Here is a 55,905-nt window from a genome sequence, read left to right as displayed (position 1 = left end):
GCCGCCTCGATGCCGCGTTTGTAGTGGAAGTGGATGTCGGCCACGATCGGGACTGGGCTTTCGCGCACGATTTCCTTGAGCGCCTTACTTGAGGCCTCGTCGGGGACGGAGACGCGCACGATGTCCGCGCCCGCCTCGGCACAGGCCTGGACCTGGGCGATGGTTGCGGGAATATCCGTGGTGGGCGTGTTGGTCATGGTCTGGACGCTGATCGGCGCGCCGCCGCCCACGGGGACATTGCCCACATGGATCTGACGCGAGGGGCGCCGGTCGATGTTTCGCCAGGGTCGAATGGGATTGTGTGACATGACGTCCGTTTCGCAAACTGCCTGCTTTTGGGGGATGTCTAGTGGAACGGACCCCAGGAGTCACGGTTGATTTCCGCGCCCTGCGGGGATGTGCCGGTCAGGGAATTGTGAGGGGGTCGAGAGGATTGTTGGGCGCGTAGATTTGCGGTATAAATGTACGGTATAATTTGGAGGCGCGCCATGACAGCTGTGAAACGGAAGACATCCCTGACGCTGGACGCGGCAACACTGGACGAGGCCAGGGCGCTTGGCATCAACGTCTCAAGGGTTACGGAGGCGGCGCTCGTGGCGGCGGTTGGCGAGGCAAAGCGCAGAGCGTGGCTTGAGGAAAACGCGGAAGCCTTCGCGGCGCAGGCGGAATGGCACGGGCGGAACGGTCACCCGCTGGCGGAGATTATCGCGTCGCCCGGTGATGTTACGTGGAAGAGCTGAAACGCCATGACGTCGCGGAGTATCGCGGCGTTTTGATGGTTGTCGTTGAGAGCGATCTTCTGCCGCCTGATCCGGCTGTAGTGGTGGTCCCGTTGTTACAGGGATATCCGGCGGTGCGGTATCTGAACCCGGTAATTGAACATGGCGAAACGGAATACGTTCTTGCCACCCGTCTGATTGCGGCGGTGCACAGGTTCGCATTGCGGCGCGTGGGTAATGTTGCGGATCAGGCCGACAGGATCACACGGGCGGTTGATGTGTTGATGGGCGGCGTCTGACCGGGACGTCCGCCCCCCCATCCGCCTACTGGATGGTGGTGCCGTCCGGCAGGGTGCGCATGGCCTGGGAGAGGACGCCGGGGATCTGTTCGAGGGCCGGATAGGTCTCGGAGATGGAAACCGGGTCGAGCGCCACGTCGCGGACGGCGCGGGTGCCGAGGCCGAGAGGGCCGTGCAGTTCGTCGCCGAGGCGCACATAAACGGAGCCGGAGTTGCCGGCCCAGATAAGCGGTGCGCCGACGCCTTCGGGCGGTGTGTAGCTCTCACCCTTCTCAAGGATCTGTTCAAAGATCACGGTGCCGTTTTCGAGATAGACGCGGACCCAGGCGGCACGTTCGGCGATGACGGTCACGCGCACGGGTGCCGCGGTTGCGACAGCATCAACGGGTGCGGTGGCGGCGGCTTTCTCCTCCTCGAGGAGTTTGGCGACGATGACCGCGGGCGAGACCGCCTCGGTGGAGGGTGCCTCGGTGACCTGCTGCACGGCGGGTTGGGGCGTTACGCGCATTTTGAGCGGCGCGATGGCGTCGGGATTGATTGCTGCGATGGGGCCGTCGCGGCGGGCGATGAGCGGGACCTCAAGCTCCTGACGGCGGTAGAGATCGGCCAGGTTGGTGGTTGTCACGGGACTTGCGAGATCGACGAGGGTGGGTTCCAGACCCTCCTCCGTCTCGCCGGGCGTTTCGAGCGGCGTGACCTCGGCCACGGCCATCGGAACCTCCTCGACCGGGGCAAACTGCACGCGCTGGATGTTCTGGAGGACGGCCCAGCCGCCATAGCCGAGCGCACCGACAAGGGCGATCAGAACCAGAAGCGAGCCGATGGCGGAGGCCTGAATGTCGGCGAAGGCGCTGCGTTTCTGTTCAGCCAGCGGGAACCTGGGCTGGAAGGACGGAATCGGCTCAGCGGCCTTTTTGCGGGACCCGGACGCGGGTTTGCTGTCGGCTACGGGCTGCGTGTCCTTCTTGCCGCCGGTGAAGCCGTGCTCGGCACAGAAGCGGCGGTACACCATGTCCGGATCAAGCGACAGATAGCGCGAATAGGACCGGATGTAGCCGGGAATGAAACTGGGATTGGGGAAAGCAGCAATGTCGCCATCCTCAATCGCGGAAATGTAGGCGGCCTGAATTCTCAGGTCGCGCTGAACATCGAGGAGGGTTTTGCCCTTGGTCGCACGCTCACCGCGCAACTCGTCGCCGATGGCAAACTCGTAAGCCTGCCCCCCGTCCATATCCGAACTGATCTCCTGCGTACTCATGGATCCGCCCTGAGACCCCTTTTGTTTCTAGCCTGTCCGCGCCTTCAATCGAATCAACCCTGTCAAGGTTCTTCTTTTTTCATGATCCTATCATGTTTTTTAACGACAGGTTAGTGCCCGGACGCTTTTTTCCCACCTGACAATCCGTGAAATTCCCAAGGAAATCCACGAATTGCCCTATTCCCCGATCAGTAGATGTAGCGGATCTGGTCCGTCCAGTAGCGCTCCATCTTCCGCAGGCTGGCGTTGATGTCCTTCAGCTGGATATCACCGGTGACCTCGCGGTTCAGAATTCCGTCGGCATGGCGCTGGAACAGTTCAGCGACGGTTTTGCGGACGTTCTGGCCCTTTTCCGTCAGGCGGACACGAACCGCGCGACGGTCAACGGCGCATTTCTGGTGGTGCATGTATTCATACTCGACCAGCTTTTTAAGGTTATAGGACACGTTGGATCCCTGATAGTAACCGCGGGTTTTGAGTTCCCCGGCCGTTACCTCGTTGTCTCCAATGTTAAAGAGAAGCAGCGCCTGCACAGCGTTGATGTCAATGATCCCGAGGCGTTCAAACTCATCTTTGATGACATCAAGCAGCAGCCGATGAAGTCTCTCGACCATGGAAAGGGTATCCAGATAGGCGACCAGGAATTCCTCTGTCGGCGAGGGCTCCGGAACACGCCCTACGTCGGCATGCATACTCATAATTGTCTCTCCGGGTAATCGGTACTTGGCCGGACACTCAGGCAAAACAATATACAAGTGGTTAAAAACCGACACTTATTCTATCGGGATAATCCACCAATGTGCCGGGAGCGGACAAAATCGAGAATTTTTACATGCCGTTCAGGGGTCGGGGCGCGCCCGCTGAACCAGGAATAGAGGTCCTGATCGTTCTCCACGAGGAGCGCCTCGAAGGCGTCCAGGTCCATGGAATCAAGCTCTTTTAGGGCCGAATCAGCAAATGGACCGAGAATCAGGTCCATCTCCTTGGTGCCCCGACGCCAGCTGCGCATGCGCAGACGTTTCAGTCGGTGTTCCGGTGATTCAGTCATTACGTGTATTTTTCACAGAATTAGAGACAAACGAACAACAAACGGTAAATATATCCGTTCGTCACAGGAGTTCCTCGAGGCGTTTCTCAAGAATTTCCATCCTCTGCATCACCCTCACCTGCTCGGCCCGAAGACGGCGCAGTTCGGTGATTGCGTCCATGATGGTGGTTCCGGTCATGCTGTCGGCGAACTCGGGTTGCGCGCCGTCGCCGCTCATCAGCCAGACGATGGAGACGTTGAGCATGCCCGCGAGCATCATGAGTTTGTTGGCCCGCGGCTCGGCGCGGTCCTCCTCCCAGTGGCGGAGGGTTTTCAGTTTGACGCCCAGACGCCCGGCCAGCTGTTTCTGGGTCAGGCCGAGCGCTTCGCGTGCGAGCACGAGGCGGTCGCCAAACGTACTTGATTCGTCCGAGTAGTCGTGGGGTACGGTCGTGTCGTCGATTGCCGCCGTATCGTCGAGTTCGGGATCCATCGATACCATGTTCATCGCCCTCCGGGAGCCGGTTCCGCTTGCCTGTGCGGGACGCGGACACTATTACACGCGGCGGTTCAATGCAAACCGGAGTTGCCATGTCCTTCCTGTCAGATGCCGTTTCACGGATCAAAGCCTCCCCCACCGTTGCCATGACCGCTCTGGCCGGGGAACTGAAGGCCGAAGGCCGCGACATTATTGGCCTGAGCGCCGGTGAGCCGGATTTCGATACGCCCGATAATGTGCGCCGGGCAGCGGTTGCGGCGATTTCCTCCGGGAAGACTCGCTACACCGCACCAAATGGAATTATCGAACTGCGCAAGGCGGTTTGTGAGAAATTCTACCGGGAAAACGGACTGACCTACACGCCGGACCAGGTTCTGGTCTCGACGGGCGGAAAACAGATACTTTACAACGCGTTGATGGCGACGCTTAACCCCGGGGACGAGGTGATCGTGCCCGCGCCCTACTGGGTGAGCTATCCGGACATGGTTCTGCTGGCCGGTGGAACGCCGGTGATTGTTGAGGCCGGAATTGAGAGTGGTTTCAAGATGTCGCCGGATCAGCTTGAGGCGGCGATTACGCCGAAAACCAAATGGCTGATCTTCAATTCGCCGTCCAACCCGACCGGAGCGGGGTATTCGCGGGAGGAGCTGAAGGGCATTACGGATGTGCTGATGCGCCATCCGCATGTGTGGCTTCTGTCGGACGATATTTACGAGCACATCGTCTACGCGCCGTTTGAGTTTGCGACCCCGGCCGCGGTTGAACCGGGGCTTATGGACCGGACGTTGACGATGAACGGTGTCTCGAAGGCCTATGCGATGACCGGCTGGCGGATTGGCTATGCCGGTGGGCCGAAAGAACTGATCAAGGCGATGACGACGATCCAGAGCCAGTCGACCTCCAATGCCTGCTCGATCAGCCAGTGGGCGGCTCTGGAGGCGCTGACGGGGCCGCAGGACTACATCCCGACCTCCCGCAAGGCGTTTGAGCGGCGGCGGGACCTGGTGGTGGGCCTGTTGAACAGGTGTGAGGGGGTTGTGTGCCCTACTCCGGAGGGCGCGTTTTACGTTTATCCGTCGATTGCGGATCTGATCGGAAAGACCGCGCCGGATGGCACGAAGATTGAAACGGATGAGGATTTCGCCAAGGCGCTGCTGGCCGCGGAAGGCGTGGCGGTGGTCTTTGGCGGTGCGTTTGGGTGCAGCCCGAACTTCCGAATCAGTTATGCGGAAGCCGATGAGGTGCTGGTGGATGCCTGCGAGCGCATCGGACGGTTCTGCGCCTCGCTGAAGTGAGGCATGGCGGTTCCGGGCCGGTTGAACCCGCCCGGAACGCAATTAGCGTGGATCAGTTCGCGCTGTTGGTTGTGTCGTCGACGGCTTCCTCGGTCGCGTCAGCGGCATCCTCAACGGCCTGTTCCGTGGCTTCGGCGGCGTCCTCCGCGGCAGCGCCAGCGGCCTCAGTAGCATCCTCAGCTGCGGCTTCGGTGCTTGCGGCGGCATCTTCAACAGCTGCGCCGGTGGCCTCGGCCGCGTCCTCAGCTGCGGCTTCGGTGCTTTCGGCGGCGTCCTCTACGGCCGCGCCGGTTGCCTCGGCGGCGTCCTCAGCAGCGGCCTCAGTGCTTTCGGCGGCTTCCTCTGCGGTGGTGTCGGTGCTTTCGGTGGCCTCATCAAGGGCCTGATCAGTCGCTTCCACGGCCGAATCCACGGCTTCCGAGGTGTCCTCGACCGCCTGTTCAACCGCTTCCTGGGCATCTTCCGAGCCGGTGAACCAGCTGTAGCCAAGGAAGGCGACCACAATCACGACCAGCAGAACTATTACCCGTCCCATTTCCCACTCCTGTACGTTTTTTTCACAATGTCAGGGACATGAGATCCCTGACGCTCATGTCATGTCAGGGTCGGACCATTACAAGGGTGGCGCCGTCATTCGGCACAATTCGGCGGTGGGATTCGGATGAACGGCAGAAATCTGCCAGTAACGCCCTATTGCGATCTTCACGAAGAGCCCAATATGGGATATAAACCGCTTTCGGTTCGGGGAGATTTCTCCGGATTACCTTAAAGGTTAACAATCAAAAGGAATACCAGGCCATAGCCCGCAGACCACACAACGCTCCGCCATCCCGTGACACTGGACCCCGCGTAAATGACAAGATCCGATCAAGTGAACTGAGACTGATCGGCGCGGAGGGAGAAAACGTCGGAGTGGTCACACCTGAACGCGCAATGGAAATGGCGGCTGAGGCCGGTCTTGATCTCGTTGAGATCTCACCCAACGCCAAGCCGCCCGTCGCGAAAATCATGGATTTCGGCAAGTTCAAATACGAACAGCAGAAAAAGGAATCCGAGGCCCGCAAGAAACAGAAGACCATCGAGGTCAAGGAAATCAAGTTCCGGCCGAACACGGACACGCATGACTACGAGGTCAAGATGCGTAACGTGACGAAGTTCCTGGAGAATGGTGACAAGGTGAAGGTCACGCTCCGGTTCCGCGGCCGGGAAATGGCGCATATGGAACTTGGCCGGAAGCTGTTGCAGCGGGTGGCCGACGATCTTGAGGAACTTGGCAAGATCGAATCCATGCCGAAGCTTGAGGGCCGGCAGATGGTAATGATGATCAACCCGGTCAAAAACTGATCGGGATGTATTGAACGGGCCCGGTCGGGCCGCCCTGGCGGGCGGACACCACCGGGCCCGACGCATTTTCAAGCCCCGTTATTCCAGGGACCGAATCAGGCCATGGGCAGGAAGAACCGAAATCCCCTGACCGATCGGCTGGCCTATGGAGCGCAGCGTGCTTTCCTGGGGCTGACGGGTTCCCTGCCCTACAGACAGAGGCTCGCGATTGCGGGTCGTGTCGGGCGGATGGCCGTCACGCGCATTCCCAAATTCCATGACCGGATCGCGGCAAACCTGGCCCATGTCATGCCGGAGCTGGACCGCGCCGCGCGCGACCGGATCGCGGGGCAGACCGGTGACAGTTTTGGCCGAACGCTGATTGAGATCCTGCACAATCCCGATTTTCACCGTCAGGGCACCTGTATCGCGCCCGATGGAGACGCGGCGCAGATGATCCTGGATGCGGCGCGGGACGGGACAGGTGCTCTGCTGGTCGGGGGGCATTTCGGGCAGTGGGAGGCGAGCCGGGTTTGGCTGAAGGCGCTCGGCGTGAATGTTGGCGGGATCTACCGGCCCACGGACAATCCGCTGCTCAACGCCTACTATCACCGCAACCTGGAGTTTGGTGGCAAGCCGGTTCTGCCGAAGGGGAGCCGTGGCTTTCGTGGGCTGGTGGCCCATGTGGCGAAGGGTGGGATCGCGGGCATTCTGGTGGACCAGTACGAGAAACGCTCGGAACGTATTGATTTCCTGGGAAAGCCCGCGCCGACCTCGTTTGTGGCGGCAGATCTGGCGCTGAAATACAATGTGCCGCTCATCCCGGTTTACGGCATTCGCGAGCCCGATGGGGTGAGTGTGCGGATCGTGGTGGAGCCGCCGGTGGAGGTGGGCACGCCGCGCGAGATGATGCAGCGGGTCAATGACAGCCTGGCCGCGCGGATCCGCGCACATCCGGGGCAGTATTACTGGCTGCATCGGCGCTGGGAGAAGAAGCTGCCCCTGCCTGACAGCTAAGGCGTTATGCTGGAGACCTGTATCAGGGCAGACGTGCCGCGCTCAGGACGGGGCCCATGTCGGCCTCCTGCGCGATGACGGCGACGGGTTCATCGCCAAGGCCCTCGAACCGCAGGTCGACCGGTTCGCGCCCGTCCCAGCGTGCGACAACATCCCAGTCGGAGACGATGTTGTGGTAGGTGAAGCTGCGCCCGGCGTTTTCGCCATGGCGGATTTCGACCTCCTGCGAGGGCATGTAGCGGACCACGGAAATGTCGACGGCGCCGGGGCGCGGGCCGTCCACGGGTTCAATGCGAACGACGAGGATGCCGCCGTCGCGGCTGGCTTCCATCATGATGCGTGGGCTGGCCTGCATCTGGCGCTGGAGCGCGTCGGCGATTTTGCGGGCCTTGTGGCCGACGATGGCCTCACGGCCATGGACGATAACCTGGGGCGTGTAGAGCGAGCGTTTGTGAAGGGCGTGGGAATAGGCCTTTTGCCGGGCGGAGTTCTGCGGCGAGGAGAAGGTGTCCTTCCAGCCGAGGTAGTTCCAGTAGTCGACGTGGAACGCGAGGGCGAGGACGCCGGGCATCTCATCCAGCTCGGGCAGAAGCGCGTCGGCCGGGGGACAGGCCGAGCAGCCCTGGCTCGTGAACAGTTCGACAAGAATGAGGTTTTGCTGCTGGGCGCGGGTGATGTGTGGTGCGGCCATGATCAACAGCGCGAGTAGAAAAGTCGGTAGTCTCATGAATTATCCCTGTCTCACGGATTTCAAGTGGTAGCCCTCCGGCCCCGGTAATACCAGTCAAGCCTTCGAGAGCGTGTGTGATTGATCGTGTGGGTTGCGGGTGGCCGACCGGCGGAGTGTTGCCGGTGGTGGTGCGGCGGTGGAACGGACGGCCGCCCGTGCGGGTTGTGCCGTCAACCACAACAGCACTGGAGGAGAGCGATCATGAAACGTGGAATGACAGCAGCCGTCGCACTGGCGTCCGTCCTGGGACTGGGAACACCGGCGCTGGCCGACTGCGAGGCGGAGCTTGAGCGGCTGACAGGTCAGGGCGGCGCGGAGGCCGGGATTGCCAAGGATGGCAGCATGGCGCCGCTGGACACGGATGCGGTTGAGACCGGTGACGGGTCCGGCGCTGAAGCGGTGGGTGCGGATGGCGAAGGGATCGCCAAGGATGGCAGCGAAACACCGCTTGAGACGGATGTGTCGAACATAGCGACCTCCGGTCAGGACGCGGCGGCGCAGCAGGGTGCGGGCGGACTGTCGAAGAAGCAGAGCGATGCGCTGGCCCGTGCCGAGACCGCGCTGGCGGCCGGCGACGAGGAGGCCTGCATGGGTGCTCTGGAGGAGTTCCGGGCCGGGTGAGCTGGGCTCCGCGCCGGATGGTATGGATTTAGCGAGGGGGCCGGTTGGCCCCCTTTTTTTGCGGACATAGACCGGGGCCTCATGCGAAGAGCCGTGCCAGCGCCGGACCGGGGGCTGGCGCACCCAACGATTGAGCGTCGCAATTTTATGGCGTCGTGTACCTCTTCGCTTTCACCGTGGGGCAAGCGTCGACATGCGCCGGCCCTTGCGGCCGGTCCGGCGCAGGCACGGCGGGGCTGAAGCCCCTCGTTCCGTGCCCGGTTTCCCTTAACAACTGTCACCGCAAAAAAAGGGGCCGCGCGTGGCGGCCCCTGACTGGTCGTGTCGTGTGATTACGGGATCACGCGGCTTTGGCGAGGCTGCGCAGGACGTAGTGCAGCACGCCGCCGTTTTCGACGTATTCCTTCTCAATCGCCGTATCGATGCGGCACTTAAGCGTGATCTCCTTCTCCGTGCCGTCGGCATACGTGATTTTGCACGGCACCTCGGAGAGGGGTTTGAGGTCGCCCTCGAGGCCGGTGATGGAGACTGTCTCGTCGCCCTTGAGGTTCAGGGTTTTGCGGGTGTCGCCGCCGGTGAACTCGAAGGGGATGACGCCCATGCCGACGAGATTGGAGCGGTGGATGCGCTCGAAGCTCTCGGCGATCACGGCCTTGACGCCCAGCAGTGCCGTGCCCTTCGCGGCCCAGTCGCGGGAGGAGCCGGCGCCGTACTGTTCTCCGCCGAAGATCACCAGCGGTGTGCCCTGATCCTGGTAGGCCATGGAGGCGTCGAAGATCGAGGTCTGTTCACCGTCAGGGCCGAGGGTGTAGCCGCCCTCCACACCGTCGAGCATCTCGTTTTTGATGCGGATATTGGCGAAGGTGCCGCGCATCATGACCTCGTGGTTGCCGCGGCGGGAGCCGTAGGAGTTGAACTCCCGCACCGGCACCTGGCGGTCCACAAGGTATTTGCCGGCGGGGGTGCTGTCCTTGAAGGAGCCCGCGGGCGAGATGTGGTCGGTGGTGATCATGTCGCCCAGAAGCGCGAGGACGCGGGCGTCCTTCACGTCCGAGATGGTGCCGGGCTCGGCGCTCATGTCCTGGAAATAGGGCGGGTTCTGGACATAGGTGGAACTGGCCGGCCAGTCATAGGTCAGGCTGTCAGTTGTTTCCACACTCTGCCACTTGTCGTCGCCCTTGAAGACGTCGGCGTATTTCTCCTGGAAGGACTCGCGGGTCACGGTTTTCTCGACGAGATCGGCGATCTCCTTCTGGCTCGGCCAGATGTCCTTCAGGTAGACGTCGTTGCCGTCTTTGTCCTTGCCCAAGGGTTCCTTCGCGATGTCCACGTTCATGTCGCCAACCAGCGCATAGGCCACCACCAGCGGCGGGGAGGCGAGGTAGTTGGCGCGGACGTCAGGCGAGATGCGGCCCTCGAAGTTGCGGTTGCCCGAGAGGACGCTGACGCCGATGAGGTCGTTGTCATTGATGGCTTTGGAGATTTCCGGCGCGAGCGGGCCGGAGTTGCCGATACAGGTGGTGCAGCCATAGCCCACGAGGTTGAAGCCGATGGCGTCAAGGTCGTCCTGGAGACCGGCGGCCTCGAGATAGGCGGAAACGACCTGGGAGCCGGGGGCGAGTGAGGTTTTCACCCAGGGCTTGCGGTCGAGACCAAGCTCGCGCGCCTTACGGGCCACCAGACCGGCCCCGATCATCACGTAGGGGTTCGAGGTGTTGGTGCAGGAGGTGATCGAGGCGATCACGATGGAGCCGTCATGCAGCTGATAGCTGTTTTCGTCGGTTTTGACCCAGCCGCGCTTGTGATGACCCTCGTCGCCGGGGATGGCAACGGGTTCGGGCTGGCCGCCCTCGCCTTCCCAGCGGACCTCGGCGGTTTCCGAGACGTCGCTGGCGGAGCGCTGGCCCTCGACATATTTGCGGAAGGTTTCCGCCGCCGCGTCCAGGGCAACGAAGTCCTGCGGGCGTTTCGGGCCGGAGATGGCGGGCACGACGGTGCCCATGTCCAGCTCAAGCGTGTCGGTGTAGACGGGCTCGTAACCCGGGTCGCGCCAGAGACCATTTTCCTTGGCGTAAGCTTCCACGAGGGCAATGCGGTCCTTGTCGCGGCCGGTCTGCTCCAGGTAGCGCAGGGTTTCGGCGTCGATCGGGAAGAAGCCGCAGGTGGCGCCGTATTCGGGAGCCATGTTGCCGATGGTGGCACGGTCGGCGAGCGGCACGTGGTCGAGGCCGTCACCGTAGAATTCGACGAACTTGCCGACCACGCCCTTTTCGCGCAGCATCTGCACGACCTTCAGCACGAGGTCGGTGGCGGTGGTGCCCTCGACCATGGCGCCGGTCAGTTTGAAGCCCACGACCTCCGGGATAAGCATGGAGATGGGCTGGCCGAGCATGGCGGCCTCGGCCTCGATACCGCCAACGCCCCAGCCAAGCACGGCCGCGCCGTTGACCATGGTGGTGTGACTGTCGGTGCCGACGAGGGTGTCGGGGTAGGCGACCTCGGTGCCGTCCTGGTCGGTGTCGGTCCAGACGGTCTGGGCGAGGTATTCGAGGTTGACCTGGTGGCAGATGCCGGTTCCCGGTGGAACCACGCGGAAGTTGTTGAAGGCGGACTGGCCCCATTTGAGGAAGGTGTAGCGCTCCATGTTGCGCTCGTATTCCCGGTCCACATTCATCTGGAAGGCGCGGGGGTTGCCGAACTCGTCGATCATCACGGAGTGGTCGATGACGAGGTCGACGGGGTTGAGCGGGTTGATCTTCTCCGCGTCGCCGCCCAGCGCCACAATGCCGTCGCGCATGGCGGCAAGGTCAACCACGGCGGGAACGCCTGTGAAGTCCTGCATGAGCACCCGGGCGGGACGGTAGGCAATCTCGCGGGGGTTTTTGCCGCCCTTCTCGGCCCATTCGGCGAAGGCTTTGATGTCGTCGACGGCGACGGTTTTGCCATCCTCGAAGCGGAGGATGTTTTCCAGCACGACCTTCAGCGCCGCGGGGAGTTTTTCGAAGTCACCAAGCCCGGCCTCGGAGGCCGCTTTGATGGAGTAATATGCGTACTCTTTGCCACCCGCTTTCAGCGTTCGGCGGGTGTTCGACGTATCGTTTCCAACTTGAATTGGCATGGTGGCTCAACGCTCCCTCGGATATGTGAACTGAAGATCTGTACCGTTCATCATATGGGCATTAACCACATCATCGCAAGATGATCGAAGCTGACAGTATGCAATTGTATACCTGAATTTCATTGATGAATGCGGGTCTTCCTGAAATGGCGGTCTTCAGTTTTAAAACCTTTTCCCCGGTGTTTGGTTCCGCTAACCACGCTGCATGGTTTTGACCGTTTCCAACCTCGACTGCGACAGATCCGGGCGACCGGTGCTGAGAGGCGTGGGGTTTGATCTCGAGCCTGGGCGGGTGCTGTTTCTGCGCGGTCCCAACGGGTGCGGGAAGTCGACCCTGCTGCGCTGTGTTTGCGGGCTTTTGCCGATCAGTGGTGGTGAGATCGAGGCGGCGGGCGCGAGTATGGCGCGGGAGCCGGATGCCTGTGTGGAGCGGATGGCCTATGCCGGGCATCTCGATGCGATCAAGCCGCAGCTGACCGTGGCGGAGAACCTGGAGTTTTGGGCCGGGCTGTTCGGAACCGGGGATGCGGGTGCGGCGCTGGAGGCGTTTGACCTGCGGGGGATTGCCGACCGGCCTGCGCATTTCTGTTCAGCCGGGCAAAAACGCAGGCTGGGGCTGGCGCGGCTTCTGGTGGCGCGGCGGGAAATCTGGCTTTTGGATGAGCCGACGGTGTCGCTCGACACGGATGCGGCGGCGCTTCTGGCCGGGGCGGTGCGGACGCATTGCGAGGCGGGAGGGGCAGCACTGATCGCGACCCATGACGACCTGGCCCTGCCCCACTCGGATGTTCTACGTTTGGAGCCGGTGCGGATGGCGACGGTTGCGCCCGCCTCGAACCCGTTTCTTGAGGGGGCCGGTTTTTGAGCGCGCTGCGCACGGTATTGGGGCGGGAGTTGCGGCTCGCGGTGCGCTCGGGCGGCGGGGCCGGTCTGGGGCTCGCGTTTTTCCTCATCATCGTGCTGCTGGTGCCGTTTGGGACCGGGCCGGAGCCGGAGCGGCTGGCGACCGTGGCGGCGGGGACGCTGTGGATTGCGGCGCTGCTGTCTTGCCTGCTGTCGCTCGACCGGCTGTTTCAGACGGATTACGAGGACGGGACGCTGGATGTGCTGGTGCTCTCGCCCGTGCCTTTGGAGGCTCTGGTGGCGGTCAAGGCGTTCGCGCACTGGCTGACCACGGGGTTGCCGTTGCTGGTGGTGGCGCCGGTTCTGGGGGTGACGCTCAATCTGGCGGTGGAGGCGCAGCCGTGGCTGGTGTTGAGCCTTGCGCTGGGGACGCCGGGGCTGAGTTTCCTGGGCGCGATTGGCGGGGCGTTGACGCTCGGGCTGCGCCGGGGTGGGCTGCTTTTGTCGATTTTGGTGCTGCCGCTTTATATCCCGACGCTGATTTTGGGCGCGATGGCGGTGGGCCAGGCGGCGGACGGACAGGATCCGTCCACGTCGCTTTTTTTGCTGGCGGGACTGACGGTGTTCATTCTGGCGATGGCGCCATTTGCAGCCGCGGCGGCGTTACGGGTCAGTTTGAGGTGAGCCTTCGGGTATCTGGTTGATGCGGAAGAGGGTTTCGAGGAAGGCTGACATGTCCATACCCTCAAAATGGCCCTTGAAGCGGTCGATGGCGGTGCCGTGGTAGAAAACCTCGTAGATGGCCTTGTTGAAATCCGGGCGGAAGCCGGGGGTTTTTGAGGTCACCACGAAGGCGTAGGGCTCGTAGCTGGTGGCCACGGATGAGACGTCGAACTCGCAGGGCTCGTGGTTGAGGGTGGCCTGCTCGCGGACATAGGCGTTTACGATATCGAGATCGCCGAAATAGTATCTCAGGTCCCCACGACAGAAGGCGGCGATGCCCTCGGAATGGGAGGGTTGCGGGACCGGGCAGGCGAACTGGTTTTCACCGAGGTTTAGGAGGTTGCGGGCCACGATGTCCTTCAGGACCTCATCGACGGTGGTGCCGGTTACGAAGCCGGCGGCGAAATGGACCGGAGGAGCCGGGTCGCCGTTTTCCTCAGCGGCCGGTTCAGGGGCCGGATGGCCGTGGCACAGTGCGGGGTCGGCGGGTTCGGTGAGGATGCCGTAGTCGTCATTTTTGGCGGTCACAAAAGTACCGTTGGCCACAAAGACAATCGGGGAGAAGGCGAAGCGCTCCGGGGTGTTTCCGTCATTGCCGAGATCAATGAAGCGCTGGATGCGGTGCAGCGTGATGGTTGTGGGGTCGCAGAGCAGGTCAATCTTCGGCCCCTCCCCCTTCAGGAAGGCCGCGCGGGTGGCGGCGTCGATGGCGACCTGGGTGAAGGGATAGCCGGCGCGGGTGACGGCATCGGTGCAGATGTCCACGAGGAAGCCCAGGAAGCTGTCATTGGACCGGTCGTACCAGGCGAAGGGTTTTGCATCGACGCGCACGCCCATGGTGATGACGGGTTTGTCGGTGCGGGACTGCGCCGCCAGGGGTGACGCGAGGGCAAGGCAGACAAGGCAGAGAAGAACGCGCATGCCGGTCATTCCGCCGCCTGTTCCTGGAGTTCGGTGACGTGCGGGTCCTCCTCCAGCATCCAGGAGAATTCCTGCTTGAGGGTGCCGCGGATATAGTAGCCCACGGCGAGGCCGATGAGACCGGCGGGGATGGCGACCCTGAGAATGACGGGAAGCTGTTCGACGAGGATGAAATCGGCGCCCCGGGCGGACAGGGCAACCTGGGCGGTGAAGGCGCGCATGGTGGCACCGGCCGCGGCCATGACGAGGCCGGTCAGAATCGGCAGGCGGCTGAGGATGCGGTCCGCGCCGCTGCGCCAGGCATCGGTGATGAGGATGACCATGAGGGCGAGAACCGGGCCGAGCATGGCCTGGGGGGCCTCATATTCAAAGGCGTAGCGTAGAACGGAGAGGAAGTTGTCGCGCACGGGTTCCCAGCCGACGGCGAAAGTGGTTGCCATGATGTTGTAGAGCACGCGGCAGCCGACGGAGGCGAAGGCGGCAATGGCGAGAACCTGGAGCAGATCGGGGAGCCATCGCGCCCAGTTATCAGTGAAGATGTTGCGCCAGGTGCCCTGGCGGCTGGCCTCCTGGTGGTAGCGGATCGCCAGAAACAGGGCGAGCGCGTAGGTCAGGAGCGCGAAGAACATGGTCAGGAGCGCGAGGCCCATCTGACTCTGGCCCGTGGCGGAATTGGCGCTGGTCACGGAGTTCTGGCCGAAGAAAAGGCCGTAGATGAACGTGACGGTCAGGACGGCGAGGGTTGAACGGGACCAGAGGACCATGTCGATGCTGTCGCGGTCGAGGGCGTGGTTTCCGTCGCTGACGAACTCCATCAGGCTGCTGCGGGCGAGACCCATCTGGTGTTCGTTTTCGGTGATGTCGTCGGTACCGTTGCGGGTCCAGCCGAGGCGTTCGGCCTCGGCCGCGGTGGGAACGATCTCGTGCTCAACATACAGGACGCAAAGGACGCAGACATCCATGGCGAGGCGTTCGGCCTCCTCCGCGATTTTTTCCCAGACGGCAAACATGCGGGCGTTGCCGTTTTCGTCGGTGGTGTCCTGCTCGCCCGTGGTGAGCGTGTCGAGGTCGAGCACGAGGCGGCCGATGCGTTTGCTGACATCGGCCTCAATGTCTGAGAAGCCGTCGCGGATGACCGCGCGGCTGAGGTGGAGTTTGTCCTCCAGCACCCAGGCACGAAAGGCCATGATTTTTCGCAGGTCGGTGCTGAACTGGTGGGGTTCGTTGAGGATGCCGCCGGCGATGGATTCGCAATGGTGGATGCGCTGCCAGTCTCGGGGAGCGATGAGGTAGGTTTTGCCGTCGGCGTCGTCGATCTTCAGGGGTTTGCGCTTGAGCTGAACACTGCCCGCGATGAGGCGGGTCGGGATGCCGGAGAGGCGGTGGGCGAGGAAGCGGATTTTTTCCTCGACGCGTAGAAGGATGGGAACGCTTGGGGCGAGACCGACCATGACGAGGCTGACGCCGAGGGGGATCATGGGGTCTCCGGTGCGCTCGGGCGGCGGTGCGCATTCGCCGGTGCCGGCGGAGAGGTCCTGACCACCGATCACGGCCTGCGGGGAGAAGCCGGTGACGGCGGTGTTGATGGCGGTTTGACAGTTTGTGGGAAGCTGCGGTGCGCCGACCTCATCGGAGATCCCGCCCGCCCCCGCGATTTCCAGCCCGAGAAGCGGGAAGAGAATTTCGACATAGGCGCAGAGGGTGAAATAGATGACCAGCAGCAGCACGACATATACGAGATAGGCGCGCATGTAGATGCCGCTCTTGCGCATCTTGGATGGGGTGAGAATTTCGATCAGCCGGGTCAGTTCGCGTGAACCGTCATAGGACGGTCGCTGGAACTGGTCCCAGGCGAAGACAACAATTATGACGGCGCCGAAGATCAGCGCTACGGTATAGTCCATGCCGGGCAGTCCTTCTGGTGGTTTCCCAGGAAGGGACGGTCAGAAAAAGCTCAGTTGCACTGCTGAACGGCAGGATTGCAGGGGGCGTTTTGGGCCGACACGGATGCCGGAGCAAACATACTGGCGGCGGCTATTGCGACAGCCACAAATAAAGCCGTTCCATTACGTCGTTTTCTCATACGAAAACCTCCACCTCCGAAACAATATGTTGGTTAATATACCACAAAGACGGGAAAATTAGAAGTCCAGTAAAATCGCTATACGATAGCACCACTGGAATACAGGGGCCGACCCGCCCCAGGATATTGTGAGACAAATCCGTGGGCGAATCGGCGCAAAACAGTTGCGCCCGTACGGGTGGCCAGGTAACTCATCGCCATGAGCCTTTGGAAATACGCCAACCCTTCGGAATTCATGCGCATTACCGGGCCGGTTTTGCCGGTGGTCTGGGTGTTGGCGGCGGCGTGCATGGCCGTGGGGCTTGGATGGGGTTTTTTCGCGACGCCGGATGACTATCAGCAGGGCTCGACGGTGAAGATCCTGTTTCTGCATGTGCCCGCGGCGCTTATGGCGATCAACACCTGGTTCATGATGCTGGTGGCGTCGCTGATCTGGTTTATCCGGCGGCATCACGTGTCGGCGCTGGCGGCGAAAGCGGCCGCGCCTGTTGGGGCGGTGATGACGGTGGTGACGCTGTTGACCGGGGCGATCTGGGGTGAGCCGATGTGGAACACGGCCTGGGCCTGGGACCCGCGGCTGACGTCGTTTTTCATCCTGTTCGTGTTTTATCTGGGCTATATCGCGCTTTGGGCGGCGATTGAGGATCCGGACAAGGCGGCGGATCTGACGGCGATTTTGTGCATGGTGGGATCGGTCTTTGCGGTTCTGTCGCGCTATGCGGTGTTTTTCTGGAGCCAGGGGCTGCATCAGGGGCCGTCTTTGTCGCTCGACAAGCAGGAAAACGTGCATGACGTGTTCTATTTCCCGCTGATCATAAGCATCGCGGGGTTTGTTCTGTTGTTCGTGGCGCTGGTTCTGATGCGGACGCGGACGGAGATCCGGCTGCGGCGGCTGCGGGCGTTGCAGGAGATGGAGGCGCACGCATGATGCCGGAACTGGGCAAATATGCCGGGACGGTGCTCGCGGCCTATGGCGTGAGTATTGTTTTGCTGGGCGGGCTGACGGTTCTGTCGGTTTTGCGGGCGCGGAAGGTGCGTGAGGATCTGCGGCGTATCGAGGCCGGGCGAAGGGAGCGAAGCGAATGACAAAACGGAAATTCAATCCTCTGGTGCTGCTGCCTCCGCTTTTGTTTCTGGCGTTCGGGATTGCGGCCTGGGTTGGGCTGACGCGGGAAAATCCCGACGAGCTGCCGAGTGCCCTGGTGGGCCGGACCACGCCGAGTGTGGCGGGGCTCGCGCCAATGGATGGTGGGCCAGTGCCCTCCGATGAGGATCTGCGCGGCGATGGAATGAAGCTTGTCAATTTCTGGGCCAGCTGGTGCGGGCCGTGCCGGGCGGAGCATCCGTTGCTGATGGAACTGGGTGAGAGCGAAGTTCCGGTGATCGGGATCAACTACAAGGACAGCGCCGACAATGCCGCCGGGTTCCTGGAGGAGCTTGGCAATCCCTATGACAGTATTGGCGCGGATGCGGACGGGCGATCCGGGATCGACTGGGGGATTTATGGCGTGCCGGAGACCTTTGTGGTTGGGCCGGACGGAGAGATCCTGCATCGTCACCCGGGGCCGTTGACGGTGGATATTTTCAACAAACGGATACGGCCGCTGCTGGAAGGGCAGTCCTGATTTGGAAAAGAACCTGCATTTTTCGCTGGATGAGTTTGCCGCCCGACAGGTGACAACGATTGCGGAAATGCAGAGGAACGGCATCGAGGCGCTGGTCCTGTTTCGGCAGGAGAGCATGTACTGGCTGACCGGGTATGACACGTTTGGATACGTGCATTTCCAGGCAATGGTTTTTACGGCGGCGGGTGATCCGGTGCTGCTGACGCGGTCGGCAGACCGGTTGCAGGCGGAGTTCACCTCCGTGGTGCCGGATGTGCGGATCTGGGTTGATGTGGAAGGCGCGACGCCGGAGGCGGATCTGCTGGGGATTCTGGTGGAACTTGGGCTGACGGGGAAGACCCTCGGGGTTGAGTGGGAGGCCTATGGGCTGACGGCGGCCAAGGGGCGCAGGGTTGAGGCGGCGCTGGCGGACGGGTTTCCGATGGTGGATGCGTCCCTGCTGATAACGCGGCTGCGGGCAGTGAAGTCCCCGGCGGAGATTGCACATGTCAGGCGCGCGGCGGAACTGGCCGATGCCGGGCTGGATGCGGCGGTGGAAGCCACGGGGCCTGGGGCGTTTGAGGGCGACATTCTGGCGGAGTTGCAGGGCGCGATTTACCGGGGTGGCGGTGATGATCCGGCCAATGAGCAGATTATCGGGTCGGGGCATGGGGCGCTGATGTGCCGGTATTTCACCGGGCGGCGGCATCTGGAGACGAATGACCTTCTGACGCTCGAGTTCGCTGCTGGCTGGCGGCATTACCATGCGGCGCTGATGCGCACGGTTGTGGTGGGTGAGGTGCCGGCCGGGCTTGAGGACATGCACAAGAGTGCGCATGAGGCTTTGCTCGCCTGCGAGGAGGCGATGCGGCCAGGGGAGCCGGCGGGTGCGGTGTTTGACGCCCATGCGGTGACGCTCGACCGGCTGGGCATGACGGATTTCCGGCTGAATGCCTGCGGGTATTCGTTGGGCACGACCTTTGCGCCGAACTGGATGGACTGGCCGATGTTTTACGCCGGGCAGAGCTATGAGATGCGGCCGGGCAACGTGTTTTTCGCCCATATGATCCTGTTTGACGCGGACCGCGGGCTGGCGATGACGCTGGCGCGGACCTCGCTGATTACGGAGACCGGGGCGGAGCCGCTGTCGAAGGCGTCGCTTGAGATGATCCGGCGCTGAGGCGTTCGGCAGTGAAATTCAGGGAAAACGGTAGTTCGGAATATGACTTCATCCAGCCATTACATTGACCGCGACATTGAGGATTTTCTGATCGCGACGGTGCGCGACGCGGCGGCAAAGGCGATCATGCCACGGTTTCGGAACCTGTCCGGGACGGATGTGGCGGAGAAAACCGGTGAAACGGACCTGGTGACCCTGGCCGATACGGAGGCCGAACGGCTAATGACGGAGGCCATTCGGCGGGAGTTGCCGGAGGCGATTGTTGTCGGCGAGGAGGCCGTGTCGGCGGACCCTTCCCTGCTGGGCCGGATTGAGGGTGCGCCGTTCTGCGTCATTCTGGACCCGGTAGATGGTACCTGGAATTTTGCCCATGGCCTGGGGCTGTTTGGGGTTATTCTGGCCGTGTGCCGTTATGGGGAGCCGGTGTATGGGCTTCTTTATGATCCGGTGACGGATGACATGATCGGCGGGAATATGGGGCGCGGTGCGTTTCGTGGAATTGAGCGGCTGAAGCGGGAGAAGCTGCGGGCGTCGTCAAAGACCGAATTGGGGACGCTGTCGGGCTATGTACCGATGAACATCTTCCCGCGCGAGGTTCAGCCGGACCTGGTGGCTGCGGTGCCGGAGTTTCTGCGTATTCTGAACCTGCGCTGTGCGGTGCATGAGTACCGGATGGTGGCGCAGGGGCATATGGATTTCTGTCTCTCGGGGACGCTGAACAGCTGGGATCACGCGGCGGGGAGCCTGATCGTGCGGGAGGCCGGTGGGGTGTCGAAGACGCTGACCGGTGAGCCGTATTCGGCGGCTGTGAACACGGGGTATCTGTTGACGGCGGGGACGTCAGCGGCGTGGAACGCGCTGGCGGAGCGGTTTGCGTTTTTGGTGAGGTAGGGGGGCACCGCTGTCTCCCCATGGGCTAAACGCTGAGATAAAAAAACCGCGTTCTGCAATGCAGGGCCTGGTGTTGGGCAAAGGTCCTGCCACCATCCCCGGCGTGTCGGCACGACACGCCATGCCCGACTTTCCCCCCGGGAGGGCATCCCGACGTCGGCCTCCGCTCAACGGTTTCGCGAATTTGCGCGATACGCGCTGAACAATCCGGTCGGAGCCCTCCCAAAGTCGGGCATGGCGCGTCGCGCCTTGGGTCAGGGCGCCGGGACACCTGACGCGAAAGCGGATCAGGCCGCCCGGTCGTCCTCGGGGTCGAGCATGTAGCCCTGGAGCATGGGGAACTGGCTCATGACAAAGGCAAAGTTGGCGAGCGGCAGGATGAATGTGCGGAAATTCACCCAGGTGTCGGTGCCGAAACCGCGCCAGACGACCTCGTTCAGGACGGCGAGTACGACATAGAACAGGACAAAACGCCGGGTGAGTTTCATCCAGCCCTCGTCCTGGAGCGGCACGAGTTCCTCCATGAGGTATTTCAGGTAGCTCACGCCACGGGCGAGACCGAAGGCCAGGATGCCGGCGAAGAGCAGGTAGAGGATGGTGGGCTTCATCTTCACGAAGGTGTCGTCGCGCAGGATGAGCGTCAGGCCACCGAAGATTACGACCACCACGGCCGTGATCACCGCCATTTTGGGCAGGTGGCGGGTCAGGAACCAGCTTGCGGCAAGGGTGGCGAGGATGGTTGGGATAAAGACCTTGGTTGAAAACAGGATCTGCTCAAGCTGGCGCTCCATGGTTTCCAGCCCCTCCGGCACGGGGGCGAAACGGTAGGCCAGGAAAAACACGGCGATGGGACCAATCTCCAGCACCAGTTTCAGAATTGGATTGATTTTGCGTTGTGTCATGCCTGCCCTTTATCCCGGCTGTCAGCCAAATTCCACAATTACCGCACCCAGCGCGATCAGGATTATGAGAAATCCGCGAATTGCGCCGACCTTTTCGCCAAGGAAGGCCCAGCCGATGAGCGCGGCGAAGACCACCGACGTTTCACGGAGGACGGCGGCTTCGCCCACCTTGTCGAGACGGGTGGCGAGCATGACGGAGCCGAAGCTGATATAGGCCACCAGGCCGCCGATGAGGCCGCGGCGCATCAGCGGGGCCAGTGCGGGCGGGTCGTACATGGTGCGGTAGCGGATGAGGGCTATTACCGGGAACACCAGCCCGTCGACGACGAAGAACCAGGCGAGGAAGGTAAACGGGTCCGGCGTGGCGCGGATGCCGTAAGCGTCGTAGGTGGTGTAGATCGCCACGAAGAACCCGGTCAGCGTGGCCCAGGACAGGGCTGTGACGAGGCGTTTGCGGTCGAGCGTGGCGGAGCGGACGTTGATGACGGCGAAGAGGAAAATCGAACCGGAGAGCAGGAGCAGGCCCAGCCACTGCGCAAAAGAAAAATGTTCGTGAAACACGATGCTGGCGCCGATTACCGTGACCAGCGGGCCCATGCCGCGCACGATGGGGTAAACCACGGTGAAGTCGCCGGAGACGTAGGCCTTCGCCTGGGAATACTTGTAGCCGATATGGATGATCATGGCGCCGAGGAGAAGCAGCCAGACATGGGGTTCGGGCCAGGCCACGACGAACAGGGCGAAGGGCAGCGCCATGGCGGCGTAGCAGAAGTCTATGGCACCGCGGGACAGCCAGGGGTCGTGGCGGCCCTTCTGTAGCGCGCCGAAGACCGCGTGGGACACGGCGGCGAGAAGTGCGAGACAGAGTGCGACAACGGGTGCCGCCGGGGTGCCTTCGAGCCCGGTGATCCAGGCGGACATTTACTGCAGGCCAGTGAGGGCCCGGGCGAAGTCCTCCGGCTCGAAGGGGGCAAGGTCGTCGATGCTCTCGCCCACTCCGATGGCATGGATGGGCAGGCCAAATTTATCAGCCAGAGCCACAAGCACGCCACCCTTGGCGGTGCCGTCGAGTTTGGTCATGACGAGGCCGGAGACATCGGCGATTTTCTGGAAGATCTCGACCTGGGCCAGTGCGTTCTGTCCGGTGGTGGCGTCGAGGACCAGAAGCGTGTTGTGGGGGGCTTCGGGGTCTTTCTTGCGGATGACGCGCACGATTTTGGCGAGTTCCTGCATCAGGTCGTCGCGGTTTTGCAAACGGCCGGCGGTGTCGATCAGCAGAAGGTCAGCCCCCTCCTCCGCGGCGCGGCCCATGGCGTCAAAAGCGAGGCTCGCGGGGTCGGAGCCCTGGGGGGCGGTCATGACCGGCACGCCGGCGCGGTCGCCCCAAATTTGCAACTGCTCGACGGCGGCGGCGCGGAAGGTGTCGCCGGCGGCGATTACGACCTTTTTGCCCGCGGCCTGGAACTGGCTGGCAAGTTTGCCGATGGTGGTGGTTTTGCCGGAGCCGTTGACGCCGACCACGAGCACGACCTGGGGGCGTTTGGAATAGATGGGGATGGGCTTGGCGACGGGTTCCAGAACGGCGGTGATCTCGTCGGCCAGAAGCTGCTTCAGGCCATCGGCGTCGATGCGGCGGCCGAGGCGGCCCTCGGCCATGTTCGAGGTGATGCGCAGGGAGGTGTCCACGCCCATATCGGCGGTGATCAGCAGATCCTCGAGGTTTTCCAGCATGGCGTCGTCAAAGATGCGGGCTTTCTCGGAGCGGCGGAACAGCCCTCCGGCGAGACCGGGTTTTGCCGAGGGCGGGGTCTGGGTCGGATCGGCCGTGGGCACCGGTGCGGCGGTTGAGGCGGGAGACGGCGCGGGTGCGGGCGTGGGAACCGGTTCGGGCGCCGGCGCGTCAGCCGGTTCGGGCGGCGCGGGCTGCGCCTCGTCCATGATGGCGTCCAGTCCCTCGTCGATTTTGTTCGACGATTTAAACAGACGGTCCTTGAGTTTTTTGAAAAAGGCCATGCCACCCCCAAAAGGAAAACATGGCCTCAATATCCCCGCACGGGCGGGGATGCAATTCGGCTTGGATCAGGATCAGGCGGGAGCGGCCTCGATAAGCTTGATGGTTCCGGCCTTGGCGAGGTTCTGTATGACCTTGGTCATCTCGATCTGGGCGGTCTCGCCCTCTTTGGCGGGGACGTTGTCCATCGCCTCGAGATCCTCGCGATAGCGTTCGGCCAGACGGCGCGGCAGGTTGCCGATCATGTATTCCACCGTCTCGCTTTCCTGCATCATGCCGAACTTGAACGCGGTCAGGACGTCCTCGTCCTCCATTTCGCGCAGGATGCCTGGAACATCGCGACCCGCAACGCGTGTGAGAATGTCCTCGAACGTGAACATGGTGCGCTGAACGTCCTGGGCCAGGTGCGCGTCCTTTTCCTCGAGGAAGGCAAGGAAGCCGTCGCGAGCCTCGCTGGAGATGTTGTTCATCAGCCCCGCGATGAGATCCGCCGGGCGGCGTTTGGACAGGTTGTTCTGCAGAACGGAGAGGAAGTCGCGCTCGATGGCGGCCTCGATGCAGGCGTTGACGTTCTCGTCCACGCTCGGGATGCGGGAGAGGCGCAAAACGATGCTGCGGGCAAACTCGGCTTCGAGTTCCTCAAGCACGGCGGCGGCGGTCTCGTATTTGATCTCGCTCAGGACCACGGCCACGGTCTGGGGGTGGTTCATGGAGAGGAACGTGGCCAGGGCCTTGGGCGGGGCGTCGCCGAGACGCGCCCAGACGCTGCGCTGCATGCCTGGGTTGTGGCCGGCCAGAATGCGGTCGATTTCGCTTTCCTCGACGATGCCGCGCAGAAGTTCGCGGGCCGCCTGAGCGCCGCCGGAGAGTTCGGGGCCGATGGAGAGCGACTGGATAAACTCAACGATGATTTCGTCGAGGGCTTCCTGGCTGATCTTGCCGAGGCTGGCGAGAGCGTTGGCAAAACGCTCCATGTCGTCGTCCTTGAGTTGTTCGAGGACGCCGGAGGCAAGCTCGGGGCCAATTGCGGTCAGAAGCACCGCGGCCTTGTCGATGGGGCGCGGGGCAACGACAAGAGCACCCTGCCCGCCGGGTTTTACCGTGGCGACACCCGTACCGGTTGCGGTGGCCGGGACGTTTTCCGTCTGCTGCTCTTCGGGTCTTGCAAGGACCAGTTCGGCTCCGGTCTCACTCATGACGCATAACTCCTTACCAGTGCTCCAGCCAACAGGCTCCAGCCGTCAGCAACGACAAAGAATGCCAGTTTAAAAGGAAGGGCGACGACGGCGGGCGGCACCATCATCATGCCCATCGACATCAGAATTGCCGCAATGACCAGGTCGATGACCAGGAACGGCACGAAAATAAGAAAACCCACCTCGAAACCGCGTTTGATCTCGCTGAGCAGGAATGCCGGAACGAGCGTGGACAGGGGAACGGAGCCGTCCTCACCGATCTGGCGGATGGGGGCGGCGTCGGAGAGGATCTGGATCGTGTCGGTGTCAACGCGGCCCTCCATGAAGAGGCGGAAGGGCTGCATGGTGGGCTCGAACGCCTCTTCCGGGTCGAGCTGTCCGTTGATCATGGGGTCGACACCAGCGGCCCAAGCGTCCTGGAACACCGGTTCCATCACGAACCAGGTCAGGAAGAGCGCGAGGCTGATAATCATCATGTTGGGCGGCGCGCTTTGCACGCCGATGGCCTGACGCAGGATCGACAGGACCGTCACCATAAAGGGAAAGCAGGTCACCATGATGGCAAGGCCCGGGGCCAGGCTCAGCAGGGTGAGAAGAATGAAAAGCTGTACCGTCCGCAGGCTCAGTGTGTCGCCGTCCCCGAAGGATAGGGAAACGTCCTGCGCCGCGACGGGCGCGGCGGCAAAAACCAGTCCAAAGGCCACGCAGCCCAGAAGGGCCACGCGGACAGATGGAATTTTACATGTCATTTGAGAAATCTGCCACTTCGGTAAGACGCACGCCCAGGCGGTTGCCCTCCTCGCCGATCTCCTGAAGCTCGCCACGGGCGATCAGGCGGTCGGCGATGTAGAGTTCAACGGGATCGTTGACCGAGGCATCCAGCTCAAGCACGGAGTCGCGGCGCAACTCCACCAGGTCGCTGACCGTCGGGCGGGCCTTGCCCACGGAGACGGTCACCTCGATGGGAACGCCGTGGAAGACGCTGCGGGCGCCGGATTTTTTCTTCGGTGTCTCAGCCGCCGGCTGTGCGGCGGCGGCCTCCTCCGGTTCCGGTTCGGGAGCGGCTTCGGCGGGAGCCTCCTCCTCGACACCGGCGTCGGTGGGCTGAGCGGCGCCCATGCCGCGCCGTTCGACACGTCCTTCGCCCGCGGGATCTACGGGTTCAGCAGCGCCGCCCGGTTCCCCTGCTGTTGCGGAGGTTTCCTCTTCCGGTACATCTTTACCCAGATCATCATCACTCATTGTCTTCGTTCCCGGTGGTGGAATGGAAATGCAGTTTTACACATCCAAGTATTTCTTCGACGCAGGCATCCAGATCGATGTGGTCATACCCCTGGTCCCAGATAATGCGGGCCTCCTTGGGGAGCAGTTCGCCCGCCATCTCCACATCCGCATCTAGGCTGCGCTCGTTAACCAATCGTTGCAGCGGCTCAAAAAGTTCACTTGAACACCGCACGCGCGGACGGGCCTTGGGGCACGAATCAAGCGCCTGACGGACCAGCCGGCCGATCTCGGAAATCAGGCCATGTTCCGCCAGAACCGGCGCAATCGCGCGGGCAATTGTTTCCACGATGGGGACCATGCTGGCGCTCACGTGCTGGCGGGCGGCCTCGTTGGTCATGCCCGCGTCGTAGAGCGCCTCGATGAGTTCCGCGGTCAGGCGGCCCTGATCATTGAGGTATTCCTCGGTGGCGGCGGAGCGCCCGTCGATCACGCCCTGGGCGTAGGCCTCCTCACGGATGGCTTTCAGGTCGGGGGCCGGGATCTCCTTCTTTTTGGGAGGGGGCGCGACCTTCTTTTTCTCCTCGGGAGAAAAGGTTTCCAGTTGGAAGTTTCCCATCGCTATGCGGGCTCCTTGACCTGATCAGGGCTTTCAATCCAGCCGAGAAGTACGGCGGTGGAATCCTCGCTGCGGCTGCTGATGACCTCCTTGAGTCGGTCGATCTTGCGTACGCTGTCCTCGGGCAGGTCGAAGATCGAGTCGCTGTCGCCGGACTGGTCGGTCAGGGCGGTGGCGCCGTTGGCGTCCTCCGATCCATCGGACTGGTCGATGCCAAGCAGTTCAGCCAGTTCGTTTTCCTGGGCCGCCGGTTTCATCATCGGACGCAGGACGAAGAAGATCAGGGCGAGAACGATACCGGCTAGAACGCCGACCTGGATGACCTGGGAGCCGTAGCGGTCCATGAAGGTCGCGTCCTGCCATTCGCCGAGGGCGCCCTCGCCACCGACCGGTGAGAACTGGAGCGACTCGATTGTGACGGTGTCGCCACGGCTTTCGTCGATGCCCGCAGCGGCGCTCACGAGTTGGCGGAGGGTTTCCATTTCCTCTTCGGGACGGGGTTCCCAAGTGGACTCACCGGTGACCGGATCGGTGGCGGTGATGCCGTCGACCATGACGGCCACGTTGATACGGCGGACCTGGCCGGGGAGAACCACGCGCTCGGTGCGGGTTTCGGACACCTCGAAGTTCTGGCGTTCACGGAGCTGGCTCGCGGAGCGGTTGGATTCGCCGCCCCCGCCCTCGACATCGCCATCGGGGATATTGCTGGCCACGGTGACGCCGGGGGTTGTGCCGCTGGAATCCTCCTGGGATTCCTCGATCTCGGAGCTGATGGCCACGCGGCTGCTGGGGTCGATGACGCGCTCGGAGATGGTCTGGCTGTCCATGTTGGCTTCGACGCTGACCTCAACAATGGCCTTGCCGGGGCCGACGCGAGCTTCCAGCAGGCGCTGGATGTTTTTGCGCAGGCTTTCCTCGCGCTCATCAGGTTTCTTGACGCCGGCCCGGGTCAGTTCGTCCTCGTTGCCGGAGAGAACAACGCCGCGCAGGCTGTCGATAATGGCGACGGATTCGGGGTCAACACCGGTGACGGCGGAGGACACAAGGTAACGAATCGCCTCAGCCTGTGGTTCGCCCAGAGCGCCGCCGGCCATGGTGACGGTGACGGAAGCGGACCCGGTCGTGTCACGGGAGAAGGGCTGTGACACGGGGTTGGCAAGATGAACCCGGGCGCTGCGGACGTTGCGGGCACTGGAAATGGTGCGGGCGAGCTCGCCCTCCTTGGCGCGCCAGTAAGCAGCATCGAACATCTGGCTGGTGGTGCCGAAACCGGACAGGCCATCGAGGATCTCGTACCCGGCCGGGCCACCGGCGGGTAGACCCTCGGAGGCGAGATCCATACGGACGCGGTCACGCTGGGCCACATCAACATAGATCGAGTTGTTGCGGACCTCGAAAGGTACGCCCTCGGCCTCAAGCACACCCACGATCTCTCCCGAGGCCGCGGGCTCAAGGCCGGAATACAGAAGTGCCATTGATGGCGTCGACGCGATACGGCTGATTCCGAACATCGTGGCAACAATCGCCACGGCACTCAGCAGCGCGATAATTCGCTGGCGGGGCTCCAGTTTTTCCCAGAACAATTTAATCTGATCTACCACGGTGTCCCTTCTGGTCACTGAGTTGATTGTGCTTGCAAAGTTTCGCTCTGCCTGTCGCGATAATCTAATTAACAGCCTTAACATTTCGTTATGGTTGCAAAGGTTAAATACGGTTCAAATCAGAACCGAATTCTGGAACACCCATGACCGACGAATCCCTCGAACCGGAAGAAAATACGCCCGCGCCCAAGGGCGGTATGGTGAAGCCGCTGCTGTTTGGGCTTATCGGAGCAGCCGCACTGGGAGGTGGCGGATTCTTCGCCGTTTCCTCGGGAATGCTCGATTCTGTCCTGGGTCAGGACGCCCCCGCACAGACGGCCTCGGGCGGTACACCCGCCAAGGCCTCACCCGATGCGGTAGCGGCGGCGACCGAGGTGGCGTTCGTGCCCATGGAATCGATCATGGTGTCGCTGGCGCCGGGTGCATCCGCACAGCACCTGCGATTCTCGGGGCAGCTTGAGGTGACCCCCGGCCAGGAAGAGGCCGTGGAAAACATCATGCCCCGGGTGATGGACGTTCTGAACACCTATCTGCGTGCGGTGGATATCAAGGATATTGAGCATCCGGCGTCGGCCACCCGGCTTCGCGCGCAGATGCTCAGACGCATTCAGGTCGTGGCCGGCGAAGGCATGGTGCGCGATCTGCTTGTAACCGAATTTGTACTCAACTGAAGGAGACGGACATGGAAACGGAACTTCTTATGAACGGACTCCTGACCGCGGCGACGGTTTTCGCGGGGAGTTACTGCTGGATTTTGTCGGCACGCGTGAACAAGCTCAAATCCCTCGACAAGGGTTTGGGCGGTTCGATCGTATCGCTGACCCGTCAGGTGGAACTGGCGCGCAAAACGCTTCTGGAGGCCAGGGGCGAATCGGAAAGAAAGAATGCCGAACTGCGAAAACTGATGCAGGCGGCAACGGCGGCGACGGAAAACCTGAAATCCGAGATCGAGGCCTGCGACAAGGTGTCGCGCTCGATGCGGATTGAACGTGAGTTCATGTCCTCGCCACGCGGTCAGAAGATCATGAATTCCAAACGGCCGGCGGAGAACGATCTGTCCCCCCTCACCCGCTCGCAGCTTGAGGAGGCTGCGGAATCGGAGCGCCGGGGCATGAAGCCCAACGGATCCGGCAGTGTGTCCTCACGTGATCTACCGAAACCGCAGTCGCTTGATTCCAACAGCCCGCTTCGCCGCACCACGGCCAGCCTGAACATGCGGAACGAGGAGGATCTCGTGGCTGAACTGACCAAAATCGCATCCGGAGCGGCCTGAAGATGTCGTCATCCCCTCAACGCGCTGGCGCGGTCGCAATTATTGCCTTCTGTTTCCTTGGTTCCGGCGCAATGCGCCTGACGGAACACGGTTCGGCTTTTGCCGAGGGGATCAGCGAGGCGCTGGAGGCCCGGAACAACGCTCATGCGGCCCCGGAAGCTGCGGAGCCGGTGGAAGAAGCTGATGTTCTGCTCTCCGCGATTCGCGACCGGGAAAAACAGCTGGAAACCGAAGCCGACAACCTGTCGACCCGTGCTCAGGAACTGAGCGTGGCGGAGAAAAAGCTCGAGGAACAGCTCACGGCCTTCCGCAAGGCGCAGGAACAGCTGGAAAACACGCTGGCCATGGCCGATGGCGCCGCGGAACGGGACATCGCCCAGATGACGACCGTCTATGAGGCAATGAAGCCCGAGGAAGCGGCCCGGATTTTCGAGCGGATGGAAATTTCCTTTGCCGCCGGGATCATGTCGCGGATGCGCCCGGAGATTACGGCGGATGTTCTGACAGCGATGGAGCCGGACACGGCCTATGCGGTGACACTGACCATCGCGAGCCGCAATTCGGGTGTGCCGACGGAATAACTTCTCACGGGTTTGAAGTTTCGAGCCGGAAGGCGGGTCTGGTCCCGTTTTCCGATTTTTTTGACTCCGCGGGCTTTGTTTTCGCCGAAAGCTGGCGGCTTTTCGGTTCGAAAGTCCAGCACACCCACCGGGCCAGGCCTGTTTCACAAATTAAAGTCAAACCTGGTTTTGAAGGTTTCTTAATCATGTGGGGGGTATCAATCGCACATGGTCTTAACAGGCGCGTATTGCGCCGCAGTGTGCGAGTGGTTTCATGGTTGGTTTTGTAGGTATCGCCATTGTCTTCGTGATGGTCTTCGGCGGCTACGTCATCGCTGGCGGTAAAATGGGAATCATCCTGCACGCCGCACCCTATGAAATCATGATGATCTGCGGTGCCGCTCTGGGCGCCTTCGTGATCGCGAACGACACCCACGGCATCAAGCACACGATGAAGGATGTGGGGAAGGTTTTTAAGGGCCCACACTGGAAAAGCAAGGATTATGAAGACCTTCTGTGCCTCATGTACCAGCTGGTGACCATTGCGCGCAACAACCCGGTGGAACTCGACAGCCATATCGAGGACGCGGGCGCCTCCCCCATCTTCTCGGCCTATCCCCGCATTCTCGCGGACAAGGAAGCCGTGGCGCTGATCTGTGACACGCTGCGGTCGGCGTCCATGAACTACGACGATCCGCTTCAGGTTGAGGAGGTTCTCAACAAGCGGATCGAAGCCATTTACAATCACTCCCAGCATTCGGCCCACACGCTTCAGACCATTGCCGATGGTCTGCCGGCTCTGGGCATTGTGGCCGCGGTTCTGGGCGTTATCAAAACCATGGCCGCGATTGACCAGCCGCCCGCCATTCTGGGTGGCATGATCGGTGGCGCTCTGGTGGGTACGTTCCTTGGCGTGTTTCTGGCCTATGGTTTTGTTGGACCGTTTGCCTCGCGCGTGAAGGACGTGATCGATGAGGATCACAATTTCTACAACCTGATCCGCGAGGTTCTTGTCGCGGCACTGCATCAGCACGCCCCCAACATCTGTGTTGAGGTTGGCCGTCAGAACACTCCGTCCTCGGTTCGTCCGTCCTATGACGAGCTGGAAGGCGCACTCAAAGCGAACAAGCAGGCTGCATAATGAGACATCTTTACGGGGCAGCAGGTCTGGCACTCCTTGTCGGTGCCGCGCCCGCGGGCGCCGTGGAGGGTGGCAACATCCGTGGAGGGGAACACGAGGGCTTCTCCCGGATTGTCATGGAAATCGACCCGACTACGGAATGGTCGCTTGAAACCATTGACGGCCGGGCGACGATCTTTTTTCCCGGCAAGTCGATCACCTATACCACCGGCAATACCTTCGACATGCTGCCGCGCGACCGCATTGCCGACGTGCGCACGGGCATTGTGGAAGCCGGTACGGTGATTTCCGTTGATCTGGGCTGCGATGACTGTCGTGTCAGCACGTCCTTCGTGGGTGCGCGGTATCTGGCGCTCGATGTCTCGGACGCGGATCGCAAGAGTGCGTTTGATCTGCCTGATCTCGATGCGGAAGAGGACGATGCGCAGGTTGAGACGGCTGAAGTCTCAGGGACGCCCGACGTGCCGCCTGGGCTTCCGCTTGCGCCGGAACAGCCGGTGATTCCGCTGGTGGATTTGACCCCGCCGAATGCGGAGCCCATTCCGCTGGAGGACCGCCCGGCAGTGGTAGCCGATGCTCCGGAAACGGATGAGGAACGCGATGAGCGCGAGACGCAGGTCGTCAGTTCGGCGGAGCAGACGCTGATCGAACAAATCGAACGGGCCGCGCGCCAGGGTCTGATCACGCTCGAAGAGGCGGATGACGGCATTTCCGACACCAGCCTGGAGCAGGCCCGCCCCCAGTTTGCCGATACGACGCCCCCGCCCCGGCCGGTGGCGCCGGAGGCCTCCCTGCCCCCCACGGTTCCGATGGCATTGCAGGAGCCCGGATCGCGGCCCAATGACATCCTGTCGAACATGCTCGACAGCGGACAGATCCAGGCGACCACGGTTTTTGAGCGCGAGAGCGCGCTGCATGCGCAGCGTCTGCGGGAGGAAGCGAGCCCCGCGACCTGTATCCCGGATTTCCGGCTCGACATAGCCTACTGGTCGGACGGATCGCCCCTGTTCGATCAGGTGCCGGTCATGATGAACGAGATTTTGGGTGAGTTTGACGAGCCCGATCCGGTTGTCGTCACGGAACTCGCGCAGCTCTATATCCATTTTGGCTTTGGGGCCGAGGCGATCAACGTGCTGGAAAGCTTTGATTCCCAGGCACGGGACCGCGCGCTGCTGATCGAGATGGCGAAGCTGGTCGATGGCAAGCGCGTGTCGCCCTACGGACCGCTGGGCCGCAAGGAGCCCTGCCCCGGTCGCCATGGCATGTGGCTGGCCCTGGGTGGCGTGGCTCCGACCTACCACAACGAGAGCCATTTTGAGTCGGTGGAAAATGCCTTTGGTGACCTGCCGTCCTCCCTGCGCCTGATGCTGGGGCCGAAACTCATTGAGAACCTGCTGATTGCGGGGCAGCCTGATCCGGCACGGCGGATTTACGACATCATCGTGCGGTCGGGCAGCGAGGAAAGCCAGGAAGTTAAGATCGCAAAAGCGATGCTGGATGCTGACGATGGTCATGCCCGTGATGCCGTTCAGGCGCTGTCGTCCATGTATGAGAGCAATGCGGGCGATCCCGTCGAGGTTCTGGGCAACATGGTGGATATCGCGCTTGAGGCGAACTATCCCGTGCCGGACCGGACGATTACCGACATGCGCGGTGCGGCCCTGGAGCACCGTGGGACCGAGCGGGAGGTTGCCATTCGCGCCCTTCTGGCGCAGGCGCTGGCGGCCCGGAATGAACTGATCCCGGCGGTCACCGAACTGACCGAGGCGAATGCCGATCTGCGGAACCCGCCGGAGATTGAGGAGGCCGCGGCGCATATTTTTGCCAATGCCGACCCGGAAAAGGTGGGCCCGGCAAATTTTGCCAAGGTTGCGCTGGGTCTGGATGACCTTCTGTCCCGCAGGCCGGAGAACGATGCGGCGCGGATCAATGTCGCGCGGCATCTTTTGGACATGAGCCTGCCGAATGCGGCGGTGGATGTGCTTGATCCCGCCATGGGGCGCAATGACGAGGCCCGCATTCTAATGGCCCGTGCGCATCTGAACCAGGGCAACTACGGCTCGGCGCGCAAAACGATTGAGGGCGACGAAAGCCAGCAGGCTGCGGAGGTTCGTGCGCGGTCCTGGGCCATGGAAGGCCAGTTTGACCGGGCCACGGAGATTCTGGAAGACGCCGATCTCTCGGCCGAGGCGGCATCGCTGGCGTGGCAGGCGGGCGACTGGGTGACGGTGACCGAGACGGAAACGGACGAACAGCGCTCAACCATGGCGAAATACATGGCCGCGAGCGACGGTCTGGTGGAGCAGCCACCGCTGACCGAGGATCCGTCGGAACTTTCGCCGCCACAGGCGTTCCTGGAACCCCTGCCCCAGCTTGACAGCCCGAGCATCGATGCGACGCGCAGGCTTCTGGCGACGGGCAACCAGCTCGATGATTTTGTCGCTGAAATTCTGGAGCGCGAGTAGACCATGACGCCGGAGCCCCGGCGTCACAAAAATTTCGCCGCACCACTTGTGCAGGCGCGGCACAGCAAGTATGGCAGTGCCCTGATGCGGAGAGATGCCGGAGTGGTCGAACGGGGCGGTCTCGAAAACCGTTGAGCCTTCACGGGTTCCCAGGGTTCGAATCCCTGTCTCTCCGCCACCTTCCCCTAAAGTTTTTAGCCAGTGCGACACGGGTGAATCCGGGATGTTGCGATCTATTGTTTTGTCCTGTTCCGAATTGAAATCACGGCCCCCACTCCCAGCGACGAAGCGCGTTAACAGCATTCCGGTTGTCTTTTTGCGTGTTCCAGGGTGACCTCAGTGCGGTGAGCCAGGGGCAGTGCCTCAAGCCAAGGGAGAGCGGACGGGGATGGAGACGAGCAGGGCGGACCGGTTGAAGATCCTGGTGCTGGGGCTGGCCGTGCTTGGGCTGGTTGCCGGGCTGGTGTTTTGGAGCGCCGGGAACGCGGGGCTGGCCCGCGTTGCGTGGATTGCCGGTGTTGTTCCGGCGCTCGGGACGCTGCTGGTGGAGATCCTGCGCGGGCTTGGGCGGGGTGAGGTCGGGCTCGATGTTGTGGCGGCGCTTTCCATGACGGCGGCTCTGGTCTTTGGAGAAACGCTGGCGGCGGCCGTGGTGGCGGTGATGTATTCCGGCGGGACGTTTCTGGAGAGTTTCGCGGAAGGACGTGCGCGGCGTGAGATGCACCATCTGCTGTCGCGGGTACCGCACACGGCCACGCGGCACAGGGACGGCCAGTTGGAAACCGTGGCGCTGGATGATGTTGAACTCGGCGACAGGCTGCTGATCCGGCAGGGGGATGTTCTGCCGGTCGACGGCCAGGTGTCCACGGGCACGGCGTTTCTGGACATGTCGGCTTTGACAGGTGAGTCCCTGCCGGTGAAACTGGCTGCTGGCGACGCGGCGATGAGCGGGGCGACCAATGCGGGGGATGCCTTTGATCTGACGGCGGTGCGGGCGGCGGGAGACAGCACCTATGCCGGGATCGTGCGGCTGGTGGAAGCGGCGCAGCGGTCAAAGGCACCCATGTCGCGGCTGGCGGACCGCTGGTCCCTGGGGTTTCTTGCAGTGACCGTTGTGATTGCGGTGGCCGCGTGGTGGTTTACGGACGATCCGATCAGAGCGGTGGCCGTTCTGGTGGTGGCGACCCCCTGCCCGCTTATTCTGGCCGTCCCGGTAGCCCTGGTCGCTGGACTGTCGCGGGCGGCGCGGTTTGGTGTGCTGATCAAGGGGGCCGGGCCTTTGGAGAACATGGCCCGGATCAGGACGCTCATTCTCGACAAGACCGGAACCCTGACGGATGGCAGGCCAAGGGTAGTCTCGATCGGCACATATGGGGATGAAACCGCGGATGAGGTTCTTCGGCTGGCGGCGGCGCTCGATCAGGCCTCGACCCACCCGGTGGCCCAGGCGTTGGTTGCGGCGGCGCGCGAGGCTGGCATGGACCTTCCGGTGCCGGTGGATGTGGAGGAATTTCCCGGTGAAGGGCTGCTCGGACGCATCGACGGGCGCCAGGTTGCCGTGGGGGGCTGGGGTTTTGTGACCGGTCAGTGCGCCGCCGGGCAGCGGGCCCCGGACATGCAGGAGCAGGGCGCCGTGCTGGTAGCGGTGGCGGTGGACGGGTGCATGGCGGGTCACCTGGTCATGGCTGACCCGCTGCGGGAGGGAACGGAAGCGATGCTGGCAGGGCTCAGGCGTAGTGGCATTCGCAGAATTCTGCTGGCGACGGGGGACCGGGCGGAGGTGGCTGAGGGTGTCACGCGGGAGCTTGGCCTTGACGGGGTGCATGCGGGGCTCACGCCTGACAGGAAGGTCGATGTGCTGCTCGCGGAACGCGGCAACGGCCCGGTGATGATGGTGGGCGACGGGGTCAATGACGCGCCCGCGCTCGCTGCGGCGGATGTGGGCGTCGCGATGGGTGCGCGGGGGGCGGCGGCCTCCGCCGAGGCGGCGGATGCAGTGCTGCTGGTGGATCGAGTTGATCGGCTGGGAACCGGTATTGAGATCGCCCAGGCCACGCGCCGGATTGCGGTGCAGAGCGTGGTTGCAGGCATCGGCCTGTCCGTGGCGGGGATGATCGCGGCGGCGTTCGGGTATCTCTCGCCGGTGCAGGGGGCATTGCTGCAGGAGGTGATTGACGTGGCGGTGATTTTGAATGCGCTGCGTGCCCTGGCCATTGAGCCGACACTCGCCGTGCAGGCGGAACCGGCGCAGGTGTAAGCGCGCTCATTTTGGGTTCGACTTCTTTGGGTGCGGGACGTACTCAAGGCGGGACGCTCCGGAGCAGCCGGCAAGCGCGTGTGGTCCGGGGTCAATTTGGAACATCTTCAGTACGTTGCCGTCCTGTTTGTGATTTTTCTGCTGGCCGGATCGGTGAAGGGCGCAGTCGGTCTGGGCCTGCCCACGACGGCGCTGGCGCTGATGACGCTGATGCTCGATCCGCGCACGGCGATTTCACTGGTTTTGATCCCGATCCTGTTCAGCAACTTTTGGCAGATGTACCGGTCGGGCGACACGATGCGCGCGTTTCGGACCTATTTGCCGCTGGGCCTGTCGCTCATGGTGATGGTAGCGGTGACGATTGTGTTGACCGCGAACGCGTCGGAGCGGTTTCTGCTGGCAATGCTTGGAGCCACCATGCTGGTGTTTGTGGCGGTCAGTATCTTTGACCGGGTGCCGCCCATTCCGGAAGGCCGGGACAGGCAGGCTCAGATCGTGGCGGGAGGCGTTGCGGGGATCCTTGGCGGGCTGACTTCGGTCTGGGCGCCGCCGATGGCGATTTACCTGATGTCACGGCGCACACCTAAGGCGGAGTTTGTCCGGGCGACCGGGCTTTTGTTTTTCCTTGGCAGCATTCCACTGGTGGCCGGGTATATCAGCCAGGGTTACATGACCGGGCGGGGATTTCTTATTTCACTGTCGCTGGTCGTTCCCACGTTTTTGGGTTTTTCCATCGGTGAGCACCTGCGTGGGCGTTTGTCGGAGCGGGCTTTCAGGTATTTTGTATTGCTTGTCTTCGCAGTGATGGGGCTGAACCTCATACGCAAGGCGGTGCTGGCCTAAGCCGTTTGGGAAAATATCCCGGCTGGTCTGATTGTAAGTCAGGCGCTCGCTCCATAGGGTGCTGACAGGTTTCTTTGGTCCGGACATTCATGCCATTTTTTGCGAATAAAGCCGGTCGGGTACGGCCCAACCGATTGAACGCCCTGCGTCTGTCAGGGCGAAGGGTTCGCCCATGACCACTGAAGTGATCATGATGCTGGTGCTAGGGGCGGCGGCGGGTGGTTTTGTGAATGGCCTCGCAGGGTTTGGCACGTCCCTGTTTGCGCTGGGATTCTGGCTTCAGGTGTTTCCACCGGTCAAGGCGGTTGCGATCTCGCTGGTGGTTGCCAGTGTCACGGGGATTCAGGGGCTTTGGGTGGTTCGGGAGACGATCCTGTCGAACCCGCACAGGACCTTGCGGTTTCTGGTGCCGGGTTTCGTCGGTATTCCGTTTGGGATCAGCGCGTTGCGGTATGTCGACCCGACCATTCTGAAGCTCGTGGTGGCGGGTTTCATGCTGCTCTACGGTGGATTTTTCGTTCTGCGGCGCAGGTTGCCGACGCTGGATCACCGGGCCCCGAAGGTTGATATGGCGGTCGGGCTGACAGGCGGGTTCATGGGAGGACTGGCCGGGATTTCCGGAGCGGTGCCGGTGATCTGGTGCACCCTGCATCCCTGGACCAAGCGGGAGACCCGCGCGGTTTTGCAGCCGTTTAACCTGACCATTCTGGCCGTCAGTGCCGTCATTCTGGCGTTTCAGGGGACGTATGATGCGGCGATGCTGCAGGCAATTCTCATTGCGCTCTGTGTTTCGGTGACGGCGGCGCAACTGGGCATTTTTGCCTTTGGACGTATTGGCGATGTGCAGTTTCGCTGGCTGCTGATTATTCTGATGTTTGTGTCCGGCGCGGTCCTGATGTCCCGGACCCTGGCGGCCGGGTAGAGCGTGAGTGGGGAGGCAGGAGTCATGAGGGAAAATACCCGCCTTTTGGATCTGCTTCGAAAGCGGTTTTTGGACGCGCCCGACACTTTGGCGGTCAATGATCCGAACGGTGTTCTGGGAGGGATTGCCGGCCGGGGATCGTGCCGGGAGTTTACCGGTGAACCGGTGCCGTTGGATGTGCTACGTACGCTCGCGGCCGTGGCTCTGGCATCGCCGTCGAAGAGTGACCTGCAGCAGCGGGACATTATTTTGGTGGATGACCGGAATCTGGTCGGGTAGGTTCTGGAACTGGCAGGCGATCAGCCGTGGCTGAGGGACGTGCCGGGGCTTGTGGTTTTCTGCGCCAACAACCACCGTCAGAGGCGGCTGCAAGAGAAATGGAAGCGGCCGTTTGCAAATGACCATCTGGATGCGTTTTTCAACGCCAGTGTGGATGCGGGGGTCGCCCTTTCGGCTTTTGTGATTGCTGCCGAGGCGGCGGGGTTGGGGTGTTGCCCCATCAGTACGGTGCGGAACCGGATTGAGGAGGTGAGCGGGTTGTTGGCCCTGCCCGATCACGTTTTTCCCATCGCCGGGTTGGCGGTGGGGTATCCTGCGGCGCCCTCCCCCAAAATCAGCATGAGGCTGCCCTTGGCGGTAACGGTGCACAGGAACGGCTATTCCGATGACGGGCTCGATCAGGCCGTCGCGGCTTACGACATTGACCGGGCTGCGCGGGAGCCGGCAGGGGCGCCGAGGTTCACGGCGGAGTTTGGCTCGCCGGACATATACACGTGGTCGGACGACAAAACGCGGCAGTACAGCCGACCGGAACGGGCCGGGTTTGGCACCTTTATTCGGAAAATCGGGTTTCGGCTGGACTGAAGGTCAGACCTTTACCGGCTCTTTCGGTACGGGGCGCGGGTTGCCGTCGCTGTCGATGGCAACGAAGGTAAAGGTGGCCTCTGTGACCTTTTCACGGCCGCCAACACGGGAGCGGCGCACCCAGGCCTCGAGGCCCACGCCCATCGAGGTGGTGCCGACGCGGTCGATGCTGGCGTAGATGCAGAGTACGTCGCCGACCTTCACGGGCCGGATGAATTTCATCGCGTCGACAGCGACGGTCGCCACACGGCCGTTGGCTCGACCTCCGGCGATGATACCAGCAGCGATATCCATTTGGGAGAGAACCCAGCCGCCGAAGATGTCGCCATTCACGTTCACGTCGGCAGGCATGGCCAGCGTGCGCAGGGTGAGTTCGCCGGTGGGCTCTTCGTCGGACATGTTTGCTCCCGCTCATATAAGACCGGCCCCGAAACGCTCCGGGGCCGGCTGGTTCGCTACTTCTTCTTTTTCGGCGGCATGAGGTCGGTGATTGTGCCCTCAAACATTTCTGCCGCGAAGTTTACGGTTTCCGACAGGGTCGGATGCGGGTGGATGGTGTGGCCGAGATCGGTGGCGTCGCAACCCATCTCGATGGCCACGGCGGCCTCCGCCACCAGATCGCCCGCATTGGGGCCGACGATACCCGCGCCAATGACCTGGTCCGTTTCCTCGTCGAAGAGAAGCTTGGTCATGCCCTCGTCACGGCCAATGCTGAGGGAGCGGCCCGACGCGGCCCAGGGGAAGACGCCCTTGCCGTATTTGATGCCCTTTTCCTTGGCCTCGTTCTCGGTGACGCCGACCCAGGCAACTTCGGGATCGGTATAGGCAACCGACGGAATCACGCGGGCGTCAAACGCCCGTTTGTGCCCTGCCGCGACTTCCGCCGCGACCTTGCCCTCATGCACGGCCTTGTGGGCGAGCATGGGCTGTCCGACCACGTCGCCGATGGCGAAGATGTGCGGGACGTTGGTGCGCTGCTGGTTGTCCACGGAGATAAAGCCGCGGTCGTCAACCGTGACACCGGCGGCATCGGCACCGACCATTTTGCCGTTGGGCTTGCGGCCCACGGATACCAGGACGCGGTCGTAGATGTCGTCGGATTCGCCGTCCGGGCCCTCGATGGTGACCTTGAGACCGGATTTCATCGGCTTGACGGCCGTGACCTTTGATTTCAGGCGGATGGCCTCGTAGCGTTTCTCAATACGCTTGTGCAGCGGTTTCACCAGGTCCTTGTCCGCGCCAGGGATGATCTGGTCCATGAGTTCGACGATGGTGACCTTGGTTCCCATCGCGTCATAGACGCAGGCCATCTCCAGACCGATGATGCCGCCGCCGATCACGAGCATTCGCTTGGGAATGTCGCGCAGTTCGAGCGCACCGGTGGAATCGATAACCCGCTCATCATCATTGGGCAGGAATGGCAGAGCCACCGGCTCGGAACCTGCCGCGATGACGCACTGGTCAAAACTGACGGTTTTGGTGCCGTCGGGCGTTTCGACACTGATCTGATTGGAACCGGAGAAGGTGCCCTTGCCCGTGACTACCTCGACTTTGCGGCCTTTGGCGAGGCCCTTCAGGCCGCCGGTCAGTTTGGTGACGACGCTATTTTTCCAATCGCGCAGGGAATCGATGTCGATCGACGGCTTCGAGAACTTGACGCCATGATCGGCCATTTCCTCGGTCTCGGTGATGACCTTGGCCGCGTGCAGAAGTGCCTTTGACGGAATACAGCCGACATTGAGACAGACGCCACCAAGATAGGGGTCTTTCTCGATCAGCACTGTCTTAAGCCCGAGATCCGCTGCACGGAAGGCAGCAGTATAGCCGCCTGGGCCGGATCCCAGCACCACAAGTTCAGCGTGGATGTCGCCGGTCTGTTCCGCTTTCGTTGGTGTGGAAGGGGCCGGTGCGGATTTGGGCTCGGAGGATTTTTCCTCCTCCTTCGCCGCTGCGGGGGCATCGCCGCCCGCATCGCCCTCAGCCTCGACGGTCAGGATAACCGTACCCTCGGAGACCTCGTCGCCCTCTTTCACGGAGATCGAAACGATCTTGCCCGCATGGGAGGACGGGACCTCCATGGTGGCCTTGTCGGACTCGATCTCGATGAGCGAGTCCTCCTTGGCGATGGTGTCACCCTCGCTGACGAAGATGCTGATGATCGGGAAGGCGCCGTCCTCACCGAGGTCGGGAACCTTTACCTCTGTTGTTGCCATGATCCCGCCCCCTTACAGCAGCAGCCGGCGGACGTCGCCCACCAGGTTTTTGAGCGTGGCGCAGAACCGCGCGGCGAGTGCGCCGTCGATTGCGCGGTGGTCGTAGGAGAGTGACATCGGCAGCATGTTGCGCGGCACGAATTCCTCGCCGTTCCAGACCGGTGCCATTTTGGAGCGGGTCAGGCCGAGGATGGCCACCTCAGGCGCGTTGACGATGGGGGTGAAGGAAGTACCACCAATGCCGCCAAGGGATGAAATGGTGAAGGTTGCGCCCTGCATGTCGGGGCCTTTCAGCTCACCTTTGCGGGCTTTGGCCGAGAGGTCGCCCAGTTCTTTGGAGATTTCGATTATGCCTTTGCGGTCGGCGTCCTTGATGACCGGGACGACAAGACCGTTTGGCGTGTCGGCCGCGAAACCGATGTTGTAGAAGTCCTTTTTGATAAGGCTTCCGCCATCGGGGCTGATGGAGCTGTTCACCTCCCAGTGGGTGCGCAGGGCGCTGACCGAAGCCTTGATCATGAAGGACAGAAGCGTGACGCGGTAGCCCTCCTCCTTGGCCTTCGTGTCGAGTTCCTTGCGGTATTTGTCGATCTCCGTGATGTCCGCTTCCTCGTTATGCGTCACATGCGGAATGTTCAGCCAGGAGCGGTGGAGGGCCGGACCGGAGATCTTCTTGATGCGGGGCATCTCGATCTCTTCGACCTTGCCGAATTTGGAGAAATCCACGGCCGGGATCGGGGGAATGCCCATGCCGCCGGAGGGCGCGGCGGCACCACCGCCAGTGGGTGCGATGCCTTTTTTCAACGCGTTCGCCACGTCCTCGCGCAGGATACGGCCCTTGCGGCCCGAAGGCTCGATGCCGCCAAGGTCCACGCCCATCTGGCGGGCAAATGCGCGCACGGACGGGGATGCATGCGCCTTGGCGAAGGCCTCCTCGTTAACGGGTGTCAGGGCACCCTGACCGGAGCCCGCCGGTTTGTCCGGTGTGGATGCGGGGGCCGGTTTGGCTTCCTCTTTCTGTTCGGCCTTCTCGGCCGGTTTGGAAGCCTCCTCCCTGGGGGCGTCGCCCGCCTCCTCGGCTTCGAGGATGAGGATCAGGGCGCCTTCCTTGACGGTGTCGCCTTCCTTTACCTTGATTTCCTTGACCGTGCCGGCGTGCGTGCTTGGCACCTCCATCGTGGCCTTGTCGGATTCAAGTTCGATCAGGCTGTCCTCGATGGCGATGGTGTCGCCCACACTTACGAAAACGCCAATAACCGGCACTTCATCGAAATCCCCAATATCCGGGACCGTTACTTCAACTGTCGACATTGCTTATTCTCCTGATCCCAAATTCAAGCTGTGCGCGGATTGGCCTTGTTCGGGTCCATTCCGTATTTTTCGTAGGCTTTTTTGAGGTCCGCCGCCGTGACGGCTTTTTCCTGGTAGAGCGCGTAAACCGCCGCGGCCGCGATGTGGTTCGCATCCACCTCAAAGTGACGGCGCAGGTTCACACGGCTGTCCGACCGGCCGAAGCCGTCGGTGCCAAGAACGTGGTAGGGCTGCTCGATATAGGCGCGGATCTGTTCGGCATAAATTTTCATGTAATCCGTTGCCGCGATGATCGGCCCCTTCGCCTTGGACAGCGCCTCGGTGACATAGGGTTTCTCCGGGGTATCCGTCGGGTTGAGCATGTTGCGCCGGGTCACGTCCTGGCCGTTGCGGGCCAGTTCGTTGAAGCTCGTGGCCGACCACAGGTCGGACGAGATGCCGAAATCCTCCTGCAGGAGTTCAGCCGCCATCATGACCTGGCGGAAGATCGAACCGCAGCCCATGAGGTTGACGTGCTTCTTGCCCGGGCGGGATTTTTTGGAGAACTGGTAGAGGCCCTTGATAATGCCTTCCTCGGCGCCCTCGGGCATTTCCGGGTGGTGGTAGTTCTCGTTCTCCACGGTGAGGTAGTAGTACACGTCCTCCTGATCCACATACATCCGGGTCAGACCGTGCTGCACGATTACCGCGATTTCGTAACCGAAGGTCGGATCATAGCTGATGCAGTTGGGCACGGTGCCGGCCAAAATGTGACTGTGGCCGTCCTGGTGCTGAAGGCCCTCACCGTTCAGGGTTGTACGACCGGCGGTGCCACCGACCATGAAACCACGGGCGCGGCTGTCACCGGCGGCCCAGGCAAGGTCGCCGATCCGCTGGAACCCAAACATCGAGTAGTAGATGTAGAAGGGCAGCATCGGCACGCCATGCACCGAATAAGCCGTCGCTGCGGCGATCCAGTCGGCCATGCCTCCGGCCTCATTGATGCCTTCCTGAAGCACCTGTCCGTCGATGCTCTCCTTGTACCAGGAAAGCTGATCGGCGTCTTCCGGCGTGTAGTTCTGACCCTTGGGGTTGTAGATGCCCAGCTGGCGGAACATGCCCTCCATACCGAAGGTGCGGCTTTCATCCGGAACGATCGGTACCACGTATTTGCCGATTTTCTTGTCGCGGCAAAGAGTATTGAGAACCCGCACAAAGGCCATCGTGGTGGAAACCTCACGCTTGCCGGTGTCCTTCAGCAGCGCGTCGAAGGCCGAAAGCGGAGGGATTTCCATCGGTGCGTGTTCGTACGTCCGTTTCGGGAACGGCCCGCCCAGCGCCTCGCGACGCTGCAGCATGTAGTTTTTCTGCTCATTTCCGAGGGTCACGTAGGGCGCCTTGGGCAGATCCTCATCGGAAACCGGGATCTGGAAGCGGTCGCGGAAGGCGCGCAGCTCGTCCTCGGCCATTTTCTTTTGCTGGTGGGTGATGTTCTGACCCTCACCCGCCTGGCCCATTCCGTAGCCCTTGACGGTTTTCACGAGGATTACGGTCGGGCGACCGTTGGTTTTTACCGCGCGGTCATAAGCCGCGTAAACCTTATGCGGATCATGACCACCGCGACGCAGGGCCCAGATCTCGTCATCTGTCCAGTCGGCGACAAGTGCAGCGGTTTCCGGGTACTTGCCAAAGAAGTGCTCGCGGATATAGGCGCCGCTTTTGGACTTGAACGTCTGGTAGTCGCCGTCCACGGTTTCCATCATTAGCTGCTCAAGGCGACCGCTGTCGTCTTTTTCAAGCAGGTCGTCCCAGCCCCTGCCCCAGACCAGCTTGATGACATTCCAGCCGGAACCACGGAAGTCGCCCTCAAGTTCCTGAATGATCTTGCCATTACCGCGAACCGGACCGTCAAGACGCTGAAGGTTGCAGTTGATCACAAAGATCAGGTTGTCGAGGTTTTCCCGCGCCGCGAGACTGATGGCGCCGAGGCTTTCCGGCTCGTCCATTTCACCATCGCCAAGGAAAGCCCAGACCTTGCGGTCGTCCATGTCGATATGACCGCGGTTGTGCATGTATTTCATGAACCGCGCCTGGTAGATCGCCATCAACGGGCCGAGGCCCATCGAAACGGTCGGGAACTGCCAATAGTCGGGCATCAGCCAGGGATGGGGATAGGAGCTCAGCCCCTCCCCGCTGGTTTCCGAGCGGAACATGTCGAGCTGTTCCTCGGTCAGGCGGCCTTCCATGAAGGAGCGGGCGTAGATGCCGGGAATGGCGTGGCCCTGGAAGAACACCAGATCGCCGCCGTGTTTTTCGGAACGGGTGCGCCAGAAGTGGTTCAGGCCCATGTCATAGAGCACCGCGGAGGATGCGAAGCTGGCAATATGGCCGCCGTATTCGGAGGATTCCTTGTTCCGGCGGACAACCGTTGCCATGGCGTTCCAGCGGTTGATTGTCCTGACGCGCCATTCAAGGCTGAGATCGCCAGGATAGTCCGGCTGCTGGTCGGCGGGAATGGTGTTGAGATAGGCCGTGGTGGAACCAAAGGGCAGATCCGCACCACGGGCGCGGGCTTCGGCGACGACCTTGTCGAGCAGGAAATTGGCCCGATCCGGACCATCCCGGTCGATCACATCCTCGACGGCGTCCAGCCACTCCTGGGTCTCAACGGTATCGAGATCCTGAGAATCTGTCATGCGTTTGGTTCCTTCACTTGGATTTCATTCGTGTTTCCGACCGACGGTACAGCACCGGCCCGCGAAATTACGCCTGTAAGACGTGCCGGTCCCAAACCGCGTGCGGAAGCGGTGCGCGTTTTGCGCAGCGCGGGGAACCAGACTTTTTCGAACCAGGAAAAACATGATCGGGGAAAACGGGGGCCATATCCCCTTCCGGGCAGATTTTTGGTATCTGCGAGTGCGGCGCACTTCCGGTATTCGATCATTCACTTCCACCCTGACATCGATTTTTTGTTTCTTTGTCGAAGCCTGTTCCCCAATTCATTAACCAGATCGGAGCAAAAGGAAAGGGTTGACAGGTATGAGTATTTTGCAAGACCTCCAGCGGGAATCCGCCGAGCCCTTAAGTAGGCGCGTGCATGCCGCGAAGGTCGAATGATTTCGGAATGTCAATAGTTTCAACCGGCGCGGGAAATTTCTGGATGCCGCCGAAAGCGTGCCATTTGATTATGATCTTCGGCGCCATTGTCGCGGTCGCCAGAAATGTCGAAACCCAGGGCACACAGGCGATGATTGTCAGTAAAAAGAACAGGATACCGGGCCACGGCAGGGTCACGTTCACCACATTATTTGTGGGCATTGGGGCCACCGGGGAGGTCACGAACGGGCTCAGCCCAACCGGTGGAGTGGTCATGCCGACCTCCGTGGTCGCCATCATAATGGTGTCCGGATGAATGAGGTGGAAACCGGGAGCAATGGCGGTCAGGGAGACGGGCAGTGCAACAATGACGATCAGTTCGGAGCGTTCCAGGAACTGACCACCGACGGGCCGAATGTATTTGCGACCACAAGGAACATCACCGTTCCGAATCCCGGATCAGGGTACGCGGCCGTGATGTTCTGCGGCATCTGCCAGTCCGTCGGGAGATGCTTCAGGATCGGCGCGGTTGCGATGGAGAACATGAGCCTGTTGGTGATCGCGTCAGATTCGAATAGGTACCAGCGCACAACGGCGTAAAAGAACGCCGTCACAAGGACGCCGATCTTACGCTGCAATCCATTGCCTGCGGATTGGGAGCCAGTCTTGATTACATTGGACGGGCCAATTGCGCGGTGAGGGTCAGAGACCCGCTTCCAGTTCCCGGTTGGCGGTGTTCAGTAGCCCCCAGACATGCGGAAGGAACGAGCGCCAGACCTCCATACGGAAGAGATCCTCACCGTCGCGCAGCAACACAACCTGCACGGAATCGAACAGCGTGCGTTTGCCGTGGCCGGGTCGGATGCGTGACAGATCGATGGGGCAACCGGTGCTGAGCAGCGTCTCGGCTTCGACTCCACGAAGTTCGATGGCAATATCGCGGTCGCTTATATCGACGAGGCTGTGGGGCACCTCGCCGTAAATCTTCGCGAAGGCGGCCTGAACGGCGGCCATTCCTTCCGCGTCGGTGTGGACGACCCACTCGTCGGGGCCAAGGCACAGGACCTCGAGGCCATCATTGTTGGCGCGGCCCCCTATTTTGGTAGGCAGGTCCAGGCGCAGGGCACCGGACAGTGCATTGCCATGGGCCGGGTCGGCCCGCAGGGCCATGCGGGCAGGTTCGGGCAGCAGCCTGAGTTCGACGGGACCGGAGAGCCCCGTGGCGGCGAGACGGTCCTGCAGTGTTGCGGCGTTGGTCATCTTCTGCCCCCTAGAGTTTCAGCCGATCACCGTCGGGATCGTAAAACACGGTTCCCGAGACCACGGCAGCATGGGTTTTGTCCGGCATTGGTATGTGCAACGTATCGCCCTTGCGTTCAAACCCGTCCTCCACCAGCGCCATTGCGATGGACCGGCCCAGCGCCTCGCTCCAGTAGGACGAGGTCACGTGGCCAATCATTTTCATTGGTATGGGCTGGTTCGGGTCGGCGACGATCTGCGCACCTTCCTCCAGCACGGTTTTGGGGTCGACCGTCATGAGACCTACGAGCTGTTTGCGACCGGACGAAACAAGGTCGGGTCGGGCGAGGGAACGCTTGCCGACAAAATCCGATTTGGCCTTGCCGATGGCCCAGGGCAGGCCCGCGTCATGGGGCGTTACCGTACCGTCGGTGTCCTGACCGACGATAATATACCCTTTTTCTGCCCGCAGGACGTGCATGGTCTCGGTGCCGTAGGGGCAAATGTCGTACTGCGCGCCCTCGGCCAAGAGGGTTTTCCAGAGATCGATTCCGTGACGGGCGGGGACGTTTACCTCGAAACCCAACTCGCCCGTGAAGCTGATCCGGAACAGGCGCGCCGGGAAACCGGCAACGGTGCATTCCGCGATCGACATGTGCGGGAAGGCATCATCGGACAGGTCCTGGTCCTCGACCAGGGGTTCCAGAAGTTTGCGGGCATTGGGGCCGTTGAGCGCGATGGTTGCCCACTGTTCCGTGGTGGAGGTCAGCCAGACCTTCAGATCCGGCCACTCGGTCTGAAGGTAATCCTCCATCATCGCCAGTACGCGGGGCGCACCACCGGTGGTTGTCGTGACATGGAAGAGGTCCGGGGACAGGCGCCCGATGACACCGTCATCCCGGATAAACCCGTCCTCTCCCAGCAGGAGACCGTAGCGGCAGCGACCAGCGCCCAGTTTGGTCCAGGGGTTGGTGTACATGCGGTTCATGAATTCGACCGCGTCCGGGCCGGCGACCTCGATCTTGCCAAGGGTTGAGGCGTCGAAAATGCCCAGGGATTTGCGGGTGGCGGCACATTCGCGATTGACCGCGGTGTGCATGTCCTCCCCCGGATGCGGGAAATAGCGGGCGCGACGCCAAAGAGCGACAGGCTCGAACACCGCGCCGTTTTCCTCGGCCCAGGGGTCAATTGGTGTGGTTCGGGTGACCTCGAACCGTTCGCCGCGATGGTAGCCGCAGAACGCACCGAAGGTGGTCGGCGAATACGGCGGGCGGAATGTTGTCAGGCCGACTTCGGGCGCATTGCGGCCCAGAGCATCGGAGGCGATCATCAGGCCGTTGATGTTGGACAGTTTGCCCTGGTCGGTGGCCATGCCGTTGGTGGTGTAGCGTTTGACATGCTCGATGGAATGCATGCCCTCACGCACCGCCAGTCGAATGTCCTTGGCCGTGACATCATTCTGGAAGTCGATAAAGGCTTTGGCCGTGGCCGGGTTGCGGTCGGTGGGCAGTTCAACGTTGGAGGCACCGGTTCCGCTTCGGTCACCCGTGACATCGAATTGCGAAACGTCAGCCTGATGCCCGGCGGCCTCGGCGGCTTTTGCTCCGGCATCGGCCCCATCGGCGAGCGCGGCACCGGTTCCCCAAAGTCCCCTGCCCGCCCCCGCGATGTGAACCTCCTCGGTCCGCTCACCCGGTAGATAGGTGCGCGTTTCTTCGTCCCATTTCAAAGAGCCCTTCGTGTGGGAGAAGAGATGCAGCGAGGGCGTCCAGCCGCCGCACATCAGCACGGCATCACACTCAATCGTAACGCCCGGTCCGGCCTTGCCGTTCAGGATGGGATTGACGCGCAGTGAAGTGACGCGAAGCCGACCAGCGGTGGAAGACGCGGTGTGGCCGGTGTAGATCACAATGCCACGGGACCGGGCATTTTCGAGAAGGTCGAGATCAACATCGGTCCGGGTATCGACAATACCGGCGACCGGCACTCCGGCGTCGGACAGATCAAACGCGGTGTACCATGCGCTGTCATGGGAGGTCAGGACCACAGGGCGGTCGCCAACGCGAACCCCGTAGCGGTTCAGATAGGTCAGCGCGGCCCCAGCCAGCATGACGCCGGGACGGTCGTTGCCATCGAATACCAGCGGTTTCTCAATGGCGCCCTGAGCAAGCACCACCTGGTCGGCACGCACCCGCAGCATCCGCTCACGTGGCGCATCTGCAGGTGGCTCGGCCAGGTGATCGGTCAGACGCTGAACGAGGCCGACCATGTTCTGGTGGTAGTAGCCGATTGCAGTGGTGCGGCTGAGCACCGTGACGTTGTCCATCCCGCCAAGTTCATCCAGTGCGGATGACAGCCAGTCCCAGGCCGGTCTACCATCGATAACGGTTTGCGGCTCCGAAAGGAGGGAGCCACCAGATTCCGCGCCCTCGTCAATCAGCAGCGTCCGCGCCCCGGCACGTCCCGCGGACAGCGCGGCGGCCAAACCAGCCGGTCCGGCACCGACCACCAGGACGTCACAGTGGACAAACCGCGACGCGTAGGTATCGGGGTCGGGTTCGGAAGGCGAAACCCCAAGACCGGCCGCGCGGCGGATAACGGGCTCGTAAACGCGGTCCCAGAAGGATTTCGGCCACATGAAGGTTTTGTAGTAAAACCCTGCGGAAAAAAGCATCCCGAGATGATCATTCACTGCGCCGAGGTCGAAATTCAGGGACGGAAAACGGTTCTGGCTGGTGGTGGTGAGGCCGGAATAGATCTCCTGCATCGTCGCGCGGGTGTTGGGCTCGGAGCGGCCCTCGCCGCGGGAGGTACCGAGCAGAGCGTTGGGCTCTTCCGGTCCCGCTGTCACGACACCCCGGGGGCGGTGATATTTGAAGGACCGGCCCATAAGGTGGACGCCATTGGCCAGCAGCGCGGATGCGACCGTATCGCCCTCCAGCCCCTGATAGCTGTCACCGTCGAAGCTGAAGCCCACCGGACGGTCGTGGTTTACCCGTCCGCGTCCGGGAAGTCGGAAACCGCTCATTTCGCCAACTCCTCAAGTTCCGCGTCGGAGGGGCGTGGCTCTCCTGCCCTGTAGGTCAGAAGGAACCGATCGCTGACGGTGTCGCGCACGGCATTGAAAAAACGTCCGCAACCATGAGTGTGGCGCCAGCGCTCGAAATGGCGGCCGCGGGCATTGGTGCGGATAAAGAGAAAATCCCGCCACGCTTCGTCGTCATAGGTTGAGGGATCCTCCGGCCGGGCGATATGGGCTTCGCCGGCGTAGACGAACTCGGCTTCCGGCAGGGTTTCGTCGCAGTAAGGGCAATGGATCAGAAGCATGATGGTGTCCCCTTAACTGAACGGGCGGAAAAAAAACCATGGGCGGGGTGGGCATTCGGTACGGTCATCCGGGTCGGCCTCAGTGTGCCACGGCCGCGGCGGCGGCCTCGTCGATCAGGCGGCCGGTGCGGAACCGCTCCAACGTGAAAGGTGCGTTGATCGGATGCGGCTCGTCCTTGGCCACCGTCCATGCCAACACATGGGCGGCGCCAGGTGTCGCCTTGAATCCGCCCGTCCCCCATCCGCAGTTGACGTAAAGCCCCGGGACCGGGGTTTTGCCGAGGATGGCCGAGCGGTCGGGTGTCACGTCAACGATACCGCCCCATTTGCGCAGCATCCGCATCCGGTTGAACATCGGGAAGATTTCACAGATCGCGGCCACGGTATGCTCAATAAGGGGCAGACCGCCGCGCTGGGAATAGCTGGTGTACTGGTCGGTTCCGGAGCCGATCACCAGTTCGCCCTTGTCGGACTGGCTGATATAGGCATGAACCGTATTGGACATGACCACACAGGGGAAGACCGGTTTGACCGGTTCGCTGACAAGTGCCTGGAGCGGATAGCTTTCGAGCGGAAGGCGTACGCCTGCGCTCTCCATGACCACGGATGTGTTCCCGGCGGCGGATACGGCAATCTTCTTCGCCCCGATGAAGCCTTTGGCGGTTTCAACGCCCTCGACGGCACCGTTGGCCCCGCGCCGGATCGAGGTCACGGGGCAATTTTGGATGATGTCGACACCGAGTTTTGACGCGGCGCGCGCGTAGCCCCAGGCCACCGCATCGTGGCGGGCGGTTCCCGCGCGTTTCTGCAGAGCGGCGCCGAGGACCGGGTATCGTGCGTTGGGCGAAATGTTGAGCGGCGGGCAGAATTCCTTCGCCTCCTCCGGGGTCAGCCACTGGTTATCGACGCCATTGAGACGGTTGGAATGGATGTGCCGCTGGGAACTCTGCACGTCATGTACGTTGTGGGCCAGCATCATGACGCCGCGCTGGCTGAACATCACGTTGTAGTTAAGCTCCTGCGAAAGACCATCCCAGAGGTCGACTGCGTGGTCATAGAGCCGGGCGCTTTCATCGTAGAGGTAATTGGACCGGATGATCGTGGTATTGCGGCCGGTATTGCCGCCACCAAGCCAACCCTTTTCGATCACGGCGACATTGGTGATGCCGTGTTCCTTCGCCAGATAATAGGCGGCACCCAGTCCGTGCCCACCCGCACCGATGATAATTACATCGTAGGATTTTTTCGGCTGCGCCTCCGGCCACTGCTCAGGCCAGTTTTTGTGCCCGGACAGGGCATTTTTGAGCAGGGAAAGAGCGGAAAAACGCGTCATGTCCGGAATCACCCCATTTAGGACCGTGTCTACCGGGCCATTCAGCGCAATTCCCCGGTGCGGAATTGTGCTTTTGCGCCGGATGTATGGATGTTTACGACAGAGCGCACCGATAGGCAAAACGTGATCAGTATCCTTGGGCCTTCGGTTTGGTGCGCCGATCTTTTCGGGCGGTCCTGTCAACCGGTCAGGGGGAGATTTGCCCGCTTGGGGCTGGCGAAACGACCCCACATTTTCGTGTAGTGCGGCATGGAACAATCGCTGTTTGCCGCCGTTGTAGGGTCGTGCGCCGGGGCGATGGCACCGGTCAAAAACGAAAAAGGATCATGCCGCCCCGGTGGTTTGATCGTTCACGGAAAGCAAAGGAGAATCCGATGCCCAACATGAGTGAATCGAAAATTCTGATTATGTCGACCAATGGTTTTGAGCAGTCCGAACTGTTCACCCCGCTGGAGAAGCTTATGGAAGCCGGTGCAACGGTGCACGTGGCCACGCTCGACGGCGAAGCCATTCGCGGATGGGATGGCGGCGACTGGGGCAAATCGGTCGATGCCGACCTGAAGATTTCCGATGTGAAGGTTGATGACTACGACGCGCTGGTTCTGCCAGGCGGTCAGATCAACCCGGACATCCTGCGGACGGATGAGACAGCCGTCAACACCGTGCGCAACTTCGTAGCAGGGGACAAAATTGTAGCCGCCATCTGTCATGCGCCGTGGCTTCTGATTGAGGCGGGTGTCGTCGAGGGTCGTGAGATGACCTCCTACCACTCGATCCGTACTGACCTGCAGAACGCCGGCGCGAACGTGGTCGACAAGGAAATCGCGATTTCCAACGGCATAATCACGTCGCGTCAGCCGGGAGACCTCGATGCGTTCGTATCGAAAATTATCGAGGAGGTCCGCGAAGGCGATCACGCCCGCGACGTAGAGGCTGCATAAATTAGGCCTGACATTCAAAAAATACCGGTGTCCCAACCGGATTCTCACTGCCCGGTCTCTGCGACCGGGCAGTTTTTTGTTGTGGTATTGACAGACACCCAAGGAGTGTCGAGTCAATCCCTCCGGGATGATCAGGCTGCGGGAGCGGTCGTTTTGAGCCTGCGCACCAGCAGCTTGTTCAGCGCATTGACGTATGCCTTGACCGAGGCAACCACGGTATCCGTGTCCGCGGACTGCCCGGTGACGATCTTGCCGCCCTCCTCCATGCGAACACTCACGGTTGCCTGCGCGTCCGTGCCTTCAGTCACGGCATGGACCTGGTAGAGCTGCAGCTTCGCTTCATGTTCCACCAGTTGCTTGACCGCATTAAACGCGGCGTCCACGGGGCCGTCGCCAGTTGCCTCGACGCTGTGCTCCACGCCATCGACCGACAGTGTGAGTTCGGCGGACTGGGGCGCTTCGGTTCCACAGATTACGCGGAGCCTGCGCACCTGAATGGTGTCGTTGGCGGCATTGGTGCCGGTGTCCTGCATCAGGGCGACGAGATCCTCGTCGTAGACCTCTTTCTTGCGGTCGGCCAGTTCCTTGAAGCGGACGAACACGTCCTTCAACTGGTTGTCTCCCAGCTTATAGCCGAGGTTTTCCAGCTTGGACCGCAACGCGGCCCGGCCGGAGTGTTTACCCATGACAATGCTGGTTTCCGTCAGACCCACGTCCTCGGGGCGCATGATTTCGAATGTGTCCGCGCTTTTGAGCATGCCGTCCTGGTGGATGCCGCTCTCATGGGCGAAGGCATTCTTGCCGACGATTGCCTTGTTGTACTGGACCGAAAAGCCGGAAACGGTCGATACGAGCCGGCTGGCCTGCATGATTTTGGTGGTGTCGATGCCGGTATGCCAGGGCATGATGTCCTTGCGCACGCGCATGGCCATGACGACCTCTTCCAGAGCGGTGTTGCCCGCGCGCTCACCCAGACCATTGATGGTGCATTCGATCTGACGCGCTCCGGCACTTACGGCCGCCAGTGCGTTGGCCGTCGCCATGCCGAGGTCGTTGTGGCAATGGGTTGCGAAGATGATCTCATCGGCGCCTGGCACCCGTTCAATCAGCATCCGGATCAGGTCGGCGCTCTCGCCGGGCGCGGTGTAGCCCACCGTATCGGGAATGTTGATCGTCGTGGCACCCGCCTTGATGGCGATTTCGATGACACGGCAGAGGTAGTCATGTTCCGTCCGCGTGGCATCCATCGGCGACCACTGCACGTTGTCGCAGAGGTTGCGGGCGTGGGTGACCGTTTCGTCGATGCGCTCGGCCATCTGATCCATGTCGAGATTTGGAATGGCGCGGTGCTGTGGCGATGTCCCGATAAAGGTATGGATACGGGGCTGCCTGGCGTGCTTCACGGCTTCCCAGCAGCGGTCGATATCCTTGAAATTGGCGCGGGAGAGGCCGCAGATCACGGAGTTTTTCGCCAGTTCGGCGATTTTGGACACCGCCTCAAAATCCCCTTCGGACGCAATCGGGAAACCGGCCTCTATGATGTCCACGCCCATGTCATCGAGCAGGGTCGCGATCTGGAGTTTCTCGCCGAGGGTCATTGTCGCGCCGGGGCTCTGCTCCCCGTCACGCAGGGTGGTGTCGAAAATCAGGACGCGGTCCTGCGGTTTGTCTGTAGCGGTCATTTTACTGTCTCTGAGTCTGAAAAACTGTGGGGCGGCGCGTTCAGATTGTCCCCTGAGCGCGCGCGCCGGGCTTCGGCACGCTCAGAGGCCGCCAAGCAGTAGGAGAACAGCGGTACGGGCATCGCCACGAACCGACCCACGGGTATCCAAGCTGTTCATCCGGTAATTCATGGGCGGCACTATACGGACGGAATTCCTAAAGAAAAGCCCCCAAAGTTGGGGATCATCACAAAGATTGCGCCGTCAAAGCGGTTTGACTGCAAAAAACGAGGACGCCTAGAGTTTTGACGAGACGATTCCGGTATTGAAACCACCCATGCGCAGTTCTCCGAACAGTCTCTGGTACTCAAGCTTGGGGCAGCGGTCCATGACCACATCCAGACCGGCCTCACGGGCGACCGCCGCGGCTTCCTCGTTAATGACCTCGAACTGCATCCATATGGTTTTCAGGCCCCGGTTTGACAGTGCCGAAATCGCCTCATCCACAATGGGGCCGACATGCTCGGACCGGCGGAAAATATCGACCATACCGATCCGGCCTTCAGATTCGGGAATATCCGACAGGCTGGCATAAACGGTTTCGCCGAAAAGGCGCTTGCCCGCCATCATTGGGTTGACCGGAATCACCCGGTAGCCCTTGAGCGAAAGATACCGCGCGACATAGTAGGACGGCCGAACGCTGTTGCCGGACACGCCTACACACGCAATGGTCTTTGTCCGCTGGAGGATTTTGCGCAGGAACTGATCGGAATGTTCGGTCATGCGGATTTCCCCCCGCAACCTGCCAAAAAAAAGCGCCCGGAAACTGCCGGGCGCGTAGTCGGAACGAGGGACAGTGTTAAGAAGCAGGGCAGTTCCAAGCCATCTGCTTCCCTACTGAGGTGGGGCTTGCCCGGTGCGTTTTCCAGACCTCTAAACAATTTGTGAAGCTCCCTCATTCCCGTTCCGTTCCCCTGGGTGGCCGGCGCGTCTGAACCGCGGCGAACAGGGCAACGGCGGCAGCATTGGACACATTTAGGGACCCAAAACCGCCAGCGGAAGGGATTTTCACGTGTCGGTCGCAGAGTTTTCGAGTTAACTCCCGCATGCCCGGGCCCTCGGAGCCCAGAACCAGGGCAAGAGGCCGGTTGCTGAAATCCGCGACGCCGGGGGCGAGATCATGTTCCGCTTCCCCATCGAGGCCGACCACGGCGTAGCCCATATCCTTAAGCGCGCCCAGCGCGTTGGCGAGGTTTGGAATGCGCAGATAGGGCTGACGCTCAAGAGCCCCGGATGCCGTTTTCGCCAGTGCGCCGGTTTCGGGGGCGGAATGCCGGTGTGGCGCAATAACGGCCGTAGCGCCAAACACCTCCGCTGACCGGAGAATCGCTCCAACATTATGCGGGTCGGACACCCGGTCTAGGGCGAGTACCAGTCTGGTTTCGCCCTGCGGCGCGCAAACCTCGGACACGGAGCCCCATTCCAGCGGCTTCGCCTCCAGCGCGGCACCCTGATGAACGGATTGCGGATCGATCGGGACCGAGAACTTTCGCGGCTCAACAATTTCCGGGGTCATGCCGGACGCCGAAACTTCGTCCGCAAGCCGGTCGGCGGCGTTTCGGGTCAGAACGAGGCGCAGCTTTTCACGCCGGGGATTCCTCAGCGCGTCACGCACCGCATGCGTGCCAAAAAGCCAGACGGTCTCCTGCGAACCCGCCCGCTTTGACCGCTCTTTTTCAATCGCCCAGCCGGGTTTTTTCGCCATGTCGCGTCTGATCTCCACTCGGTTGCGGGGAATTACACACCCAAACCGGGGGCTTGCAAGGCGATCCGTGCAGATTTCGTGTTGACGGGCGAGTTCTGCTGGAATAATCCCCCGCTACCGTTTTGATGCTCCGGCGTCATAACACCCCTGGGGGGGTGGCAGAGCGGTCAAATGCAACGGACTGTAACTCCGTCTCGGAAACGATACACTGGTTCGAATCCAGTCCCCCCCACCATCCTTCCCCTACCGGTTCAGGCGATAATCAGAAGAACCCCGTCCATCGTCGCATTGTCGCTGTCATAGGTCGGGTGGGCATGAACGGTCACCGAATGGCCGTTGTGCTCGCCGGATACCTGGCGTGATTCCGCGGTTTTGACGACATCGGCCACGAGATCTGAAAGCTGAACAAACTCAAGCCGCGGACCAACCACGTTCAGTGACCGGTCAACGTCATGGGCTTCGAGATGATACTCCTCGGCCACAAGCCTGCTGAAGCGGCGGATCCGACCGGAGAGATCCACGAAAATTACGCCGGTGCGGAGAAGCTTCAGTACAAGTTCAGTGCTCGCGTTCAACTCCGAGAGGAGCGCGATTTTACGCTCGTGTTCGGCGCTGACGGAAACAAGTTCCTCGTTGACGGCGTGGAGTTCCTCGTTGGAGCTTTGCAACTCCTCGTTGGAGGCCTGAAGTTCCTCGTTGGACGCCTGAAGCTCCTCGTTGGAGGCCTGAAGTTCTTCTCCGCTGGCTTCGAGACGTTCCGTCACATGCTGAAGGGTTTCCTCGGTCAGGCGCAGGTCGCGTTCAAGTTCCTGGATGCGCCGGGTCACGACCGTGACGTCTTCGCGGCTGACACCTGAACCATCGGCCTCCGGCAGAACGTCGTTCTCCTCCAGTTCTCCCTCAAGTGAAAGGCCCACCAGCATGATCTTGTTGCGGGACACCTGGTCGAGGGCTTCGATGCGAATGGTACAGCGCTTTGGCTTACCGTCGCCCATATCGACTTCGATAATGCGG

At 61.8% G+C, this 55,905-nt stretch carries 54 protein-coding genes, 2 tRNA genes and 1 pseudogene (2 of these 57 running past the window's edge); 25 read left to right on the top strand and 32 right to left on the bottom strand.

All coding sequences use genetic code 11. The features are described 5' to 3' along the window. Positions 1-308: the start of a flavodoxin-dependent (E)-4-hydroxy-3-methylbut-2-enyl-diphosphate synthase gene (gene ispG, locus ACP15P_RS15380; protein ID WP_424929339.1), read on the bottom strand. 835 nt of this gene lie to the left of the window's left edge; only the first 308 of its 1,143 coding nucleotides appear in the window; its start codon is at positions 306-308; its stop codon lies beyond the left edge, outside the window. 180 nt (positions 309-488) lie between these two features. Between ispG and ACP15P_RS15375 the strand changes: the two genes are divergently transcribed. Beyond that, on the top strand, positions 489-740 hold the full coding sequence (locus ACP15P_RS15375) for a type II toxin-antitoxin system CcdA family antitoxin (protein WP_424929338.1): 252 nt from the start codon (positions 489-491) through the stop codon (positions 738-740). Continuing rightward, positions 728-1,018, top strand: coding sequence for a CcdB family protein (locus ACP15P_RS15370; RefSeq protein ID WP_424929337.1), 291 nt, complete (start codon positions 728-730; stop codon positions 1,016-1,018). Before ACP15P_RS15375 ends, ACP15P_RS15370 begins: the two co-directional genes overlap by 13 nt. A 25-nt stretch (positions 1,019-1,043) precedes the next feature. Here the strand turns inward: ACP15P_RS15370 and ACP15P_RS15365 are convergent, their stop codons facing one another. From ACP15P_RS15365 to ACP15P_RS15350, 4 genes are all read right to left on the bottom strand, one after another. Continuing rightward, the gene (locus tag ACP15P_RS15365) at positions 1,044-2,276 is read right to left on the bottom strand and encodes a helix-turn-helix domain-containing protein (protein WP_424929336.1); all 1,233 of its coding nucleotides are present in this window, start codon (positions 2,274-2,276) and stop codon (positions 1,044-1,046) included. 188 nt (positions 2,277-2,464) lie between these two features. Further along, complete coding sequence (locus ACP15P_RS15360; protein WP_424929335.1) at positions 2,465-2,974, bottom strand: MarR family winged helix-turn-helix transcriptional regulator; 510 nt, start codon at positions 2,972-2,974, stop codon at positions 2,465-2,467. A gap of 80 nt (positions 2,975-3,054) precedes the next feature. Next, positions 3,055-3,324 (bottom strand): FAD assembly factor SdhE, encoded by a 270-nt coding sequence (locus ACP15P_RS15355; protein WP_424929334.1) that lies wholly within the window; start codon positions 3,322-3,324, stop codon positions 3,055-3,057. Positions 3,325-3,385: 61 nt separating this feature from the next. Next, the gene (locus ACP15P_RS15350; RefSeq protein WP_424929382.1) at positions 3,386-3,796 is read right to left on the bottom strand and encodes a helix-turn-helix domain-containing protein; all 411 of its coding nucleotides are present in this window, start codon (positions 3,794-3,796) and stop codon (positions 3,386-3,388) included. A 98-nt stretch (positions 3,797-3,894) separates the two neighbouring features. Between ACP15P_RS15350 and ACP15P_RS15345 the strand changes: the two genes are divergently transcribed. Beyond that, positions 3,895-5,097, top strand: a complete 1,203-nt coding sequence (locus tag ACP15P_RS15345) for a pyridoxal phosphate-dependent aminotransferase (protein WP_424929333.1) — start codon at positions 3,895-3,897, stop codon at positions 5,095-5,097. A 52-nt stretch (positions 5,098-5,149) separates the two neighbouring features. Here ACP15P_RS15345 and ACP15P_RS15340 read toward each other — a convergent pair whose 3' ends face one another. Further along, a complete protein-coding gene (locus tag ACP15P_RS15340; protein WP_424929332.1) occupies positions 5,150-5,632 on the bottom strand; it encodes a hypothetical protein in 483 nt (160 codons plus the stop codon). A gap of 224 nt (positions 5,633-5,856) precedes the next feature. On the opposite strand from ACP15P_RS15340, the gene infC reads away from it, so the two are divergent. Both infC and ACP15P_RS15330 read left to right on the top strand, forming a co-directional pair. Next, positions 5,857-6,441, top strand: a complete 585-nt coding sequence (gene infC, locus ACP15P_RS15335; protein ID WP_481736475.1) for a translation initiation factor IF-3 — start codon at positions 5,857-5,859, stop codon at positions 6,439-6,441. Positions 6,442-6,543: 102 nt separating this feature from the next. Next, positions 6,544-7,437 carry a lysophospholipid acyltransferase family protein gene (locus ACP15P_RS15330; RefSeq protein WP_424929331.1) on the top strand — a complete coding sequence of 298 codons (894 nt, stop codon included), beginning with the start codon at positions 6,544-6,546 and terminating at the stop codon, positions 7,435-7,437. A 22-nt stretch (positions 7,438-7,459) separates the two neighbouring features. Here the strand turns inward: ACP15P_RS15330 and ACP15P_RS15325 are convergent, their stop codons facing one another. Further along, positions 7,460-8,164 (bottom strand): DUF1223 domain-containing protein, encoded by a 705-nt coding sequence (locus ACP15P_RS15325; protein WP_424929330.1) that lies wholly within the window; start codon positions 8,162-8,164, stop codon positions 7,460-7,462. A gap of 204 nt (positions 8,165-8,368) precedes the next feature. Between ACP15P_RS15325 and ACP15P_RS15320 the strand changes: the two genes are divergently transcribed. After that, positions 8,369-8,788 carry a hypothetical protein gene (locus tag ACP15P_RS15320; protein ID WP_424929329.1) on the top strand — a complete coding sequence of 140 codons (420 nt, stop codon included), beginning with the start codon at positions 8,369-8,371 and terminating at the stop codon, positions 8,786-8,788. 340 nt (positions 8,789-9,128) lie between these two features. On the opposite strand, the gene acnA is transcribed toward ACP15P_RS15320, so the two are convergent. After that, the gene (acnA, locus tag ACP15P_RS15315; RefSeq protein ID WP_424929328.1) at positions 9,129-11,906 is read right to left on the bottom strand and encodes an aconitate hydratase AcnA; all 2,778 of its coding nucleotides are present in this window, start codon (positions 11,904-11,906) and stop codon (positions 9,129-9,131) included. Between the two features lie 205 nt (positions 11,907-12,111). Here acnA and ccmA point away from each other — a divergent pair, with 205 nt between their 5' ends. Next, positions 12,112-12,771 (top strand): heme ABC exporter ATP-binding protein CcmA, encoded by a 660-nt coding sequence (gene ccmA / locus ACP15P_RS15310; protein WP_424929327.1) that lies wholly within the window; start codon positions 12,112-12,114, stop codon positions 12,769-12,771. A 5-nt stretch (positions 12,772-12,776) separates the two neighbouring features. Continuing rightward, positions 12,777-13,433: a heme exporter protein CcmB gene (gene ccmB / locus ACP15P_RS15305; protein WP_424929380.1), complete on the top strand. Its 657-nt coding sequence runs from the start codon at positions 12,777-12,779 to the stop codon at positions 13,431-13,433. On the opposite strand, the gene ACP15P_RS15300 is transcribed toward ccmB, so the two are convergent. Both ACP15P_RS15300 and ACP15P_RS15295 read right to left on the bottom strand, forming a co-directional pair. Next, positions 13,413-14,393 (bottom strand): substrate-binding periplasmic protein, encoded by a 981-nt coding sequence (locus tag ACP15P_RS15300; protein WP_424929326.1) that lies wholly within the window; start codon positions 14,391-14,393, stop codon positions 13,413-13,415. The two genes, ccmB and ACP15P_RS15300, sit on opposite strands and share 21 nt — an antisense overlap. 5 nt (positions 14,394-14,398) lie before the next feature. Beyond that, positions 14,399-16,297 carry a hypothetical protein gene (locus ACP15P_RS15295; protein ID WP_424929325.1) on the bottom strand — a complete coding sequence of 633 codons (1,899 nt, stop codon included), beginning with the start codon at positions 16,295-16,297 and terminating at the stop codon, positions 14,399-14,401. Between the two features lie 378 nt (positions 16,298-16,675). Here ACP15P_RS15295 and ACP15P_RS15290 point away from each other — a divergent pair, with 378 nt between their 5' ends. The 5 genes from ACP15P_RS15290 to ACP15P_RS15270 are packed head-to-tail and all read left to right on the top strand — an operon-like array spanning position 16,676 to position 20,151. Beyond that, positions 16,676-17,404, top strand: a complete 729-nt coding sequence (locus ACP15P_RS15290; RefSeq protein WP_424929324.1) for a heme ABC transporter permease — start codon at positions 16,676-16,678, stop codon at positions 17,402-17,404. Next, entirely contained in the window at positions 17,401-17,562 is a 162-nt protein-coding gene (ccmD, locus tag ACP15P_RS15285) for a heme exporter protein CcmD (RefSeq protein WP_424929323.1), read from the top strand. The genes ACP15P_RS15290 and ccmD overlap by 4 nt, the downstream gene beginning before the upstream one ends. Then, on the top strand, positions 17,559-18,101 hold the full coding sequence (locus tag ACP15P_RS15280; RefSeq protein ID WP_424929322.1) for a DsbE family thiol:disulfide interchange protein: 543 nt from the start codon (positions 17,559-17,561) through the stop codon (positions 18,099-18,101). The genes ccmD and ACP15P_RS15280 overlap by 4 nt, the downstream gene beginning before the upstream one ends. A 1-nt stretch (position 18,102) precedes the next feature. Further along, positions 18,103-19,260, top strand: coding sequence for a M24 family metallopeptidase (locus tag ACP15P_RS15275; RefSeq protein WP_424929321.1), 1,158 nt, complete (start codon positions 18,103-18,105; stop codon positions 19,258-19,260). Positions 19,261-19,302: 42 nt separating this feature from the next. Continuing rightward, positions 19,303-20,151 carry an inositol monophosphatase family protein gene (locus ACP15P_RS15270; protein ID WP_424929320.1) on the top strand — a complete coding sequence of 283 codons (849 nt, stop codon included), beginning with the start codon at positions 19,303-19,305 and terminating at the stop codon, positions 20,149-20,151. 287 nt (positions 20,152-20,438) lie between these two features. Here ACP15P_RS15270 and ACP15P_RS15265 read toward each other — a convergent pair whose 3' ends face one another. The 8 genes from ACP15P_RS15265 to fliF all read right to left on the bottom strand — a co-directional run bounded on the left by ACP15P_RS15265 (position 20,439) and on the right by fliF (position 27,701). Further along, a complete protein-coding gene (locus ACP15P_RS15265; protein ID WP_424929319.1) occupies positions 20,439-21,053 on the bottom strand; it encodes a septation protein A in 615 nt (204 codons plus the stop codon). Positions 21,054-21,074: 21 nt separating this feature from the next. Continuing rightward, positions 21,075-21,974 (bottom strand): EamA family transporter, encoded by a 900-nt coding sequence (locus ACP15P_RS15260; RefSeq protein ID WP_424929318.1) that lies wholly within the window; start codon positions 21,972-21,974, stop codon positions 21,075-21,077. Then, positions 21,975-23,066: a signal recognition particle-docking protein FtsY gene (gene ftsY, locus ACP15P_RS15255; RefSeq protein WP_424929317.1), complete on the bottom strand. Its 1,092-nt coding sequence runs from the start codon at positions 23,064-23,066 to the stop codon at positions 21,975-21,977. Between the two features lie 72 nt (positions 23,067-23,138). Continuing rightward, positions 23,139-24,260 carry a flagellar motor switch protein FliG gene (locus ACP15P_RS15250; RefSeq protein WP_424929316.1) on the bottom strand — a complete coding sequence of 374 codons (1,122 nt, stop codon included), beginning with the start codon at positions 24,258-24,260 and terminating at the stop codon, positions 23,139-23,141. Further along, positions 24,257-25,009 (bottom strand): flagellar type III secretion system pore protein FliP, encoded by a 753-nt coding sequence (gene fliP / locus ACP15P_RS15245; protein WP_424929315.1) that lies wholly within the window; start codon positions 25,007-25,009, stop codon positions 24,257-24,259. Before fliP ends, ACP15P_RS15250 begins: the two co-directional genes overlap by 4 nt. Then, on the bottom strand, positions 24,999-25,502 hold the full coding sequence (locus tag ACP15P_RS15240) for a FliM/FliN family flagellar motor switch protein (RefSeq protein ID WP_424929314.1): 504 nt from the start codon (positions 25,500-25,502) through the stop codon (positions 24,999-25,001). The genes fliP and ACP15P_RS15240 overlap by 11 nt, the downstream gene beginning before the upstream one ends. Further along, positions 25,495-26,100 carry a FliH/SctL family protein gene (locus ACP15P_RS15235; protein WP_424929313.1) on the bottom strand — a complete coding sequence of 202 codons (606 nt, stop codon included), beginning with the start codon at positions 26,098-26,100 and terminating at the stop codon, positions 25,495-25,497. Before ACP15P_RS15235 ends, ACP15P_RS15240 begins: the two co-directional genes overlap by 8 nt. A gap of 2 nt (positions 26,101-26,102) precedes the next feature. Next, positions 26,103-27,701: a flagellar basal-body MS-ring/collar protein FliF gene (gene fliF, locus ACP15P_RS15230; RefSeq protein WP_424929312.1), complete on the bottom strand. Its 1,599-nt coding sequence runs from the start codon at positions 27,699-27,701 to the stop codon at positions 26,103-26,105. 143 nt (positions 27,702-27,844) lie between these two features. On the opposite strand from fliF, the gene ACP15P_RS15225 reads away from it, so the two are divergent. The 10 genes and pseudogenes from ACP15P_RS15225 to ACP15P_RS15180 all read left to right on the top strand — a co-directional run bounded on the left by ACP15P_RS15225 (position 27,845) and on the right by ACP15P_RS15180 (position 38,026). Beyond that, a complete protein-coding gene (locus ACP15P_RS15225) occupies positions 27,845-28,372 on the top strand; it encodes a flagellar basal body-associated FliL family protein (protein ID WP_424929311.1) in 528 nt (175 codons plus the stop codon). 11 nt (positions 28,373-28,383) lie between these two features. Next, on the top strand, positions 28,384-28,974 hold the full coding sequence (locus ACP15P_RS15220; protein WP_424929310.1) for a hypothetical protein: 591 nt from the start codon (positions 28,384-28,386) through the stop codon (positions 28,972-28,974). Between the two features lie 2 nt (positions 28,975-28,976). Continuing rightward, positions 28,977-29,555 carry a MotE family protein gene (locus ACP15P_RS15215; RefSeq protein ID WP_424929309.1) on the top strand — a complete coding sequence of 193 codons (579 nt, stop codon included), beginning with the start codon at positions 28,977-28,979 and terminating at the stop codon, positions 29,553-29,555. A gap of 253 nt (positions 29,556-29,808) precedes the next feature. Further along, entirely contained in the window at positions 29,809-30,675 is an 867-nt protein-coding gene (gene motA, locus ACP15P_RS15210) for a flagellar motor stator protein MotA (RefSeq protein ID WP_424929308.1), read from the top strand. Next, entirely contained in the window at positions 30,675-33,140 is a 2,466-nt protein-coding gene (locus ACP15P_RS15205) for a tetratricopeptide repeat protein (RefSeq protein WP_424929307.1), read from the top strand. Before motA ends, ACP15P_RS15205 begins: the two co-directional genes overlap by 1 nt. Before the next feature lie 88 nt (positions 33,141-33,228). After that, positions 33,229-33,318: transfer RNA gene (locus tag ACP15P_RS15200), tRNA-Ser, on the top strand. Between the two features lie 210 nt (positions 33,319-33,528). After that, positions 33,529-35,397 carry a heavy metal translocating P-type ATPase gene (locus tag ACP15P_RS15195; RefSeq protein WP_424929306.1) on the top strand — a complete coding sequence of 623 codons (1,869 nt, stop codon included), beginning with the start codon at positions 33,529-33,531 and terminating at the stop codon, positions 35,395-35,397. Between the two features lie 96 nt (positions 35,398-35,493). Beyond that, a complete protein-coding gene (locus tag ACP15P_RS15190) occupies positions 35,494-36,240 on the top strand; it encodes a sulfite exporter TauE/SafE family protein (protein WP_424929305.1) in 747 nt (248 codons plus the stop codon). Between the two features lie 172 nt (positions 36,241-36,412). Continuing rightward, positions 36,413-37,162, top strand: a complete 750-nt coding sequence (locus ACP15P_RS15185) for a sulfite exporter TauE/SafE family protein (RefSeq protein ID WP_424929304.1) — start codon at positions 36,413-36,415, stop codon at positions 37,160-37,162. A 24-nt stretch (positions 37,163-37,186) separates the two neighbouring features. After that, positions 37,187-38,026: pseudogene (locus tag ACP15P_RS15180) on the top strand (nitroreductase family protein). Positions 38,027-38,029: 3 nt separating this feature from the next. On the opposite strand, the gene ACP15P_RS15175 reads toward ACP15P_RS15180, so the two are convergent. The 10 genes from ACP15P_RS15175 to ACP15P_RS15130 all read right to left on the bottom strand — a co-directional run bounded on the left by ACP15P_RS15175 (position 38,030) and on the right by ACP15P_RS15130 (position 50,524). Next, positions 38,030-38,425 (bottom strand): acyl-CoA thioesterase, encoded by a 396-nt coding sequence (locus ACP15P_RS15175; protein WP_424929303.1) that lies wholly within the window; start codon positions 38,423-38,425, stop codon positions 38,030-38,032. 56 nt (positions 38,426-38,481) lie between these two features. Then, positions 38,482-40,239 (bottom strand): dihydrolipoyl dehydrogenase, encoded by a 1,758-nt coding sequence (lpdA, locus tag ACP15P_RS15170; RefSeq protein WP_424929302.1) that lies wholly within the window; start codon positions 40,237-40,239, stop codon positions 38,482-38,484. A 12-nt stretch (positions 40,240-40,251) separates the two neighbouring features. Further along, the gene (gene aceF, locus ACP15P_RS15165) at positions 40,252-41,550 is read right to left on the bottom strand and encodes a dihydrolipoyllysine-residue acetyltransferase (RefSeq protein WP_424929301.1); all 1,299 of its coding nucleotides are present in this window, start codon (positions 41,548-41,550) and stop codon (positions 40,252-40,254) included. A 23-nt stretch (positions 41,551-41,573) separates the two neighbouring features. Further along, positions 41,574-44,225, bottom strand: coding sequence for a pyruvate dehydrogenase (acetyl-transferring), homodimeric type (gene aceE / locus ACP15P_RS15160; protein WP_424929300.1), 2,652 nt, complete (start codon positions 44,223-44,225; stop codon positions 41,574-41,576). A 385-nt stretch (positions 44,226-44,610) separates the two neighbouring features. Continuing rightward, positions 44,611-44,973, bottom strand: a complete 363-nt coding sequence (locus ACP15P_RS15155; protein ID WP_424929379.1) for a TRAP transporter large permease subunit — start codon at positions 44,971-44,973, stop codon at positions 44,611-44,613. A 26-nt stretch (positions 44,974-44,999) separates the two neighbouring features. Further along, a complete protein-coding gene (locus tag ACP15P_RS15150; protein WP_424929299.1) occupies positions 45,000-45,263 on the bottom strand; it encodes a hypothetical protein in 264 nt (87 codons plus the stop codon). Between the two features lie 64 nt (positions 45,264-45,327). After that, positions 45,328-45,885, bottom strand: coding sequence for a sarcosine oxidase subunit gamma (locus ACP15P_RS15145; RefSeq protein ID WP_424929298.1), 558 nt, complete (start codon positions 45,883-45,885; stop codon positions 45,328-45,330). A 10-nt stretch (positions 45,886-45,895) separates the two neighbouring features. After that, positions 45,896-48,892: a sarcosine oxidase subunit alpha gene (locus tag ACP15P_RS15140; protein WP_424929297.1), complete on the bottom strand. Its 2,997-nt coding sequence runs from the start codon at positions 48,890-48,892 to the stop codon at positions 45,896-45,898. Beyond that, complete coding sequence (locus tag ACP15P_RS15135; RefSeq protein WP_424929296.1) at positions 48,889-49,191, bottom strand: sarcosine oxidase subunit delta; 303 nt, start codon at positions 49,189-49,191, stop codon at positions 48,889-48,891. Before ACP15P_RS15135 ends, ACP15P_RS15140 begins: the two co-directional genes overlap by 4 nt. Positions 49,192-49,270: 79 nt before the next feature. Next, positions 49,271-50,524, bottom strand: coding sequence for a sarcosine oxidase subunit beta family protein (locus ACP15P_RS15130; RefSeq protein ID WP_424929295.1), 1,254 nt, complete (start codon positions 50,522-50,524; stop codon positions 49,271-49,273). Between the two features lie 374 nt (positions 50,525-50,898). Here ACP15P_RS15130 and ACP15P_RS15125 point away from each other — a divergent pair, with 374 nt between their 5' ends. Continuing rightward, entirely contained in the window at positions 50,899-51,465 is a 567-nt protein-coding gene (locus ACP15P_RS15125) for a type 1 glutamine amidotransferase domain-containing protein (protein ID WP_424929294.1), read from the top strand. 131 nt (positions 51,466-51,596) lie between these two features. Here ACP15P_RS15125 and ACP15P_RS15120 read toward each other — a convergent pair whose 3' ends face one another. The 3 genes from ACP15P_RS15120 to rlmB all read right to left on the bottom strand — a co-directional run bounded on the left by ACP15P_RS15120 (position 51,597) and on the right by rlmB (position 54,891). Beyond that, positions 51,597-53,147, bottom strand: a complete 1,551-nt coding sequence (locus ACP15P_RS15120; RefSeq protein ID WP_424929293.1) for a 2-isopropylmalate synthase — start codon at positions 53,145-53,147, stop codon at positions 51,597-51,599. A gap of 276 nt (positions 53,148-53,423) precedes the next feature. Next, the gene (locus tag ACP15P_RS15115; protein ID WP_424929292.1) at positions 53,424-53,909 is read right to left on the bottom strand and encodes a CoA-binding protein; all 486 of its coding nucleotides are present in this window, start codon (positions 53,907-53,909) and stop codon (positions 53,424-53,426) included. A 172-nt stretch (positions 53,910-54,081) separates the two neighbouring features. After that, positions 54,082-54,891: a 23S rRNA (guanosine(2251)-2'-O)-methyltransferase RlmB gene (rlmB, locus tag ACP15P_RS15110; RefSeq protein WP_424929291.1), complete on the bottom strand. Its 810-nt coding sequence runs from the start codon at positions 54,889-54,891 to the stop codon at positions 54,082-54,084. Between the two features lie 149 nt (positions 54,892-55,040). Between rlmB and ACP15P_RS15105 the strand changes: the two genes are divergently transcribed. After that, positions 55,041-55,126 (top strand) — tRNA-Tyr (locus ACP15P_RS15105). Between the two features lie 16 nt (positions 55,127-55,142). Here the strand turns inward: ACP15P_RS15105 and ACP15P_RS15100 are convergent. Next, positions 55,143-55,905, bottom strand: partial view of a CheR family methyltransferase gene (locus ACP15P_RS15100; protein WP_424929290.1) — the 3' portion only. It continues 1,781 nt past the right edge of the window; 763 of the gene's 2,544 nt are visible here — the last part of the coding sequence; its start codon lies off the right edge, out of view; it ends in the stop codon at positions 55,143-55,145.

The organism is Amaricoccus tamworthensis (assembly GCF_049800875.1).
Classification (GTDB): Bacteria; Pseudomonadota; Alphaproteobacteria; order Rhodobacterales; family Rhodobacteraceae; genus Amaricoccus; species Amaricoccus tamworthensis.
Note: the sequence above shows the minus strand (reverse complement) of the source record. Positions and strands in the feature narration are given on the sequence as shown.

Coding starts and splice junctions, on each gene's coding strand:
- ACP15P_RS15135 (WP_424929296.1), bottom strand. CDS start 49,191: ATGCTTCTGATCCATTGCCCTTACTGCGACGAAACCCTGCCGGAAGCC.
- ccmA (WP_424929327.1), top strand. CDS start 12,112: ATGGTTTTGACCGTTTCCAACCTCGACTGCGACAGATCCGGGCGACCG.
- fliP (WP_424929315.1), bottom strand. CDS start 25,009: ATGACATGTAAAATTCCATCTGTCCGCGTGGCCCTTCTGGGCTGCGTG.
- ACP15P_RS15280 (WP_424929322.1), top strand. CDS start 17,559: ATGACAAAACGGAAATTCAATCCTCTGGTGCTGCTGCCTCCGCTTTTG.
- ACP15P_RS15185 (WP_424929304.1), top strand. CDS start 36,413: ATGACCACTGAAGTGATCATGATGCTGGTGCTAGGGGCGGCGGCGGGT.
- aceF (WP_424929301.1), bottom strand. CDS start 41,550: ATGTCGACAGTTGAAGTAACGGTCCCGGATATTGGGGATTTCGATGAA.
- ACP15P_RS15350 (WP_424929382.1), bottom strand. CDS start 3,796: ATGGATCCCGAACTCGACGATACGGCGGCAATCGACGACACGACCGTA.
- ACP15P_RS15250 (WP_424929316.1), bottom strand. CDS start 24,260: ATGAGTGAGACCGGAGCCGAACTGGTCCTTGCAAGACCCGAAGAGCAG.
- ACP15P_RS15130 (WP_424929295.1), bottom strand. CDS start 50,524: ATGACGCGTTTTTCCGCTCTTTCCCTGCTCAAAAATGCCCTGTCCGGG.
- ACP15P_RS15125 (WP_424929294.1), top strand. CDS start 50,899: ATGCCCAACATGAGTGAATCGAAAATTCTGATTATGTCGACCAATGGT.
- ACP15P_RS15325 (WP_424929330.1), bottom strand. CDS start 8,164: ATGAGACTACCGACTTTTCTACTCGCGCTGTTGATCATGGCCGCACCA.
- rlmB (WP_424929291.1), bottom strand. CDS start 54,891: ATGGCGAAAAAACCCGGCTGGGCGATTGAAAAAGAGCGGTCAAAGCGG.
- ACP15P_RS15140 (WP_424929297.1), bottom strand. CDS start 48,892: ATGAGCGGTTTCCGACTTCCCGGACGCGGACGGGTAAACCACGACCGT.
- ACP15P_RS15240 (WP_424929314.1), bottom strand. CDS start 25,502: ATGAGTGATGATGATCTGGGTAAAGATGTACCGGAAGAGGAAACCTCC.
- ACP15P_RS15330 (WP_424929331.1), top strand. CDS start 6,544: ATGGGCAGGAAGAACCGAAATCCCCTGACCGATCGGCTGGCCTATGGA.
- ACP15P_RS15145 (WP_424929298.1), bottom strand. CDS start 45,885: ATGACCAACGCCGCAACACTGCAGGACCGTCTCGCCGCCACGGGGCTC.
- aceE (WP_424929300.1), bottom strand. CDS start 44,225: ATGACAGATTCTCAGGATCTCGATACCGTTGAGACCCAGGAGTGGCTG.
- ACP15P_RS15290 (WP_424929324.1), top strand. CDS start 16,676: ATGAGCCTTTGGAAATACGCCAACCCTTCGGAATTCATGCGCATTACC.
- ACP15P_RS15340 (WP_424929332.1), bottom strand. CDS start 5,632: ATGGGACGGGTAATAGTTCTGCTGGTCGTGATTGTGGTCGCCTTCCTT.
- motA (WP_424929308.1), top strand. CDS start 29,809: ATGGTTGGTTTTGTAGGTATCGCCATTGTCTTCGTGATGGTCTTCGGC.
- ACP15P_RS15205 (WP_424929307.1), top strand. CDS start 30,675: ATGAGACATCTTTACGGGGCAGCAGGTCTGGCACTCCTTGTCGGTGCC.
- ACP15P_RS15195 (WP_424929306.1), top strand. CDS start 33,529: ATGGAGACGAGCAGGGCGGACCGGTTGAAGATCCTGGTGCTGGGGCTG.
- acnA (WP_424929328.1), bottom strand. CDS start 11,906: ATGCCAATTCAAGTTGGAAACGATACGTCGAACACCCGCCGAACGCTG.
- ACP15P_RS15300 (WP_424929326.1), bottom strand. CDS start 14,393: ATGCGCGTTCTTCTCTGCCTTGTCTGCCTTGCCCTCGCGTCACCCCTG.
- ACP15P_RS15375 (WP_424929338.1), top strand. CDS start 489: ATGACAGCTGTGAAACGGAAGACATCCCTGACGCTGGACGCGGCAACA.
- ACP15P_RS15120 (WP_424929293.1), bottom strand. CDS start 53,147: ATGACCGCTACAGACAAACCGCAGGACCGCGTCCTGATTTTCGACACC.
- lpdA (WP_424929302.1), bottom strand. CDS start 40,239: ATGGCAACAACAGAGGTAAAGGTTCCCGACCTCGGTGAGGACGGCGCC.
- ccmD (WP_424929323.1), top strand. CDS start 17,401: ATGATGCCGGAACTGGGCAAATATGCCGGGACGGTGCTCGCGGCCTAT.
- ACP15P_RS15345 (WP_424929333.1), top strand. CDS start 3,895: ATGTCCTTCCTGTCAGATGCCGTTTCACGGATCAAAGCCTCCCCCACC.
- ACP15P_RS15270 (WP_424929320.1), top strand. CDS start 19,303: ATGACTTCATCCAGCCATTACATTGACCGCGACATTGAGGATTTTCTG.
- ACP15P_RS15355 (WP_424929334.1), bottom strand. CDS start 3,324: ATGACTGAATCACCGGAACACCGACTGAAACGTCTGCGCATGCGCAGC.
- ftsY (WP_424929317.1), bottom strand. CDS start 23,066: ATGGCCTTTTTCAAAAAACTCAAGGACCGTCTGTTTAAATCGTCGAAC.
- ACP15P_RS15220 (WP_424929310.1), top strand. CDS start 28,384: ATGGAAACGGAACTTCTTATGAACGGACTCCTGACCGCGGCGACGGTT.
- ACP15P_RS15115 (WP_424929292.1), bottom strand. CDS start 53,909: ATGACCGAACATTCCGATCAGTTCCTGCGCAAAATCCTCCAGCGGACA.
- ACP15P_RS15265 (WP_424929319.1), bottom strand. CDS start 21,053: ATGACACAACGCAAAATCAATCCAATTCTGAAACTGGTGCTGGAGATT.
- ACP15P_RS15235 (WP_424929313.1), bottom strand. CDS start 26,100: ATGGGAAACTTCCAACTGGAAACCTTTTCTCCCGAGGAGAAAAAGAAG.
- ACP15P_RS15365 (WP_424929336.1), bottom strand. CDS start 2,276: ATGAGTACGCAGGAGATCAGTTCGGATATGGACGGGGGGCAGGCTTAC.
- ACP15P_RS15215 (WP_424929309.1), top strand. CDS start 28,977: ATGTCGTCATCCCCTCAACGCGCTGGCGCGGTCGCAATTATTGCCTTC.
- ACP15P_RS15360 (WP_424929335.1), bottom strand. CDS start 2,974: ATGAGTATGCATGCCGACGTAGGGCGTGTTCCGGAGCCCTCGCCGACA.
- ACP15P_RS15225 (WP_424929311.1), top strand. CDS start 27,845: ATGACCGACGAATCCCTCGAACCGGAAGAAAATACGCCCGCGCCCAAG.
- ACP15P_RS15260 (WP_424929318.1), bottom strand. CDS start 21,974: ATGTCCGCCTGGATCACCGGGCTCGAAGGCACCCCGGCGGCACCCGTT.
- ACP15P_RS15175 (WP_424929303.1), bottom strand. CDS start 38,425: ATGTCCGACGAAGAGCCCACCGGCGAACTCACCCTGCGCACGCTGGCC.
- ACP15P_RS15295 (WP_424929325.1), bottom strand. CDS start 16,297: ATGGACTATACCGTAGCGCTGATCTTCGGCGCCGTCATAATTGTTGTC.
- ACP15P_RS15320 (WP_424929329.1), top strand. CDS start 8,369: ATGAAACGTGGAATGACAGCAGCCGTCGCACTGGCGTCCGTCCTGGGA.